Below are 57,422 nucleotides of genomic sequence, written 5' to 3' on the forward strand. Positions count from 1 at the left end.
TGCGCTTCGCTTCGCTCGCTGTGATCAACTTACGGTGGGACTTGCACCCACAAGAGTGCGCCCATGCTGGGCGCACAAGCAAAAAAGCCGCCGAACAACGTCGGCGGCCCTTGAAAACTAAAAACAGAAACTACCCTGGCCTCGCGCCAGATCTAGTCCTCGATCCGCTCCAGCCCCGCGGCTTCGGCACTGCTATCCGCAACACCCGCCCATGCGGCCGCCACCAGCGCGAGACTCGCGACATCCCCCGGCGTCAATGCCACGAGCTGCGCGCTCGCCGCGTCCAGATCGCTCCACGCGCCATGTTCGAGCGCATCGATCGCGGACAGCAACGCGCCCAGCGCCCCTTCGCGACGCAGAATCGCCGCGCGGATCGGACGCGTCAGCATCAGCATGTCGAGCGTGCTGTCCAGCGGCTCGCCGAACACCGCATCCACAAACGAAAACACGCCCGTGAGAAACGCCGCATCGGCTTCGTCGCGCCCCGCCTCAGGCAGACGCTCGATCGCGAGTTCCATGAAACGCGCGCGCGTGGCGGCGAGTTGCAGCAGCGGATCGTCTTCGAGCGACACCTTGCGGCCGTCCGCGTAAAGCAGCAGTTGCGTCCAGCGTGCAATGCGGTTCGTGCCCGTTGCGTTGATCGCTTCGCGCAGCGACGTGACCTTGTGACCGAGACCCAGGCCACTCGAATTCGCGAGCCGCATCAGATGCATTACTAGCACGGGGTTGAGCTTGAGTTCCGCCTCGAGCTGCGCGACGGTCGGATCGGATGCGAGCAGTTGCAGCAGGTTCAGCAGCGCATGACGCGGCGCGCCGGCACGGCGCATGCCCTGCGCCTGCGGACGCGCGAAGAAATAGCCCTGAAAACGGTCGAAGCCGAGATCGTGTGCCGTCTGAAACGCGGCCGGCGTATCGAGGCCCTTCGCGATCAGAATTTTGCCCGCTGCCTTCAGCACCTTCGCGAGCTTGGGCAGCAAAGCGGGTTGTGTGTTGCCAAAATCGATCTTGACGGCATCGGCGTACGGCAGCAGCTTCGCAAAGGTGTCGTCGGGCTGCGTGACGTCGTCGAGCACGAAACGATAACGTTTGCCATGCAGCGCGATCACGCGGCTGACAAGCATGTCGTCGGCAACGAGATCGGGTGGCAGTTCGAGCATGAAGCGGGAGGGTGGCAGCCGTCGCAGCGTCTCGTCGAACAGCATCTCGCGGCTCGCATCGACATACGCCATATGGCCCGCGAGCGCGCTGCCGGCATCGGGATGCGCCGCGGCCTGGATGACGCGCTTCGCCACCTGGACACGTGCCGCCTGCGCGTCCTTGACGGACTGCGCGAACGCTGCGACGTCGTTTTCGCTATCGGTGAAGTTCGCGGGATCGGGCTCCGGCACGGCCGGGCTGCGCACTTTCAGCTCGAAGCCGCACAGCATGCCTTCGCGGTCCAGCAAGGGCTGGCGGGCAACATAGACTTCGTCCTGCACTGCGGCTGCCTGCCCGGCGGCGCCCCCCGGCTGATGCGGATCTTCGACTGCGTTGATGGTCATTCCCGTCCCCTGCGAAGCGTATCGACGCTCCGTTCTACCTGGCCTGGCTGATTCTGGTGTGTTTGCCGTGGCAGGGCGCGGCGTTCATGCATTCGCGCCACGGCCCTGCGACACCCGCAGATTCTAGCGCACGTGGGCCTCGCCAGATACCCGCCCGGCGCGGTTTTCCGAAAAAAACGGCCATCGAAGTCATCGAAATGGCCGGTTCCAAATCACCGGATGCGGCATGAGCCCTGCCGGAGCGAACGCCCCGGGCGCGCCATGCTTACTTCAGCACGACCTTCACATCGAAATACTTCGCGGCGAAGCGATCGATGGTGCCGTCGGCTTTCAATTCCTTTAACGCCTGGTTAAGCGCGTCCTTCAAAGCCGCGTCGCCCTTGCGCACGCCGAAGCCGACGCCCGCGCCAAGCAGCTTTTCGTCGCTGACCGGCGGGCCCGCGAATTCAAAGCCCGCGCCTTGCGGGCGCTTCAGAAAGCCCTTCGAGGCCGCTTCGGCGTCCTGGAACGCAGCGTCGAGGCGACCGGAGGCGAGATCCTCATAGATCTGGTCCTGCGTCTGGTACGGCACGACGTCGACACCCGCCGGCGCCCAGCGGGCCTTTGCGTACGTCTCCTGAATCGTGCCCTGCAGCACGCCCACATGTTTGCCCTTCAACGATGCCGGCACCGGCAGCAGGCCACCGCCCTTCTTCGCGATCATCTGGTTCGGGATCGTGTAGATCGGATCGGTGAAATCGACCGCCTGCCGGCGCTGGTCGGTGATCGTCATATCCGAATTGATCGCACTGAACTTGCGCGCCTGCAACGCGGGAATCAGACCGTCGAACGAATTTTCGACCCACACGCATTTCGCTTTCAGCTTTGCGCAAACGGCATTGCCGATATCGATGTCGAAGCCTTGCAGCGCGCCCGCGGGCGTTTTCGATTCGAACGGTGCATACGACGCTTCGACACCGAAGCGGATTTCCTTGATGTCGGTTGCGGATGCGTTGCCCGCTGCCAGTGCGGCCGACGCGAAAAGCACGCTCGCGGCCATGTAACGCCAGGTTGTGTTCATCAGGGGGTCCTTGCTGGTAACGAGGTAAAACGGAGAACCGGATCGGGGCGTGCATGATCGCAGCGCCCGCAGCGTGGTTCAAATCGGGGCGACTGGCGTGGTGCGGCGCAACAGTCGCGAGGGCGGGATTGTACAGCGTCCGCGCGACGGATCTGGCCTGGCGCCCGGCGCTCGCGATGCATCCGGCACACAGCGCGCGTGCAAGCGAACATGCAATCGGGTGTCGCAATCAGACAAGAAATGTGAGAGCGTGCATGCCTGACTCGAACTTTTCTTCGGCGGCTATCGATGAAACTCTATTTTTCTCCGGGCGCGTGCTCGCTCGCGGTCCACATCGCGCTGCGCGAAGCGGGTGTCGATTTTCAGGGCATCAAGGTCAACCTGCAGCATCACACGCTGGGCGGAGGCGAAGACTACTATGCGATCTCGCCGCGCGGCTATGTGCCGCTGCTTGAACTCGACGACAGCTCACGCCATACCGAAGTCGCGGCCCTGCTTCAGTACATCGCCGATCTCGATCCGCAGCGCGCGCTGATTCCGCCTCCGGGTTCGCTGGAACGGCTTGCCGTGCTCGAATGGCTCACGTTTGTCGGTACCGAATTGCACAAGACGTTCAGCCCCTGGCTATGGCATCCGGATACGGCGGAATCGACGAAACAGGCATGCCGCACGAAGCTCGCAGCGCGTTTGGGGGAACTTGAACGCGCGTTGACGAGCCGCGAATATCTGACGGGCTCGTTCACCGTCGCCGATGCGTACGCGTTCACGATCGTCAACTGGAGCCGCATGCTGGCGATCGATCTGTCGGCGTTCCCGCAGTTGAAGGCGTACATGGCGCGCGTCGCTGCACGGCCTAAAGTGCGCGAGGCAATGGCAGCGGAGGGACTGAAGGTCTGACGTTGCGGCGGGCACGGCTGCGCGTCAGCGGGCCGTGCGTGCGGCGGATTCAGGCCAGCGCGGCGAGCGTGCTGTCTGTCGTCTCGATGACGAGCAGGCCCGCGCGCAGACCCGGCTTGACGGTCGGATTCGGAAACACGATGCGCTCTTCGTCGTGACGCACGGTATAGCGATAGTCGCCGTCATGCGCGAGCAGCGTGTCTTTCACGAAGGGCGTGAAATTGGGCACATCGGCAGCGACGAGCAGTTCGAACGCGTCGCTCTGCTTCGTGATCTGGTCGATCACGGTGAACACGCGCGGCAGCGGCGCTGCTTCATCGCCGGATACGCCCGCCACGAGCTGACGCAACGCGCAATCCGCACCCGCGAAACGCGCGAGATCGTTCTGCCCGAACGGGCGCACCTTGCCGAGTTCGAGCGTACAGGCAAGCGCGCCGCACGCGTCGGCGGTGAAATGCGAATACGTGTTGCCTTTCGTCGTGTGCAGCAGAACGGCGGCGATGCGCGCATCGCGCAGCCACCCGAACATCACGCGCGAAAGCGGCGCGCCGGTATGCGGCAGCAGCGCGAACTGCTCGAACACGGACGCACGAATCGCGGTATGCATGTCGACGTGCCAGCGCGCTTCGGGCACGTCCGGCGCAGCGGCGAAAAAGTGTTTTGCGGCTTCTTCGAGTGCAGCCGCGCGCGGCGCTTCATGACTCTGCGGCACCTGTGCATGACGCCCGCTAAAGAGACGGTTCAGGTCGTCGTCGCGATAGCGGCACGCGTCGCGCATCGCGTCGACGTTGCCCAGAATCACGAGCAGACGACATTCGAGCGATGCCTTGCCCGAAGCGATATCCCGCACGAGCGCACAGAGCAGTTCGATTGGCGCGGTTTCATCGCCATGAATGCCCGCGGAGGCCAGCACACTGCGCGTGGTTTGCTTGAGCGCGGCCGGTTCGAGCAGCAGCACGCCGTTATCGAGCCACGCGTAACGCACACCGTTCGCCGACGTGCCCTGCGCCTGCGCGGAAAAAGGACGCGTGCCCGCCAGCGTGTACGCGAGAAAATCGTCGAGCAGCGCGTTCATGCCGGGCTTAGCGCTGGAAGTCATAAAGCGAGCCGAGGCCGAGAATCTGCGTCAGTTCGTCGAGCGCCGTGCGCGATTCGGCGAGCAGCAAAGGATCGGTCAGATCGGACGGCGCAAGGCGGTCGCGATAGTGCTTTTCGATCCACGCATCGAGGCGGCCGAACAACGTATCGTTGATCCACACGCCCGGCGCAACAGCCGTACGCTCGGCGTCATTCAGAACGACGCGCAGACGCAGGCACGCCGGGCCGCCGCCGTTCTTCATGCTTTCGCGCAGATCGAAGACCAGCACTTCGTCGATCGGACCATGCCGTTCCGTCAGGCTGTCGAGATACGCGGCGACGCGTTCGTTTTCGCGGCATTCCTGCGGTACGACCAGCACCTGACGGCCATCGGGGCGCGTCAGCAGCTGGCTGTTGAACAGATACGACGAAACGGCATCGGGCACGCTCACCTGCGCATCCGGCACCTCGATCACGCTAAACGGCGCGCCGAGTTTTTCGAGCTTCTTCGACAGTTCGTCATACACGGAAGACTGATCGACGAACGCCAGTTCATGACAGAACAGCGTGTTGCGGTTACCGACGGCGATCACGTCGTTATGAAACACGCCCGCGTCGATCACGTCCGGATTCTGCTGCGCGTATACCGTGCCGCCTTCGACCAGCCCGTGACGATGCGCCACCGCGCGGCTCGCCTCGAACGTCTGACGTGCCGGAAAGCGCTTCGGCTCCGGTCCGCGCCGATATTCGCTGCGGCCATAGACGAAGAATTCGACGCCACGTACGCCGTATTCCGCGCAAAAGCGCGTGTGATTCGCGGCACCTTCGTCGCCGAGCGCGGGCGTGCCCGTCAACGCCTCGTGTACCGCGAAGCGCGCATCGTCGGCGAAGATCGCACGCAGCGTGCGGCGGGTCGATTCGTGCTCGATCGCGCGATGCAGCTTGCTGCACAGGTTGGCCGGCGTGAAATGCACGCGGCCGTCGTGCGTATCGGCCGAAGGGCTCACGGTTGCCGCGTTCGCCGTCCACATCGCCGATGCGGAACTGGCGGCCGCCAGCAACTCGGGCGCGTCCTTTGCGACGCGCGCGATCACGGTGGCGTCGTCGCCCGAGAAACCGAGTTCGCGCAAGAGGCGCATCGACGGCCGCTCCTGCGGCGGCAGCACGCCCTGGTTAAAACCGAGGTCGGCCAGCTGCTTCATCTTGCGCAGGCCCTGCTTTGCGGCGGCCTTCGGATTCGCAACCGATTTCTCGTTATTCTGCGACGCGACGTTGCCGAACGACAGCCCTGCGTAGTTGTGCGTCGGGCCGACGAGCCCGTCGAAATTGGCTTCAGAGGCGGACATCGTCGTTCCTTAAAATTGAAGACCCGGCGACACGCTCGCGGGCATCTGCAGTTGGGCGCTTTCGACGGAAGCCATCGGATACGCGCAGTAATCGGCTGCGTAGTACGCGCTCGGCCGGTTGTTGCCCGAGCGCCCCGTGCCGCCGAAAGGCGCGCCCGACGACGCACCGTTGGTCGGCCGGTTCCAGTTCACGATGCCGGCGCGAATGCGATGCTGGAAATGCGTCCATAGCGTCTCGTCATCCGCGAGCAGGCCGGCGGAGAGACCGAATTCGGTGTCGTTCGCACGCTCGATGGCATCGTCGAAATTGCCGTAGCGGACGATCTGCGCAAGCGGGCCGAAATGTTCTTCATCGGGCAGATTCCGCACGTGTGTCACATCGAGAATCGCGGGCGTGACGAAGCCCAGCTTCGGATCGCGCTGCTCCATCGCCAGCAGCGCTTTCGCACCGTCGGCGAGCAGCCTGTCCTGTGCCGCGACGAGACGCGAAGCCGCGCGCGCCGAGATCACCGCACCCATGAACGGTTGCGGATTTGCGTTGTACTCGCCGACCGCGATACGTGACGTTACATCGACAAGGCGCTCGATATAGCGGTCGCCGAACGCATCGTCCGGCACGAAGATGCGGCGCGCGCACGTACAGCGCTGACCGGCCGACAGGAACGCGGATTGAATCGTGTGATGCACGGCGGCATCCATATCGCTGACCGGCGCGATCACGAGCGGGTTGTTGCCGCCCATTTCGAGCGCGAGCACGATCTCCGGACGACCGCCGAACTGCTTGTGCAGCAGCGTGCCGGTATCCGAACTGCCGGTGAAGAAGAGACCGTCGATCTGCCGGTGATTCGCAAGCGCGATACCGGTTTCCTTCTCGCCCTGCACGAGATTCAGCACGCCGGCGGGCAGGCCCGCTTCGCGCCACACCTCGACGGTCGTCTGCGCGACGCCGGGTGCGAGTTCCGACGGCTTGAACACCACCGCGTTACCCGCGATCAGCGCCGGCACGATGTGACCGTTGGGCAGATGACCCGGGAAATTGTACGGCCCGAATACCGCCACGACGCCATGCGGACGATGCCGCAACACCGCGACGCCATCGGCCATCGGCACGCGTTTCTCGCCGGTGCGCTCGTTGTAGGCCTGAATCGAAATCCCGACCTTCGCGGCCATCGATGCGACTTCAGTGCGCGCCTCCCACAGCGGCTTGCCAGTCTCGCGACCGATCGCCTCGGCTATCGCTTCCTTGCGCTCCGTCAGCAGTTCAGCGAAGCGGCGCACGATCGCGATCCGTGCGTCGAAATCGAGCGAGGCCCACGATTGAAATGCCTTACGGGCACTGCGCACCGCGCGGTCGACGTCGTCGGCGGAGGCGCTGTGGCCTTCCCACACGACCTGAGCGGTGCCCGGATTGCGCGAAGCGAATACGTGACCGGTGCCGGCGGCCCATTCGCCGTCGATGAAAAGCTCGTTCATGATCATCCTTGTCTTGATTTCAGCGGCAGCACCCGCACGGCATCGCCGGCACGCACGTCGAGCGCGGCGGCGTCTTCGGCCGTGAGACGGAACACGCCCGCCTCCGGCACACCCGGTGCCACGCCCACGCGGAAATCGGTCAGCGAAGTATTCGAGACCAGCGCACGCCGCCCGTCGTGATGCGCGAGCGGCGCGCCGGTTTCAACCGGCACGACGACGCTTTCACGCACCGTATGCAGGTCGGCGATATGGCATTCGAGCACCGGACCCGCGTCGAAAATATCGACGTGATTCTCGTAGCGCAGCCCTTCCGTTTCGAGCATGCGGCGCGCGGGAATCGTGTCGCTATGTGTGAGTCCGACGCATTCCTGCGCTTCTTGCGGCAACAGATCGACATACACCGGATAACGCGGCATCAGTTCGGCGAGGAACGACTTGCGTCCGTGCGAGCTGAGGTAATCGGCTGCGTTGAAATCGATCTGGTAGAAATGCGAACCGACCGCGCGCCAGAACGGCGACGATCCGCTCGCATCGAAATGCCCACGCAGTTCGGCACAGATACGTTGCGGAAACCGTTCGGGAAACTGCGCGATAAACATGAAGCGCGAGCGCGACAGCAGACCGCCGACACCGCTCGTGCGATAGCGCGGGCTGAGAAAGAGCGAACAGACCTCCGCGTAGCCCGTCAGATCGTGCGAGATGTTGAGCGCGCGCATCTTCGTCCAGATGCCGAGATCCTGGCTCGCGTGCACCACCGTGCTCACACGATAGTTGTAGAACGGCTGTTCGAGTCCGACCGCGGTTTCGATGCCGCAGACACCGGCCACGTCGCCGGTCGCCGTATCCTCCATCACGAAGAAGTAACCTTCCTCGTGCGGCGCGGCGCGGCCTTCCATCGTGCGACGCGCGCGTTCGATGCGCGCGGCCAGCGCGTCACGGTCCGGCTTGAACGTGGTGAGACCTGGGCCTGTCTCGTGAGCGAGCGCGACGAGCGCATCCACATCGCCCGTCTGCACGACGCGAACGACGATCATTGTGCTTCTCCCGAGTGTTCGTTCCGTGCGGCCTGGTGAAGGCGCACGCAGCGTACCGTATCGCCATCCCGCACGCCGAGTGCCTCACGTACGGTCGCAGGCAACGCGGCGCCCGTTGCGCTGTCGATGGACAGATCCGCCAGCACGCAGCGGAAATCGCCTTCGCGGTTGCTCGCGACCAGATACGTCGGACCCTGTGCGGCCGAAGCCGCTTCGCGCACCACGCGGTTTTCGTTGCGCGCCACGCACGCCGCGCGATCGATCTGCGCGGTGAGTACCGGGCCCGCGTCGAAAATATCGATGTAGCGGTCGGTTTCGAAGCCTTCTTCCTGGTGGATGTCGTAAGCGAGCAAGGCCTTTTCGTCCGGCTCGCCCAGCACACGCTGGGCGGCTTCCGGCAGCAACGGCACGTACACCGGATAGCTCGGCATGACTTCGGCGATGAACGTGCGGCTTCTGCCGCCCGATTCGATTTCGATGTCGGCGAAATCACGGCCGAAGAACTTGCGGCCCACCGCTTCCCAGAACGGCGATACCCCTGCGTCATCGGTTACGCCGAGCAGCAGCGAAAACACTTCCGGTGTGAAGCGCTTGCGGTTCGCGGCGATATACATCATGCGCGAGCGCGACATCAGATGCGCTGCCGCATCGCCACGCAGCGACGGATCGATATAGAAACCCGCGAGACGGCTCTTGCCCGTCAGTTCGTGCGACATCGTGAGCGCGTGAATCTTGCGGCTGACGTGCAGCTCGCGCGACGCGTGGATCAGCGCGTCGTTACGAAACACGTAGAACGGTTCCGAATAACCCGCTGCCGCGACGATGCTCGCCGTGCCGAGCAGCTTGCCGGTGGCGGCATCCTCGAGCACGAACAGATAGAACTCTTCACTCGGAAAATCGATTTCCGCGCGAAACGAATCCTCTGACAACGCGATGCGCGCTTCCAGCAGCCGCCGGTCGTGCGGCAACGAATGCAGCACCGGTTGGGCCGTGAGCGCCATGTGTTCGAGCGCATCGAGATCGGCGAGACGGCTGGGGCGTACGAAGAGCATCATCGTTCCAGTGGTTGAATGCGATGCAGTGGATCAGCGGGCCGCTTCGGCGGTCGCGGTGTTCGTCGCGATAACCGCTTCGATCGCCTTTTCGACGCGCGCGAGGCCTTCGTTCAGGTCGTCGAGCGGCATCACGAGCGAAGGCGCGAAACGCAGCACGTCCGGACCGGCCATCAGCATCATCGCGCCATGGTTCGCGGCGGCGGTGACGAAGTCTTTCGCGCGGCCCCTGAACGGATCGTTGAGTTCGGCGCCGATCAGGAGGCCCTTGCCGCGCACATCCCTGAAGATGCCAAAACGTTCGTTGATCTTCGCGAGCTTCGCCTTCAGCAGATCGCTGCGCGTGCGCACGCCTTCGAGCACGGCAGGCGCGCTGATCAGCTCGACCACCTTGTCGGCGATCGCGGCGGCGAGCGGATTGCCGCCGTACGTCGTGCCATGCACGCCCACCTTGAAATGCGCGGCGATCGCGGTCGTCGTCAGCATCGCGCCGATCGGGAAGCCGTTGCCGAGTGCTTTCGCGGTGGTCAGGATGTCCGGCGTCACGCCCGTGTCCTGATACGCGTAAAAATAGCCGCTGCGGCCCACACCCGTTTGTACCTCGTCAAAAATCAGCAGTGCGCCGTGCTGGTCGCAGGCTTCGCGCAGCGCCTTCAGAAACGCCGGATCGGCCGGGATCACACCGCCTTCGCCCTGGATCGGCTCGACGATCACCGCGCACGTCTTCGCGCCGATGGCCTTCAGCGCGGCCTCCGTGTCGTTGTACGGCAAATGGATGATGCCTTCGGGAATCGGGCCGAAGCCTTCCGAATACTTCGACTGGCCGCCGACGCTCACGGTGAAGAACGTCCGGCCATGAAACGACTGCGTGAACGACACGATTTCGTATTTTTCCGCACCGAAACGCTCGAACGCGACGCGGCGCGCGAGTTTCAGCGCCGCTTCGTTCGCTTCGGCACCCGAGTTCGCGAAGAACGCTCGATCGGCGAACGTCAGGGCTTCGAGGCGCTTCGCGAGGCGCAGCACCGGCTCGTTCGTGTAACCGTTACCGACATGCCACAACTGGCTGCCCTGCTCCTCCAGAACCTTCAGCAGTGCCGGATGCGAATGGCCGAGCGCCGTGACGGCAATGCCGCCCGCGAAGTCGATATAGTCGCGGCCCTGCGTGTCCCAGACGCGCGAACCCTCGCCGCGCACCGGCACGAACGCGGCGGGCGAGAACAGCGGCACCATCACTTCGTCGAAGGTCTGGCGCGTCACAGTCAGGTCGTTCATGGCAACTCCTCGTTCAGTAATGTCTCTAGTGTAGGAAAACGCCCGCGAGCCGTCTTGCTCATACGCGACGCGTTTCCATCGAAGTTACTGCCCGGCCGGCCTCCGTTACACCGCCCGGACCTCGTCAATCCGTACCGGGCGGCTCGATCAGCGCGGCCGGACGCGGCTCGCCAGTGGGCGCCGTGCGGCCGTCCGCCGCCGCGCCGCCGTGCTGTTTCTCGATGTAATTGCGACGATCCTCGCGCGGTGTGACGCCGAAATGTTCGCGATACGCATTGGAAAAATGCGCCGCCGACGAGAATCCGCACGCGAGACTGATCTGCACCACCGATTTGCTGGTGCGCTGAAGCTGCGTGCGCGCCTTCGAAAGCCGCAGCGCGTGGTAGTAGCGCGACGGCATCGCAGCCAGGTACTGACGAAACAGGCGCTCGAGCTGGCGCCGCGACACACCGACGAGATCCGCGATTTCGTCGGTGGTGAGCGGGTCTTCGATGTTCGCTTCCATCAGCAGCAGCGCGTCGTTCAAACGCGGGTGACGCTCGCCGGGCGCGGTCACGAACGGAATGCGCTGCCGTTCCTCGCCTGCGCGCAGCACGCCGACGCCGAGCGTATCGGCGATGCGGTCGGCCAGCTCCGGCCCATGTTCGCGGCCGATCATCGCAAGCATGAAGTCGACCGTCGCCTGGCCGCCCGCGCAGGTCGCGCGATCGCGATCGATTTCGAAGATCTGCTGGGTGACGATCGAGCGTTCGAACTGCTCGGTGAACTGCTGGTAGGTTTCCCAGTTCACGCTCACACGATAGCCGGACAGCTGACCCGCCATCGCGAGCCACCACACGCCGTGATGAATGCCGGTGACGAGCGGCGTGCGCTGTCCGACGCGTGAAAGGCTCGCGAGAAAGAGCCGGTAATCGGCGAACTGCTGAAAGCGCTCGCTGACGACGATCAGCCAGTCGCACGAAACCGCGTCGCCGAAGGCGGCATCGGCGGGCCACTGCGCGCCGCCCGACAGCGGCACCGGCCGGCCGTCCCACGAACACACCTGCCAGCGATACAGCGCGCGTCCGTCGATTTCGTTGGCGAGCGTGAGCGCATCGACAATCGGTCCGACACCCGACATCGACACAGGCGGCAACGCAACAATCGCCACCTGGGTCGTACGTGCCGGACTGGACGGGCGAGGCATGCTGGGTTTAAACCGACTGAACGGCAGGCATTATTTGAGGCTGCCCGACAGGAACTGCTTCAGGCGTTCGCTGCGCGGTGTGGTCAGCACTTCGGTCGGCAGGCCCTCTTCTTCCGTGCGCCCCTGATGCAGGAACATTACATGGTTCGATACGTTGCGCGCGAAACCCATTTCGTGCGTGACGACGATCATCGTGCGGCCTTCATCGGCGAGCTTCTGCATCACCTTCAGCACTTCGCCGACGAGCTCGGGATCGAGCGCGGAAGTCGGTTCGTCGAACAGCATCACGTCCGGGTCCATCGCGAGCGCCCGCGCGATCGCGACGCGCTGCTGCTGGCCGCCGGAAAGATGCGACGGGTACTGTTTTTCGAGGCGCGGCGCGAGACCGACCTTCTCCAGATACACGCGTGCGCGCTCTTCCGCTTCGCGCCGCGACAGGCCGAGCACATGAATCGGCGCCTCGACGATGTTCTCCAGCACGTTCATGTGCGCCCACAGGTTGAAATGCTGGAACACCATCGCGAGTTTCGTGCGGATGCGTTGCAGCTGCTTGTGGTCGGCGACTTCGAGATTGCCGTGACTGTCGGCTTTGGTGCGCACGGCTTCGCCATCGACGACGATCTGCCCGGCGTTCGGCCGTTCGAGAAAATTGATGCAGCGCAGAAACGTGCTCTTGCCCGAACCGCTCGCGCCGATGATGCTGATCACGTCGCCCTTGTTTGCATTCAGCGACACGCCTTTCAGCACTTCGTTATCGCCGTAGCGCTTGTGGATGTCCTGCACGGCAAGCTTGCAGGCTTCGGTCTGGCTTGTATGGAGCAAAATGCTCTCCCGGTAAATACGCAGGCTGTTCTGCGAGAGGGTGCAACACAGTGACCAGCGGCATCATGCGCGCCGCCGGACCGGATCCGGCAGATGGCGCCTAGTGCGTGCGCACGGCCAGATAGGCAAGCCAGCGGCGCTCGGCCCGCCGGAACCCGGCGACCAGTGCAAACGATACCGCACAGTAGATCAGCGCCGCGATGCCGAACGCGTCGAACGAGCGGTAGGTTGCCGAATTCACGTCCCGCGCGACCTTGAGGATATCCGGCACCGTCGCGGTAAAGGCAACGGTGGTGGCATGCAGCATCAGGATCACTTCGTTACTGTACAACGGCAGCGCACGGCGCAGCGCGGACGGTATCACAATGCGGCGATACATCGTAAAGCCGCTCATGCCGTAAGCGCGAGCCGCTTCGACTTCACCGTGCGGGGTCGAGCGGATCGCGCCCGCGAAAATCTCGGTCGTATAGGCGCAGGTATTCAGCGCGAACGCGAGAATCGCGCAGTAAAAACCGCTGCGAAAGAACGCATCGAGCAACGAATGCGCGCGCACGAATTCGAGGCTGTAGATGCCGGTGTAGATCAGCAGCAACTGCACGTAAAGCGGCGTGCCGCGAAAGACGTACGTATAGAAGCGCACCGGCATCGACAGCCAGCGCTTTTTCGACACGCGCGCCACCGCCAGCGGAATCGCCATCACGAAGCCGAAGCCGATCGAGACGACCAGCAGCCACAGCGTGACCGCGAGCCCCGACATGCGATGGCCGTCCCAGAACAGGAACGCGCGCCAGTATTCGGTGAGAATTTCGGTCATGATGGCCTCAGAGGTCGGCGTGCCGCACGCCGGTCGAATAGCGCCGCGTGAGCCACACGAGCGCGAAGTTCGACACCGTCGTGATCGCCAGATAGATCAGCGCCGCAACGGCGATGAAGAAGAACATGTTGAACGTGCTTTTGCCCGCGTCCTGTGCGGCTTTCACGATATCGGCGAGCCCGATGATCGAAACCAGCGCGGTCGCCTTGACGAGCACCTGCCAGTTGTTGCCGATGCCCGGCAGCGCGAAGCGCATCATCTGCGGAAACAGGATGCGCGTGAACACACGCATGCCGCTCATGCCGTACGCACTGCCCGCTTCGAGCTGGCCGCGCGGCACCGCGAGAAACGCGCCGCGAAACGTCTCGGTGAAGTACGCGCCGTAAATGAAACCGAGCGTCAGCACGCCCGCGACGAACGGATCGATGTCGAACTGCGGCAGGTTCAGCGCGTCGGTGAAATTATTGACCGCGATCTGGATGCTGTAGAAGAGCAGCAGCATCAGCACGAGGTCCGGCACCGAACGGATCAGCGTCGTGTAGCCGGTTGCGGCCATGCGCAGCGGCCGGTTAAACGAGAGTTTCGCCGCCGCGCCCGCAAGGCCGAGCAGCACGGATGCCGCGAGCGACAACACCGAGAGCTCGATCGTCTGCATGGTGCCGGCAAGGAGCAACGGACCAAAGCCGTATAGGACCACGGGTGTCTCCATCGAAGTATTGTCTTGAGGCCGCGGCCCGAACGCGTGCGGCGTCAGTGCGGCCTTCGTGTATGGCGCGGATACTCGCAGGCAAAAAAAATTTGCTCAAAGGCCCGCGCACTGGTTGCTGCGTCGCAGCAATCGCCGGCCGCTCGCGACGAAAACGTGCAAGCCCCCTTCTGGCGGGCCGGATCGTGCCGTAAGGGGATTGCATGCAGGACTCGTCAGACGTGTTTTTGGCAAGTTTCGAGTCGCTTTTTCGATAGACGGAATGCATGCCTGCCGGGCCTTTCGCTAGACTGATGTTCCCGGCACGCCCGCCCTTGCCTGACGTTAAGCGTATCCACTTAAGCGAGTCCACGCATGACAGACCGGTTCGATCCCGCGACACTCGACGTCTATTCGCAAGGCGCCGCCCGCTACAGCCAGGACTGGCTCGACCAGCCGCCGCCCGCGGACATGTATGCGCTGTTCGCCACGCATCTGCTGCCGGGCGGGCTGACCGCCGATATCGGCTGCGGCAACGGGCGCGATGTCGCCTGGATGGCGGCGAACGGTTACCGGGTCACCGGCTTCGAAGCGTCGCCGGGTTTGCTTGCCGAGGCTCGCCGGCTCAATCCGGACCTGACGTTTCGCGCGGCCACGTTGCCCACGCTGCCGGAAATCGACGAGACGTTCGATAACGTCGTCTGCGAAACGGTGATCATGCATTTGCCAGCCACGTCGATCACGCTCGCCGTCGATAACCTGCTGCGGATCCTGAGGCCGAGCGGCGTGCTGTATCTCTCATGGCGCGTGACCGAAGGCGAAGACCTGCGACAAAAGGACGGCAGGCTCTATAGCGCGTTCGAAGCCGCGCTGGTTACCGACACACTGAGCGACTGCGCGATCCTGCTGTTCGAGGACGTGACGAGCGAAAGCTCCGGCAGGCGCATCTGCCGCGTGATCGCATCAAAGCGCGAAGGCGAGATTTGACGCGTGCCTCGCAGGTAGGTGCCCTGCGTCCGCGCTCAGTCCATGCCGAGCCGCGACCTGATTGCCGGCATCATGGCTTCGACGGCCGCGCGGCCCTCTTCGATCGCGGGCGCCGCGCGATGAAAATCGAACGTGCCCATACCGCCAAGACGCGGCTGGATCAGGATATCCGCAGGTTCCCCGGCAAGCCGGCTACGCGTGATGCGCACCTGCATGATGTCGATGCTCTGCGCGATCGAATTCAACATTGAAGGCACCCTGGCACTGGGCGGCGGCGGCACGCGCACGTCGCCCGTACCGGTCGTCCGGTCGTTTTCGGGCGCAAGCCAGCGCGGCCACGGCTTGCCGTTCTTGCGCAACGCGACGGGCGGTGGCGCGGCGTGCGCATTCGCATCCGCTTCGGTGTCGCCGGATACAGGCAGCGGCAAGGGCAGCGGTGTATCGGTCACTATTCCGCCCAGATCGCGTCCGTTGAGGATGTCGTTATTCAGATCGATGGCGATCACACAATCGGCCCGCATCCCGCGCGCGACCGAAACGGGCACTGGATTCGTCAGAGCGCCATCGACAAGCCACGCGTCGTCGTGCCGCACCGGCGTGAAGATGCCGGGAATCGCGATCGACGCGCGCACGGCGTCCACCACACGTCCCTCCTGCATCCAGATCTCGCGGCCCGAATCGAGTTCGGTCGCGACAGCGGCGAACGGTATTTTGAGGTCGCGGATTTCGCAGCCGTTAAACCGTTCCGCGAAGAGCTGGATAACCTTGCGTCCGCCCAGCAATCCGCCGGAAAACCGCAGATCGAGCAGCCGCACGACGGTTTGCCACGTCAGCCGCGCGACCCATTCCTCGAGCCAGTCGAGATCGCCGTTCGCGTAGACCGCCCCGACGAGCGCGCCGATCGATGTGCCGCACACCACGTCCGGCCGGATACCCGCGTCCTCCAGCGCGCGAATTGCGCCGATATGGGCCCAGCCGCGGGCAGCGCCACCGCCGAGTACGAGGCCGATGCGATGAGGCGGGCGTCGACGGATCATTTTTTTCTCTCCGGTCCCATGCAGGATGGTGGCTGCTAGCGTCCGCGGATGATGTCCGAGCGCGACGTCGTATAGACCTTGCCTTGCGCATCGAAATGCACGTTGAAGAACGCTTCGGGCGTCACGCCGCCTTCGAGCCACTTCCAGCTCCACACCGTTTCGGGCTTGAGCGGATAGCGGGCGATTTCACCGGGCTTGCCGAGCAGGCGGCGCACTTCGTCCCCGGTCATGCCGGCGTGAATCTTCGCGAAGTTCGCGGCGGTCAGCACCTGGGTGACGGCGGCAAGACGACCGTCGCGGTCGATGTCGACCATATACGTGTTGAGCCCTTGCGGGCCGCGCGGATACTCGAAGCGCTTCGAGCCGTCGGTGAAGGTGCGCTCCGTTTCCGGCTTGCCCATCTGGCTTCGAATCTGGTCTTCGGTCGTGATGCCGGGCGTGAGGCCCTTGAGCAGCAGCGCATCCGGCTTGACGGCGTTAAAGAAATCCTTGAGCTTTTGCACGGCCTGGTCGGTTTGTTGGTCGTTGCACGCGGCAAGCGAAAGCGCGGTGGCAAACGCGAGCGTGGCAACGAAGGGCAGTCTGGAACGAAACGCCATCCTGATAGCGGCTCTCATGATGTATGAATGATGCGCTACAGGATAGCCGCCCGTCATCAAAAGGGCGAGTCTTCAACGACCGGAGCATGCGCGTGCGCATGGAGGCACGCGGATCGAAAGCGTCGCGACATTGCCGTGAAGGCAATTCGCAATATGGCGTGACGTGACGCATTGCCTCGCGCACGAGGCATAAAAAAAGACGCCCGGCAGCGGCGCAGCATGCGGTGCAACAGGTCAGGCGTGCGCCTCTGTGTGCATGTGTCCGCGATGCTGACCGCTGCTCGCGGTCGTCTGGTCCCTCGACTTGAATCGATTCGGGTGTCGACAATCTAGACGCAATCCACCGCTTAGGCGAGAGCGCGTTTACACCGACTCGGCAGATGAATCGGCGCATCGCGCGAAAGCGTTGCGGGAAGCGTGACATGCAAAAACCCGCGCACCGCTCGCCACTTTATCCAGCGATTCAAATCGTGTGAATGAACATGGCGTCATGTGGAAGCGCATCCACAGGAATGACACCGCGCGCGGATTACGACGCTGGCGGTCACGTCGATTGACCTGACCGGTCCGGATCGCCCGGGTTTGTTCCGCGTAGCCAACCTACGCGTGACAATGCCGGGCCGGTCAGCGTCAAATGCCCAGCACGGTTGTCGCTTCCTGCAAGGCCGTCAGCATGTCCACGCAGGAAGCGGCAGCTTCACGCTATCGCGTACCGGATGCGATTTCTGTGCGACGTCACACGCATGCGCCTTTTTCGTGCAATGCATGCGTCGGTTCGAACGTGCGTGCGCCTTCGGCACGCTGCAACACCCTTTCCGGGGCAGGGGCTTGTCTGGGTCGTCAGCGAGAATGCGGGCGCTTTGGCACAATCGCGCTTTGCCTGTTCCGCGGGCGGCCGACGCGTATCCGGATACTCCGTCCGGCGCAGCCGCCACGCGTGAGGCGCCGGACACCTTGCCATGATTCCCTTTTCCGTTCTCGATCTTTCTCCCATCAACGTCGGCTCGACCGCGACGCAGGCGTTCAAAAACACGCTGGATCTCGCGCAGCACGTTGAAACGTGGGGCTATCACCGTTACTGGCTCGCCGAGCATCACAACATGACCGGCATCGCGAGCGCGGCCACCTCCGTGGTGATCGGTCATGTGGCGGGCGGCACGCGGCGCATTCGCGTCGGTTCCGGTGGCGTGATGCTGCCGAACCACGCGCCGCTCGTGATCGCCGAACAGTTTGGCACGCTCGAATCGCTGTACCCCGGGCGGATCGATCTCGGTCTCGGCCGCGCGCCGGGCACCGACCAGACGACTGCCCGCGCATTGCGGCGCGACCTGCAAGGCAGCGCCGATTCGTTCCCGGACGACGTCGTCGAGCTGCAGCGCTATTTCGCCGAGCCCGTATCCGGCCAGCGCGTGCGGGCCGTGCCCGGCGCCGGCCTGCAGGTGCCGCTCTGGCTGCTCGGTTCGAGCCTTTTCAGCGCGCAGCTGGCCGCCGCGCTCGGCCTGCCGTTTGCATTCGCATCGCACTTCGCGCCCGACCACATGCTGACGGCGTTACGTCTGTACCGCTCGCAGTTCCGCCCTTCCGCGACACTCGAGCGGCCTTACGCGATGGTCGGCGTCAACCTGTTCGCCGCGGACACGAACGACGAAGCGCAGCTTCTGATGACCTCGCTGCAGCAGCAGTTCGTGAACCTGCGACGCGGCACGCCGGGTCAACTGCAACCGCCCGTCGAGCGCATTCAGGCGACGGAGCAGGAATTGAGCGGCGTCGCGCATTCGCTCGCGTGTTCGGTGGTGGGCGATCGCGATACCGTGCGCGAGGGCCTGCTTTCGGTAATCGAACAGACCGGCGCCGACGAGTTGATGCTGACCGCGCAGATCTTCGATCACGCGGCACGCCTGCGGTCGTTCGAAATCGCCGCCCAGGTGCGCGACGAACTCATCGCGGGCACACAGTAAGCCGCGGGCCGCGCGGCTTCCACGCTGACGGTACCGACTGGTTCAGTGGTTTGTCGGCACCGCCGCCAGACCGTCGAGGAGTGCCTTGTGGAACATCCGCGGATCCTGCATCTGCGGCGCATGGCCGAGTTCGGCGAATTCGACCAGCGTCGCGTGCGGAATTGCCTTCGCCGCTGCCTTCCCAAGCTCCGGATAGTGGCCGATCTTCGCGCGCACCGCCGGCGGCGCAACGTCCTTGCCGATCGCGGTGGTGTCCTTCTGGCCGATCAGCAACAGTGTCGGCATCTGCAACTGGCCGAGTTCGTAGACGACCGGCTGCGTGTAGATCATGTCGTAGAGCAGCGCCGAATCCCACGCCACTTCCTTCCTGCCCGGCCCGCGATACAGGCCGGCCAGCATCTGTACCCACGGCTCGTATTCGGGGCGCCACGTCCCCGCGTAATACGTCGCCTGCTCGTAACGGCGAATACCGTCCGCGCTCGTCTTCAGCTCCCGTTCATACCACTGGTCGACCGATAGCGAAGGGACGCCCTTCGCTTTCCAGTCTTCGAGACCGATCGGGTTCACGAGCACCAGTTGCTGCGTCTCTTTCGGATACATCAGTGCATAGCGGATCGCGAGCATGCCGCCCGTCGAATGCCCGATCATGGTGACGTTTTCCGCGCCGATCGACGCGAGCAACGCATGCGTGTTGCGCGCGAGCTGCTGGAAGCTGAACTGGTAGTGAGCCGGCTTGCTCGATTTGCAGAACCCGATCTGGTCGGGCGCGACGACGCGATACCCGGCGTCGCTCAACCACTGGATCGTGGTTTCCCACGTTGCGCTGCAAAAGTTCTTGCCATGCAGCAGGACCGCTGTGCGACCGTTCGGATGGGCAGGCCTGATGTCCATGTACGCCATATGCAGCGTTTCGCCCTGCGACGTGAACTCGAACTGCTGGACCGGCGCGGGATAGTTGAAGCCCTGCAGTTCGGGACCGTAGGCGGGGCCGTCAGTGCTGTCGTCGGCCGCGAACGCGGTGATGGAGCCAGACGATACGGAAAACGCCACGGCAAGCGAAACGGCAACAGCAGGCAGGAATCGGCGACGAAATTTCATGGGCATGAAAGAGGCAGATGGACGGGACCGGCAGTTTCAGCGAAGCGCAGCAGAACCGGGCATGAACCACGAAGCCGCCAGGAAGACGCTCCTCGCGAAACCTCGCGTCAAACCCGCACCGCCGGCAAGCCGCTGATTCTACGTCGTGCGCGCCCGATGCGCTGGCCACGTCGTCGCACGCTTGCAGCGCCCTGACCGGTGGCACGCTAATTGCCCCCTTGAAAAATCGCGCTTTGCGGCACACCGCACGCCCGGGCAGGACGGATCGGGGCGATACTGGCAGCGCCGGCGGCATCCGGGCATGGCGCGCCCCCACATAATCCAGACTATGCGTGGGCGCCGATTCAATGCTAAAACTGTCAGGCGAAGTGGCGAATAAAACAATGGCATTGCACCCGGGGGAAACAATCATGGAGACGAAAACATGGAAACTCCGGCAAGCCTCAACGATCTGCAACGCTCCACGCTCGCCATTGTGCTGGCCGGCGGCCGCGGCACCCGTCTCGGGCCGCTCACGAACAAGCGCGTCAAACCGGCCGTTCATTTCGGCGGCAAATACCGGATCATCGATTTCGCCCTGTCGAACTGCCTGAATTCGGGCATTCGCCGCATCGCGGTCGTCACGCAGTACAAGGCGCATTCGCTGATACGCCACGTGCAGCGCGGCTGGGGTTTCCTGCGCGGCGAATTCAACGAGTTCATCGACCTGTGGCCCGCGCAACAGCGCGTCGAAGGCGCGCACTGGTATCGCGGCACGGCCGACGCGGTGTTCCAGAACCTCGACATCATCCGCTCGATCAAGCCGAAGTACGTCGTCGTACTGGCGGGCGATCACATCTACAAGATGGATTACACGCGCATGATCATGGACCACGCGGAGAGCGGCGCGGACTGCACGGTCGGCTGTATCGAGGTGCCACGCATGGAAGCGGTGGCGTTCGGTGTGATGCACGTGGATGAAAACCGGCGCGTGACGGGCTTTGTCGAAAAACCCGCCGATCCGCCCGCGATGCCGGGCCGTCCTGACATCGCGCTCGCCAGCATGGGCATCTACGTGTTCAACACGGAATACCTCTACACGCTGCTCGAGGAAAACATCACGAGCGCCGCGACGGATCACGATTTCGGCAAGGACATCCTGCCGCGCGTCGTCACGCAGGGACACGCGATCGCGCATCCTTTCAGCATGTCGTGCGTGTCGTCGGGCAACGAGACGGAACCGTACTGGCGCGACGTCGGCACGATCGACGCGTACTGGGCCGCGAATCTCGACCTCGCCTCGACCATTCCGACGCTCGACCTGTACGACCCGGACTGGCCGATCTGGACGCATATGCAGCAGTTGCCGCCCGCCAAGTTCGTGCGCGACATGAACGGTCTGCAGGGTTCGGCCACGAACCTGATCGTGTGCGGCGGCTGCGTGATTTCCGGCTCGCAGATTTCGCGCTCGGTGCTGTCGTCGAATTGCGTCGTGAATTCGTTCTGTAACATCAATGAGGCAGTCTTGCTGCCACAGGTGACGATCGGACCGAGCTGCCGGCTGCGCAAGGTCGTGATCGACCGGGGCTGCACGATTCCGGAAGGCACTGTGATCGGCGAAGACCCGGTACAGGACGGCGAACGGTTCTATCGCACCGAGAGCGGTGTCGTGCTCGTCACCCCGGACGCGCTGCGACGACAGGCGGCACGATAGAAACCATGTGCGGCGCGTCGCGTGCCTGACGTCAACCATCGCATCGACGAGGAGTCTCACTTATGACGACGCGCGTCCTGCACGTCGCGAGCGAGTTGTATCCGCTCCTGAAAACCGGCGGACTCGCCGACGTGGTCGGCGCCCTGCCGCCCGCGCTGATCGAACGCGGCGCCGATGTGCGCGCCCTGCTGCCGGGTTTTCCGCCGGTCGTGAGCGGTCTCGCCGACCTGCGGCCGGTGGCGAACCTCGGCAGCCGCTTCGGCGCGGCCCGCGTGACGCTCGAACTCGGCACGCTGGCATCGACAGGCCTGCAGATCTATGTCATCCGCGCCGACGAGCTGTACACGCGCCACGGCAACCCGTATCTCGACGACGACCACGTGCCGTACGGCGACAACGCGCAGCGCTTCGCGCTGCTCGGCTGGACCGCCGCGCAACTCGCGCAGTACGCCGATCCGTCGTGGGCGCCGCAGATCGTTCACGCGCACGACTGGCACGCGGGTCTCGCACCGGCTTATCTGAAAGCGGCCGAACGGGAACAGGGCAAGCCTGTCGCGCGCAGCATCTTCACCGTGCACAACCTCGCGTATCAGGGCATTTTTCCGGCGCATCAGTTCGGGCAGCTCGGCCTGCCGGCGGATTTCTTCAACATGCATGGCATCGAGTTTTACGGCCAGTTGTCGTTCCTGAAAGCAGGCCTCTATTACGCCGACCGCATCACCACGGTCAGCCCGACTTACGCACGCGAAATCCAGACGCTCGCGCAAGGTGGCGGCCTCGATGCGCTGCTGCGTGAACGCGCGCACGATCTGAGCGGCATTCTGAACGGCGTCGATTATTCGATCTGGAGCCCGGCGAACGACGCCGCCCTGCCCGCGCGCTACACGGGTTCGCGTCTCGCGGGCAAACGGGCCTGCAAGGAGGCGTTGCAAAAGCGCTTCGGCATCGCGCAGAAAAGCGATGCGCTGCTGTTCGGCGTGGTGAGCCGCCTGACGGAACAGAAAGGGCTCGACCTGCTGCTTGCCGCCCTGCCGGAAATCATCAGGCGCGGAGGCCAGCTCGTCGTGCTCGGCACCGGCGACCCGGCGCTTGAAAACGGGCTCCTGCGCGTCGCGCAGACGCATCCGGATGCGGTCGCCGTCGAGCGCGGTTTCGACGAGGCGCTCGCGCATGAAATCGTCGCGGGCAGCGACGTGGTCGCGGTGCCGTCGCGTTTCGAGCCGTGCGGGCTCACGCAGCTTTATGCGCTCGCTTACGGTTCGCTGCCGCTCGTGCATTGCGTCGGAGGGCTTGCCGATACCGTGGTCGATGCGTCGCTCGAAAACCTGGCCGACGATCTCGCGACCGGCTTCGTGTTCATCCACTTCACGCCCGACGCGCTGCAGGGTGCGATCCGGCGCGCGTTCGCGCTCCACGCGCGGCGCACCGAATGGAAAGCCACGCAGCAACGCGCGATGCGTCAGGACTTCGGCTGGGGCGCTTCGGCGGAACAGTATCTGGCGCTGTATCGCGGACTGGTTTGACGCCGCCGCGCCCCGCGGGATCCGCGAAAACACGCTGACGTGATGGTTCGGCGCAACATCGCGGGGCCGGATCGGGTCCACAAGCGCCAAAACTCGGGTATTGTTCCTGAATGCGCTGCAGCACGCGCGAATGGCTGGGATCGTCGTGCCGCGTTCGACGCAATTGCCCGAAACGAACGCTTCAGGCGGTTGGCTCGCGAATCCCTGGTCCACCTCATCGCAAACGGCGCGCATTGTCCGCGTCGACGAAGCACACCATGAAAAACGTCTTGAGCATTCAGTCGCACGTCGTATTCGGTCATGCGGGCAACAGCGCCGCGGAGTTTCCGATGCGCCGCCTCGGCGTCAACGTGTGGCCGCTCAATACGGTGCAGTTCTCCAATCACACGCAATACGGTCACTGGACAGGCAGCGCAATCGACGCCGCGCAGATGGAAGATCTTGTCGACGGCATCGGTGCGATCGGCATGCTGCCACGCTGCGATGCGGTGCTCTCGGGTTACCTGGGCACGCCCGATCAAGGTCAGGCCGTGGTCGAAATCGTGCGCGCCGTGAAGGCCGCGAACCCGAACGCCTGGTACTTCTGCGATCCGGTGATGAGCTCGGCACGGGGCGGCTGCAAGGTCGAGCCCGGTATCCAGGAGTTTCTGGTGCGCACGATGCCTGAATTCGCCGACGGCATGGCGCCCAACCATATCGAACTGCAACGGCTGGTCGGGTGCGAAATCGAAACCGTCGAGGAAGCCGTTGCCGCGTGCCGCGAAGTGATCCGGCGCGGGCCGAAAATCATGCTCGTGAAACATCTGTACGATCGCAATACGCCCGCCGACCGCTTCAACATGCTTGTCGTCACCGAACGCGAAGCGTGGATGGGCCAGCGCCCGCTGTATCCGTTCGCACGCCAGCCGGTCGGCGTCGGCGACCTGACGAGCGCGGTATTCGTCGCGCGAACGCTGCTTGGCGACCCGGTGCGCTCGGCGTTCGAACATACGATCGCGGCCGTCAATGCGGTCGTCAAGGCGACATGGGAAGCGCATCGCTACGAACTCGAACTGGTCGCGGCACAAGACGGAATCGCGTATCCGCGCGACTGGTTCGATGCGTGGGTCGTGAACGAAGCGGGCTGAGCACGGCGGCCGGCAAACGGGCAAACGGCCCGTGCCGGTAAGTGGTCGCGCAACGTCCTGTAATTCGGACCCGGGCCGGACGCCTTTCGCAGGCATAAAGGTCATATCAGCCATATCAGGCGAATCACACGCGTCACCGCAACAAGGCAAAGAGGCACAGATGGACGGACACATCCGCAGCGAGCGGGAAGAAATTTTCGAGGAATTGTGCATCAGCGTCGACGCCGACGAAGCGCACGAACAGGAAGCCATCGAGTACTTCGAGAAGCAGTTCGGCGAGGCGGATTTCGACCCGGCGCAATGGCTCGATATCGCGCTCTACTACTCGCCGGCGGTGGCGGGCGGCATCGTCGATCTCGTCACGGCCGACGACAGGGCGCGTAGCAACATCGCCGAAATCATCGCGGACAATCTCGACATCTCGTACGGCGAGGACGAATGCCAGCAGTTCGCCGAGACGATCCAGTTCGCGATGGCAAACGGCATCCCGGTCGATCTCGACGTGGTGCTCGACGGCTGCATGCGCGCAATCGACGATCTCGACACCTGGGCGGAAGAAGACGTCAAGGAACCGCTCGTTCGCCTGCGCGAAGAACTGCTGCGCCTGCAAGGCGAACACTGATATGCCGGCCGGCGCACCCGCGCCGGCTTCCGGCTGATACCGCCCTCCCCCTCGCCCGCCCCGGCTACGTCTTTCGCCTCTGAGGTCATACCCTGGTCTCGCGCCCACGCTGCCTGTGCTGAAATGCTCATTCAAAGCGCCGCGAACTGCCAAGACGGCCTCATATTGGCTTTCTATATTCGCGCCAGATTGATCATCATGATCGGGCTGGTTGCGGATCGCTTCGGTTGTTTCAATCGCCGCGCTCGCTCTGCCCGTACCGTCAGTTTCCGTTTGTGAACCTTGTCGATGGAAGGAGAGACCATGAGTATTCGCAAGACGATGCAACCCTTCGCCGTGCTGGTCGGCGCTGCCCTGACGCTCGCGCCGCTGTCCGGCTTCGCGGAAGATATGACGGTCAAGGTCGGCTTTGCCGCACCCTTGACGGGCGTGAATGCGGGCTATGGGAAAGACCTGCAAAACGGCGTGCGGCTCGCGATCGACGAGGCGAATGCACAGAAGATCAAGATCGGCGACAAGGTCGCGCATTTCGACCTCGTTTCCGAAGACGATCAGGCCGACCCGCGTATCGGCGTGCAGGCCGCGCAGAAGCTGGTCGACGAAGGTGTCTCGGTGGTCGTCGGCCACTTCAACTCGGGCACGACGATTCCGGCTTCGCAGGTCTATGAGCAGGCCGGCATTCCGGTCATCGATCCGGCCGCGACGAATCCGACGATCACGGGCCGCGGTTTCGCCAACACGTTCATGGTGATCTCCACCGATGCGCAAAACGCCGGCAATGCGGGCGTCTACGCCGTCGAGGTGACGAAGGCCAAACGTATCGCGATCATCGACGACCGCACCGCGTTCGGCCAGGGTGAAGCCGACGAGTTCGAAAAGGCCGTGAAGGCTCACGGCGGCACGATCGTCACGCGTGAGTACACCGACAACAAGTCCGTCGATTTCAGCACGCAGCTCACGAAGATCAAGTCGACCAACGCCGACCTGATTTTCTTTGGCGGTCTCGACACGCAGGCAGCCGGTATTGCCAAAAGGATGAAGCAGCTCGGCATCACGGCGCAGCTCGTGGGCGGCGGCGGCGTCGAGGACCCCGAGTTCATCAAGCTGGCGGGCGATGCAGCCGAAGGCGTGATGGCCTGGGAATACGGCCGGCCGCTGTCGCAACTGCCGGGCGGCAAGGACTTCTCGCAGAAGTTCAAGCAGCGCTTTGGTGTCGACATCCTGTCGTATGCGCCGTTCGGTTATGACGCGGCGTGGGCGGCGATCAAGGCGATGGAGGCCGCGAAATCGTCGACGCCGAACGCGTACCGGCCGGCGCTCAAGAGCATCAGCTTCGAGGGCATCACCGGAACGATCGCTTTCGACAGCACGGGCGCGCTCAAGAACGCGTCCTCGACGCTCTATCAGGTCAAGGGCGGCGCATGGGTGCCGGTCGTCACCAAGAACGGCGTATAAGCCTGCCCTGGCGTTCCTGACGTGACGTTCGCGCTGCGCGGTGCCTGTTCTTTAGCCGCGTAGCCCGAACGTGCCTGACTTTCCGCGCCCTTCACCACGACCTGCGAAAACGCGTCGCGCTCGATCCTGACGAGCGCGACGCGCGACGCGGCGAACTCTTCCGGCGAACACATCTGATGTCCGAACGCGGCGTGCAGTTGCCGCGTGACCTGCAGCGTCCGCGACACCGGATCGAACACATAGTGCGACACGTAATCGAACGATGCGTCGTGTACCTCGGTATCGTGCGGAACGTCGGTCACGCGCAGGTTGCCCGGCAGCGTGATCTGCGCGGTTTCGTCGAAGTCGCCGCCGATGCACACAAAAGGTTGTGTGCGCACCGGCTCGGCGAGCCATGCAAGCACCTGGGTCGCGATGCCGCCGGACAGGCTCGACAGCGCCGGTAGCGCCGTCGTGCCGTCGGGCCACGCGAAGTGTTCGACGGTGCCGTCAATCGTGCTCGTGAACGGTCCCTGCGTCGCCGCGAGGTCGCTGGTGCGCACCTCCGCCGTGCCCTGCAGGCCGGTTTGACGCAGACGGTCGACGGCGATCTGTTGTGCCCGCATGCGTGTCGAACGGCGGAACATGTTGCGTTCGGGTTCCGCCGTCGAACCGGAATCCTCGACGTGATACGTATAAGCCGCATTGCCGTCGGCACCGACGTCGAACTGCAGCCGCGCGCTGCGCCCGCGCGGCTGAACCGCCGGCGTACGCGACAGCACGCCTTCTCCCACCAGCAGCGCGGGCCGGTCCATCACGCCCGGCGGCAGATAGCCGAAGGCCGTGCCGCCCGCGGAGGCGTCGGCGTAGAGTCCGAGATCCGGCATCCAGAGGATGGCGTGGTTGATCGCGCCCGGGCCGTATCCCGGCACCGACGGCAGCGTATAGACCGGTCCCAGATTCAGCAGCACCGCTTCGCTACGGATGCCGACCGCCGCGAGCAGCGCGCCATATAGCGCGACGTAATCCTTGCAGTCGCCGTAGCGGTTGCGCAGGATGTCGGTCGCGCGATGCGGCACCGCGGCTGTCTCGCCCAGAAAGAGCGCGACGTAACGCACGTTAAAGCGCATCCAGTCGTAGAGCAGCTGCGCCTTTGTGCGCGGATCATCCGTTTGTGCCGTTAGCGAGCGGGCGAGTTGCACGATCGCGGGATCGTTGACACTCGTGTCCATGGCAGGCGAACGGTAGCGCTCCGCAAACGCGGCGTAATCCGGCGTGGTGGACACCATCAGACGGTCGCCCCACGTCACATAGCCCACGGCCCCACGCTCTGTCGGCGCATAGGGGCCGTGACGATATTCGAACGTGTAGCGGGTACGGCCGTTTTCCGTCACCGGATCGAGCGCGACGTAACCGCGCGCATCGACATGCAGCGGCAGCCCCGCCGGCAGATCGAAGATCAGTTGCTGGAACTCGACGGGTTCGCGCGTGGGTTCGACAAAATACGAAAACGTGCCTGCCTGAAGGGGTTTTGTGCGTTTCTTGCTGAAGACCAGATGCACGCGCGCGCCAGGTTCGACACCAGGAAAGATGACCGTGCGCAGCACGCCGTCCTGGAACGTCGGGGCCCCTGCGGAACGCGGTTCCTGCACATCGCGAATGCCTTCCGGACCTACGGGGTGCACCACACCGTCGCGGCCGATCGTCTCGGCGGTGAGCAGCTGGATCTGCTCGATGTCCTTGTTGAACCACACGTAACGCTGCGCGATGTCGTCGACGCCGCTTGTCGTGTTCGCGCGCAGGGTCGAGTCGTCGCGCTCCTCGACCGAGCCGTCGCTCTGCACGATGAAGAGATGGACGTCGCGTTCAAGCGTCGATGGAGGAACGTCCCCGACGCTCGCCGTGTCCGCCGCGTGCGCGGAAGGCATCGCGCAGCACACGGCCAGGCACGACGTCACGGCCAGAAGGCGCAGCACGCCATGTGGGCTCATACGTTGCGCGCGCCCGCCCGGTACGCGCGCGGACTGACGCCGAACTCGGTGCGAAATGCGTGGTTGAAATTCGATACGTCGTTAAAGCCGCAATCGAGCGCGACGTCAACGATCTTCGCGGTGTCGTCGACAAGCCGCAGCGCGGCAGCACGAATCCGCGCGCGCAGCACGTACTGATGCGGTGTCACGCCTGTCACGCGCTGAAACGTGCGAAGAAAATGGAATGCGCTCATGCTGGCCGCGCGCGCGAGCGTGTCGAGCGTGTGCACTTCGTGTGGCGCGTCATCGATCATCCGCGCAATCCGCGCGACGCGCGACGAAGCTGCCGCGGCAGGCGGCGGCACGCTCCCGCGATGCTCCGACGCGACGCTTAACGTCCTCGCCGCCAGTTCGACGACGAGCTCGTCCCACGGTGGTTGAATTGAACCGCTTGCCCCCGCGCACGCCCGGACCACGAGCGGCGCAAGCGCGCGCAGCGGCGGCACGCGTACCTTCCTGAACACGCGTTCGTCGCGGCGCATGCCGAGGTCCGCAGCGAGTTGTCCGAAATACGCGTCGGTATAGCTGACCGACACGCAGCGGTCGCCCGCGCCGTGACGATGGCCGCATTCGAAGCACTCGCCGGCATTGCCGAGCAGCAGCGAACCGGGCGTCAACAACTCGCGGCCGGCCGCCGCGCGATAACAGAACGATCCGGCGACGATCATCGCGATGCACACACCCGCGTGCTGCTCCTCGAACGGGCGGTCGCGCGGGCCGAACGTGCACAGCACGTCGCGGACCATCCAGCCTTCGCCCGACGCAAGCGGGCGCGCGCTCGTCTGGCCGCGCGCGCCTTCCAGCGTGCGCCGTGCCAGCGCCTCTTCCAGTTCTGCGGCAATTTTCCCCAAGATTTCACCTCGTCCCGGCCGGTACGCTTGTTTTATCACATTGACGGCGAACGCGGTTTCGCTGCGTGTGACCCTGACGACATCATCCCGGGAACACTGGAGAACGAACGATGAACGTGACTGAAGTAATCACTGAAGCACACGCGGCAGCCCGTTCCGAACAAGGCTTCGGCTCCGCGCTCGTGGCCGGCGGCCGCGCGGCCGGAATCGGCGAAGCAGACGATGCGTACGGCTGGCTCGCCGGAAGCTGGGAACTCGACGTGCTCCACTATCGCACCGACATGCGCGCACAGCGGTTGAAGGCCGAGGCGCATTTCACATGGGTGCTGGAAGGTCGCGCGGTGCAGGATGTCTGGATCATGCCGCCACGCAATGAACGCACACCGGCAAGCGGCCCGGACACGAACATGTATGGCATCACGGTACGCATCTGGGACGCAGCGTTGCGCGCGTGGCGCGTCACGTTTCTGAATCCCGTCACCGGCCAGCGCGATGAACTCATCGGCCGGCGCATCGGCGGCGATATCGTGCAGATCGGCACGCACGCGGACGGCACGCCGATCCGCTGGAATTTCACCGATATCACCCGCGATTCGTTTCACTGGACAGGTGTCGCACTTGAACCGGACGGCGTGACGTGGCGGCTCGAAGCCGAGTTCCTCGCACGCCGCATGCCCGGGTAATCGCGCTTCGCGGCGCGGTCGGTGCGCCGCGCCTTACAACCCTTTCGCGCGACGTTACCGTTCCTCGATCGCACGCAGCAGCGAGAGCGCGATGCCCCGCGCGGCCAGCCGTACATCATCGAGCGATGGAAACGACGGCGCGATCCGCAGATGCCGGTCGTCCGGATCGACGCCGTAAGGGTACGCAGCGCCTGCCGGCGTGAGCACGAGACCGGCCGCGGCCGCCAGCTCGACGGTTCGCTTCGCCCGCCCACGCGGCGCGTACAGGCTGATGAAGTAGCCGCCTTCCGGCTCGTTCCACGACACGTCCGGCACCCCGCCGAACCATTCGCCGAACACGCTTGCGACGGCATCGAACTTCGGCTTGAGCAGCGCCCGGTGACGGTCCATCAGTCGCTCGAGCCCCGCGCGATCGCGCAGAAAATGCACGTGGCGCAACTGGTTCAGCTTGTCCGGTCCGATCGTGCGCACCGCGGCATGTTTCTGCCACCACGCGATATTGCGCGGCGACGCAGCGAGGAACGCCACCGAAGCGCCCGCAAGCGTCACCTTCGAAAGCGATGCGAAGACGAGTGCACGATCCGGGTGCCCGGCGTTCGCACAGGCTTCGATCATGTCGGGTGTTGCGTGACGCGTTTCAGTCAGATGATGGAAGCGGTAAGCGTCATCCCACATCACACGGAAATCCGCCGCGGCGGTCTGCATCGACGCGAGGCGCTGCGTGACGTCACGCGACCAGCGTGCGCCCGTCGGGTTGCTGTAAAGCGGCACGCACCAGATGCCCTTGATCGTCGCGTCGTCACGTACCCGGGCTTCGACGAAATCCATATCGGGGCCGTCGTCATTGAACGGCACGGCAATCATGCGGATACCCAGCGCCTCGCAGATCGCGAAGTGCCGGTCGTAACCGGGCGCGGGACACAGAAACGAAACGCTGTCCTGTTTGCACCACGCGTCGCCGTCAGGCATGCCGTGCAGCATCGCGAAGGCCAGCGCGTCGTGCATCAGTTCAAGACTGGAATTACCGCCCGCGACGACCTGCGCGACCGGCACGTCCAGCAATGCCGCACCAAACTCGCGCGCCTCGGGCAGGCCGGATCCGTGCCCGTAATTGCGGCAATCGATTCCATCACGCGACAGGTAGCCCACCGAGCCTGCTTCATCGAGCAACGCGCGTGACAGGTCCAGCTGCTCGGGAGATGGCTTGCCGCGCGACATGTCGAGGCGCATTCCCAGTTTGCTGAAGTCGTCGTAGGTCGTCGGCATGGCGTTGGTCTACGGCCGCCCGGGCCGCGTCGAGTTGAAGTGCCGCCAGTATGCCGGTCACCCGGCGTTCAGACAAACGCGTTATATTGAATCTTTCGATCAGTTTTCCTGATATCGATGAAAGCACTTGATCTCGATGTTCTCTCGATGGTGGTCGCGATCGCGGACGCCGGCAGCTTCGTGCGCGGCGCGGCACTCGTGCATCGCTCGCAGTCGGCGTTGAGCATGCAGATCCGCGCGCTCGAGGAAACACTCGGCAAGCCGCTCTTCGTGCGCGGACCGCGCAACGTCACGCCGACGCAGGACGGCCTCGTGCTGATTGCGTACGCCCGTCAGATGCTCGCGTTGCGTGACGAAGCATGGGCCTCGATCGTTCACCCCGAAGTGAAGGGCCGCGTATCGATCGGCGTGCCGGACGACTACGCTTCATCGCTGCTGCCCGCGGTGTTGAGAAAATTTTCCGCGACGTATCCGAAAGTCGAGATTCAGGTCATGGGTTTGCCGAGCAGCGCACTCGCACCGCTCGTGCGCGACAACAAGATCGACCTTGCGTGCATCACGCGCGTGAAAGGCCTCACCGGCGACTTTATCCGCTTCGAACCGATGGTGTGGGCAGGTGCCGCGACGGGGCGCGAAATCTGGAAGGAACGGCCGCTGCCCATCGCGGTATTCGGCGTGGGCAGCGTGGCGCGTGCGAACGCGATTCATGCGCTGCAGCGCGCGAAAATCGCCTATCGCACGTCGTATGAAAGTCCGAGTCTGATGGGGCTATTCAGCATGGTCGAGGCGGGTCTCGCGGTGGCGCCCCTCGCCCGCTGCGCGGTGCCGCCGCACCTCGTGCAACTGGGGCGCACGCACGGTCTGCCGAAGCTGCCCGAGCTCGAAATCGTGCTGGCGCGCAGCACGCGTTCGAACCGTCCACCGTGCGACTTTCTCGCCGAACAGATCCTGACCGACCTGCACGTCTAGCAGACAGGCCCGGACACGCTCATTCACCCTCGCCGAGTTGCGCGAGCAGTTCCTGCAGCTTTTCGACATGCCGCAACAGCAGATGCCGGTGCTTCTCGATCTGTTCGAGCCGCCCGGTGAGATCGGCGTGCACGTGGCCGTCGATATCGGTTGCGGCGAGCACGTCTTCCACTTTCGCGCGCACGGCCGCCAGTTCGATGGGCGGATGGTTCAGGTAACGCTCGAAACGTCGCACGTCCTGCACCGCGAGATCACGCAGCTTGCGGAAATGCGCCAGACGACGATGCGCCTCCGCACCGAACGCCTCTTCTTCGACGCGTTTTGACGGCGCCGGTTGTCCAAAGATCGGCTCGGGCGGGCGCAACACCGACTTCTTGCGCACCGGATGCGCGGTGCCGCGAAAACGCGCACGCGGCGATTCGTTGTCGATCGCCGAACGTGCGCTATCGGGAATATCGCCCGCTGCACGCGGTGTATCCATCCACCCGGACGGCAGGCCCGTCACCGCTTCGACGCCGCGCACGAATTCCTCGCTGAATTCACGCTGGCCCGCCAGCATCAGTTTCAGATAGCTCGCGGAGAACGTCATCATCCGCGCAAGACGTGCCGCTGCACCCACCTCGTGGGTCAGCAGAACCAGGTTGGCCCGCCAGACCGCGAGCTGGGCGTCGTCAGAATCTTCCATCGCCGGGTCATCCATCTTTTCTCCCCCGATGTCGTCGTCGCGCCACCGCACGGCCCGCGCCGCGCGTGTCATCTGCATGAAGGGTAGTCGCATCGCCATGCTGCACGCAACCCGCGCGTGGGCGGACGTTGCGCTTCTGCATTGCAGCGGCTCGCAGTGCGCATGGCGTGCTGGATTGACCTGGGTGAACGGCTTGCGTTCCTTGCGCGTCGAAATGAGGCCCCGATGAAGCGCGCGTTCGCGCCGGGGCCCCCAGGACTGGACTTTGAATTGCTGGCGCGCTCCATGCTTGTTTTGCGCCGCAGCAATGAACTTCAGACGGCTGCCAGAACGCGTGCCATCGCAGTTTTTACCAGCGTTTCAAGCAGCGGTTCGACCTGGGCTGCCCGTTTTTCGTCATATGAATAGGGCATTTCTTCCTGCATGTACGTAATTTGCGTCAGTTCGAGCTGAACCGCGTGCACGCCCTTCTCCGGCTGGCCGTAGTGACGCGTGATGTAACCGCCCTTGAAACGGCCATTCGCCACGCCCGTGTAACCGCCGTGCGCCGTGACCATGCCGGCCAGTTCATCGGCGAGCCCCGGTGCGGCGCTCGCGCCGTTCGACGTGCCGAAGTTGAAATCCGGCAGACGTCCTTCGAAAAAACGCGGCACGTGCGAGCGGATCGAGTGTGCTTCCCACAGCAGCACCTTGCCGTGTTTTGCCTTGAGCGCCGCGAGCTCACGCTCGATGGCTTCGTGATACGGCTTCCAGTACGCGTCGCGGCGACGTGCGGTTTCGGCGTCGTCCGGCAGATGGCCTTCGCGATAGAGCGGCTCCTTGTCGAACGTATCGACAGGCAGCAGTCCGGTCGTGTCCTGGCCCGGATAGAGGTTCGCGCCGTCGGGCGGACGGTTCAGGTCGATCACATAGCGCGCGTACACCGGCATCAGGATCGATGCGCCGAGGCGCGCGGCGAACGCATACAGACGGTCGAGATGCCAGTCGCAATCGTCGGTGCGGGCGGCTGCTGGCGTCATGGTGGCGGCAATGTCGTCGGGAATGCGCGTGCCTACGTGCGGAATCGAAATCAGGAGCGGCAGGCTTCCCTGATGCAGCGAGAAAACCGGCGTGGAATTCGATGCAGTCATGTCAGTCCAGGATCAGTTCAAGGTCAATTCGTGCGGTTCACGGGCAGTTCCGGCATCCTGTTCCACCCTTCGTGAATGCATTCAGTGGATCATTTCAGCAGTTCGGCGAGTGCGCTGCGGTACTGCGACCACGCGCGTTCCTCGTCGCGATGCCTGCGGTTATCGACCACCTTGTCGCCGCCCGTATAGACATCGCGCACCGGCGTCTCGCCGTGTTCACAGAATACGACACCTGAGAGCCATGCGTCGGGCGCATGCTCCGCGATGCTGGCATGGTTCGCATCGAGCACGAGCCAGTCCGCGCGATGGCCGGCCTGCAACGCACCCACCGCGCGCCCGGTGGCACGCGCGCCGCCTTCGAGCGCCGCGCCGAAAAGCCGGTCGGCCACGTGCGTCGCATCGGCCGAAGCCAGCACGTTGCGCTGACGCCGCGACAGACGTTGCCCGTATTCGAGCAGCCGCAATTCCGAACGCCAGTCGACGCCGATATGGCTGTCCGATCCGATACCGAAGCGCCCGCCTGCTTCGAGGTATTCCTGGGCGGGAAAAATACCGTCGCCTAGATTCGCTTCCGTCGTGAGACAGAGGCCTGTCACGGCGCCGCTCTGTGCCAGCGCGACGGTCTCCGCCGCATCGACGTGCGTCGCGTGCACGAGGCACCAGCGCGAATCGACGTCGAAGCGGTCAAGCAGCCACTGCACCGGCCGCGCACCCTCGCTTTCGAGGCAGGCGTCGACTTCGGCGGTCTGCTCCGCGATATGGATGTGCACCGGTGCGCGCGGCAGCATCGCATCGAGTCCGGCCAGCAGCGCGCGCAGCGAATCGCCGGAGACCGCGCGCAGCGAATGCGGCGCGACGCCGTAGCGTAGCGACGCGTCTTCGGGACGCGCCGTGCGCAGGCGATCCAGCAGATCGAGCAGGCTCCCGGGCGTGTTGATGAAGCGCCGCTGGTCGTCGCGCGGCGCGAGCGCGCCAAAGCCGCTGTACTGGTAAAGCACGGGCAGCATCGTCATGCCGATGCCGCTTGCCTTCGCCGCATCGACGACGCGTTCAGCCAGTTCCGCCATGCTCGCGTAACGGCTGCCGTCGGGCGCGTGATGCACGTAGTGGAATTCGCACACGGACGTGTAGCCCGCCTTCAGCATTTCGATGTAGAGCCACTGCGCGATGGCGGCGAGCCCTTCGGGAGAAATGCGCGCGGCGAAACGATACATCAGGTCGCGCCAGCTCCAGAACGTATCGGTGGCGTTGGCGCGGTATTCGGTGAGACCGGCCATCGCGCGCTGGAACGCGTGCGAATGCAGATTCGGCATGCCGGGTATCACGGGGCCCGCGGCACGGGCAACACCAGTCGATGCTGTTGTGCTGTCCGGCGTCACGGCTGTCAGCATGCCGGCCGCGTCCCATTCGAGCAGCACGTTGCGACGCCAGCCGCCTGGCAGATACGCGTGGTCGGCGAACAGCGATTGAACGGATTGAGTCATCGTCGAACCTTGTGAAGAGTGCCTGCGCGGTCCGGCGTCAGGCGCTGCGCCGTGTATAAACCGTCTCGCCCGCGCGCACGACGCGCGCGCACAACGGACGGCCGATCCAGTATGCGAGTTCCGCGAGCGTGTCGACAGACCACACCGCGAAATCCGCCTGGCGCCCCGCTGCCAGCGTGCCGTGTCGCGCGGCCTGGCCGAGCGCGCGCGCCGCGTGCGTCGTCACGCCTTGCAGCACTTCGGGTACGGTCATGCGAAAGAGCGTCGTCGCCATGTTCATCATCAGCAACAGCGAGGTCGTGGGCGATGTGCCGGGATTGCTGTCGGTGGAAATCGCGATCGGCACGCCGTGACGGCGCAGCAGGTCGATGGGCGGCAACTGCGTCTCGCGAATGAAGTAATACGCGCCCGGCAACAGCACGGCGACCGTGCCCGACGCCTTCATCGCGGCTACGCCTGTTTCGTCGAGAAATTCGAGGTGATCCGCGGAGAGCGCACGATGTCGTGCGGCCAGCGCGGTGCCCCCGCTGTTCGACAACTGCTCGGCGTGCATCTTCACAGGTAGCCTGTGGCGCTCCGCCGCTTCGAACACGCGCTCGCTTTGCGCGAGCGAAAAACCGATGCGTTCGCAGAACACGTCGACGGCGTCGACGAGACCTGCATCGGCAAGCACGGGCAACATGCGCTCGCAGACTTCGGTGATGTAGTCGTCGGCGCGGCCGGCGAATTCCGGCGGCAACGCGTGCGCGCCAAGAAACGTCGTGTAGACGGAAACGGGATAACGTTCGCCGAGGCGACGCGCGACGCGCAGCATCTTGCGCTCGCTCGCCAGATCGAGACCGTAGCCGGACTTGATTTCAACCGCTGTGACGCCTTCGGCGAGCAGCGGTTCGAGGCGCGCAGCCGACTGGCGGAACAGCGTGTCTTCGTCGGCGGCACGCGTCGCGCGCACCGTCGAGACGATGCCGCCGCCCTGCTTCGCGATTGCTTCGTAGCTCACGCCGGCAAGGCGTTGTGCGAATTCATCGGCGCGCTGGCCGCCATACACGAGATGCGTATGGCAATCGACGAGGCCCGGCGTCACCCACGCGCCGCCCAGGTCTTCGCGTGGCCACGTTTCGTATTCTTCGGGAAGTGCATGCGACGCGCCGAGCCAGGCGATCTGGCCATCGCGCACGGCGATCGCCGCATCGGGAATGGTCTGATCCGGATCGCCTTGCGGGCAGAGATTCAGGTGATGCCAGACGGTGTGCTTCATCGCGTGCTCATTGCCATGTGGATGCGAAAAAAACACGGCTTCGAGAAATCGAAGCCGTGTCCGTCATGCGTAGCGAACGCCGATCGCGAGCACCGCGCCCGCTTTTGCGTCTGCCTCCGCGCACTTGACCGCGCACGCCAGCGCGTGCGGGGCGTCGATACGCAGCGTGTCGTTGTCCGTGAGATGAAACGGCGCGTGCCCGTCGAGTGTGATTTCAACCGGACCCGCGGCGCAGAACAGCAACACGACGTCCGCTGCCAGCGTATGTTGCGATTCGCCGCGCCAGACTTCGACGTCGCCCGTTGCCGCGCCACGCCGCACCATCAGGTTGAAGTCGCGCGTCGCGCCATCGACAAGCCGCGCATCGATCGATGCCTCGCCTGTAAAGCGCGCGATATCGAGCGGCTGCGTCAACGCATGCGTGTGACCTTCGGCGTCATCGAGCAGCATGCCCGCGCCCGAGAGCAGCACGAGCGTGCGGTCGATGCCAGCGAAACGCGAGAACGGCCCCGGCTGCGCCACATCGGCGACGCTCACGCGCCACACGAACGTATCGAGCGCCGCACCTTCCGGCTGGACCACGACTTCCCGCGTGACGCCGCCGCTGTTCTTCCACGGCGACGCCACGAGATCGACGCCGCGCAGCAACGACACCTGCGTCGTATTCAACGCGTGCGCCATCGATCAGCGGCCGAGCATCGGCAGATTGAGACCCGCCTCGCGCGCCGTTTCCCGCGCAAGTTCATAGCCGGCATCCGCGTGACGCATCACGCCCGTCGCTGGATCGTTGAACAGCACGCGGCCAAGACGCTCCTTCGCGGCATCCGTGCCGTCGGCGACGATCACGACGCCCGCGTGCTGGCTGAAGCCCATGCCGACGCCGCCGCCGTGATGCAGCGACACCCACGACGCGCCGCCCGCCGTGTTCAGCAGTGCGTTGAGAAGCGGCCAGTCGCTGACTGCATCCGAGCCGTCCTTCATCGATTCCGTTTCGCGGTTCGGGCTTGCAACCGAACCCGTATCGAGGTGGTCGCGGCCGATCACGACCGGCGCCTTCAGTTCGCCGTTCCTCACCATTTCGTTGAACGCCTGGCCGAGACGATAGCGATCCTTCACGCCGACCCAGCAAATCCGCGCCGGCAGCCCCTGGAACGCAATGCGTTCGCGCGCCATGTCGAGCCAGTTGTGCAGATGCGGATCGTCCGGAATCAGTTCCTTCACCTTCGCATCGGTCTTGTAGATGTCTTCCGGATCGCCCGACAGCGCGACCCAGCGGAACGGCCCCTTGCCTTCGCAGAAGAGCGGACGGATATACGCCGGCACGAAGCCCGGGAAATCGAACGCGTTTTCGACGCCCATTTCCAGCGCCATCTGGCGGATGTTGTTGCCGTAATCGAGCGTCGCCGCGCCGCGTTCCTGCAGCGTGAGCATCGCCTGCACCTGCTTCGCCATCGACTGCTTCGCGGGCAGCACGATGCTGTCCGGCACCGTCTTCTGACGCTCGCGCCAGTCCTCGACGTTCCAGCCCTGCGGCAGATAGCCGTGAATCGGATCGTGCGCGCTCGTCTGGTCGGTCACGCAGTCAGGCGTGATGCCGCGCGTCACGCATTCGGCGAACACGTCGGCGGCGTTGCCGAGCAGACCGATCGAAACCGGCTTGCCGGCCTTTTTCGCTTCGTCGAGCATCGCGAGCGCTTCGTCGAGCGTCGCGGCCTTTTTGTCGACGTAGCGTGTCTTCAGACGGAAGTCGATACGCGTCTCGTCGCATTCCACGGCGATCATCGAGAAGCCTGCCATCGTCGCGGCGAGCGGCTGCGCGCCGCCCATGCCGCCGAGGCCGCCCGTCAGGATCCAGCGGCCCGACGGATCGCCGTTGAAGTGCTGGTTCGCGACCGAGAAGAACGTTTCGTACGTGCCCTGCACGATGCCCTGGCTGCCGATGTAGATCCAGCTGCCGGCCGTCATCTGGCCGTACATCATCAGGCCCTTGCGGTCGAGTTCGTGGAAGTGTTCCCACGTCGCCCAGTGCGGCACGAGATTCGAATTCGCGAGCAGCACGCGCGGCGCGTCGGCATGCGTCCTGAACACGCCCACCGGCTTGCCCGACTGGATCAGCAGCGTTTCGTCTTCGTTCAGGTCCTTGAGCGACTTGAGGATCTGGTCGTAGCAGTCCCAGTTGCGCGCGGCGCGGCCGATGCCACCGTACACCACGAGCGCATGCGGATGCTCGGCGACTTCCGGGTCCAGATTATTCTGGATCATGCGGTACGCGGCTTCCGCGATCCACGTCTTGCAGGTCTTTTCGCTGCCGCGCGGCGCGCGGATCGTGCGGGTCGGGTCGAGACGCGGATCGATATGTTTCGGGTTGTTCATGGTGATGGCCCTCAAATGCCCAGAGAGAAAGTTCAGAAGTGTCCGGTGAAGCGATAGCGGCTGCCGGGATGCCACAGGTTGGCCACCGAGGCGACCAGACCCTGCGACCACGTGCGTCGATGCAGTACGAGGCAGGCCTCCGTTTGACTCATGGTCAGGAGCGCGCGGGTCTCGTCGTCCGCGGCGAGCGCCTCGATGCGGTACTCGACGCGCTGCAGCGGCGCGACGCGCACGAGATACTGGTTCGGCGTCGTGCGCGTGAAATCCTGCAACGCGTATTCGGGTGCAACCGACGGATTGACCCAGCGTTCTTCGAGCTGCACCGGCTCGTCGTTTTCGAAATGCAGCAGGCGCGAATGAAAGAGCGGATTGCCTGCGTTGACCTGCATTTCGCCCGCGAGCACCTCGTCGGCGATCGTCGCGCCGACGTGCAGCACGCTCGCGTGATAGCGATGGCCGCGCGCGACGATTTCGTCGGAGATGCTGCGGATCGCGACCAGCGTCGACTCGTACTTCGGCCGCGCGACGAACGTGCCGGAACCCTGCACGCGCGTGAGCACCTGCTCCGACGTGAGTTCGCGCAGCGCGCGGTTCACCGTCATGCGCGCGACGTTGAATTCACGTGCCAGTTCGTTTTCCGACGGGACCTGGTCGCCCTCCGACCACTCGCCCGCGTGAATGCGCCCGAGGATGAAGTCCTTGATCCCCTGATAAGCCGGTGCGTTCATGTCTCTTCGTGCTTGACGTGCTTACTGTTCGGACGCGAACGAGAACGGCGCGTGCGCCGCGATCGTGCCGTTCTGCACCAGACGCGTAATCGCGACGATGTCCGGCGAGAAGTAATGATCGAGCTCGTAATGCGCGACTTCGCTGCGCACGGTCTGCATCACACGCTGCAGGCTCGGGCTCGTCTGGTGCGGCGCGCGCAGGTCGATACCCTGCGCCGCGGCCAGCAGTTCGATCGACAGGATGTTCGCGGTGTTCTCCGCCATGTCGGCGAGCTTGCGCGCGGCGAACGTCGCCATCGAAACGTGATCTTCCTGGTTCGCCGAAGTAGGCAGCGAATCCACCGAAGCCGGATGCGCGAGCGTCTTGTTTTCCGAAGCGAGCGCCGCGGCCGTGACGTGCGCGATCATGAAGCCGGAGTTCACGCCGCCATCGCGGACGAGGAACGGCGGCAGGCCCGACAGCGTCGCATCGATCAGGAGCGCGATGCGGCGCTCCGCGAGCGCGCCGATTTCGGCGACGGCGAGCGCGAGGTTGTCCGCCGCGAACGCGACCGGCTCGGCGTGGAAGTTACCGCCCGACAGCACTTCGCCCGTATCCGGGAAAATCAGCGGGTTATCGGACACCGCGTTCGATTCGATCAGCAGCACGTCGGCGGCGTGACGCATCTGGTCGAGGCACGCGCCCATCACCTGCGGCTGGCAGCGCAGGCTGTACGGATCCTGCACCTTGTCGCAATCGGCGTGCGAGACGTTGATCGCCGAGCCGTCGAGCAGCGAGCGGTACGCCGCCGCCGCATCGATCTGACCTTGATGGCCGCGCAGCGCGTGGATACGGTGATCGAACGGCTTGACCGAACCCATGGCCGCGTCGACCGACAGCGCGCCGGAGACGAGCGCGGTGCGGAACAGATCTTCGATCGCGAACATGTTGTAGAGCGCGAGCGCGGTGGACGCCTGCGTGCCGTTGAGGAGCGCGAGGCCTTCCTTCGCCTGCAGTGTAAGCGGCTTGAGACCGGCGACGCGCAGGCCTTCGATGGCCGCCGCGCGCTCGCCGCGAATGAACACTTCGCCGATGCCGAGCAGCACGCCCGACATGTGCGCGAGCGGCGCGAGGTCGCCCGATGCGCCGACCGAACCCTTCACCGGAATCACCGGCAGCACGTCGGCGTTGAACAGCGTGAGCAGCGCGTTCATCACTTCGCGACGGATGCCCGAATGACCGCGGCCGAGGCTCGACAGCTTCAGCGCCAGCAAGAGACGCACCACCGGACGCGACATCGGCTCGCCCACGCCGACCGCGTGCGACAGCACGAGATTGCGTTGCAGCAGTTCGAGCTGGTCGTGCGGGATGTGCGTGCTGGCCAGACGACCGAAGCCGGTATTGATGCCATACGCCGGCTCGCCCTTCGCGGCGATGTCCGCGACGGCCTGCGCGCCGGCGTCGATGGCCGCGAAGCTGGCCGGGTCGAGTTCAAGCGTGAGCTGCTCGCGGGCAATCACGCGGAGTTGCTTGAGGGTCAGGCTGCCGGGCGTAAGAATCATGATGAGAAATCCTGTCTATACAATTGAGTTTGAAGTGTAGCGTTGCGCTCTTGTCTATACAACTTGTTTTTGTGAGATTGGGACCAGGGGTTTCCAGTAGAAGTAGAGGAGTTCTGCTCCACCGGCCCTTCCCGCTTGCGGCGGACGCGCCTTGCGCTGGCTGCTCGTGTCATCGGCCAGCGCCATAACTTGTATATACACCTGCTCCATCAGGGCTCGCAACCGGACAAAAAACGGGCGCCCGGACGGCATCGGCATCGTATTTATTGACTAAAAATCAATATTCATTTGAGACGCAGCCACTTTTTGACAAAGTCCGCTGGACGGATACTGGATGCCTCTCATCGCGAATCAACCAGCAGGAGTCAGGTCATGAAAGTTTTCGTCACGGGCGCAGCGGGCTTTATCGGCGGTTCCATCGCGGCGGGCCTCGTGCGCGCCGGGCATCAGGTCACGGGGCTCGTGCGCCGTCCCGAACAGGCCGAGGCGCTCAGGCGTCTGGGCATCGAACCCGTCATGGGCGACCTCGACGACCGCGCGTTGCTCATCGCGCAGGCACAGGCCGCCGACGGCGTCATCAACGCCGCCAGCAGCGATCATCGTGGCGCCGTCGAGGCGCTGATCGAAGGCCTTGCCGGCTCAGGCAAGCCGTTTCTGCATACGAGTGGTTCGAGCATCGTCGGCGATGCGTCGGGCGGCGAAGGCACCGATGCGATCCATTACGAAGACCGTCTGCCCGCGCCGACCGCCGACAAGGCGCCGCGCGTCGCGATCGACAACCTCGTGCTCGACGCCGCCCATCGTGGCATCCGCTCGAGCGTGCTGTGCAACACGCTCATCTACGGTCACGGCGCGGTGCCGGGTACGCAAAGCGTGCAGCTGCCGCGTCTGCTGCGTCAGGCGCAAAAAAGCGGCGTGGTGCGGCACGTGGGCAGCGGCGGCAACATCTGGTCGAACGTGCATATCGACGACGTCGTCGAACTCTATCGTCTCGCGCTCGAAAAATCGCCGGCCGGCACGTTCTATTTCGTCGAAAGCGGCGAAGCGATGTTCCGCGACATGACCGCGGCGATGGCCGACGCGCTCAAGCTCGGCAAGCCACAGGACTGGCCGCTCGAAGAAGCGAAGCAGGAATGGGGTTATGAAATGGCGTCGTACGGGCTCGGCTCGAACAGCCGCGTGCGCGGTACGCGTGCCCGCACATTGCCTGGCTGGAAACCGCGGCATACGTCGGTGATCGACTGGATTCGTAACGAGATGGTGAGCACGCCGTAAGCTGCCCGAGGGGCAAATGAAGGAAGCCGTGACATGCGTGCAACATCGCACGTTCGCGTAGCGGATCCGTAAGCTCAACTCGATAGAATTGCGCTCATTATCTGGCGCGTTGTGTCGCCGGGCGCGGATTCCCGATGTTCATTGCACTCAATTTCGACTGGCTGACCAACCTTCTCGCGATCCTGTTCATCGTGGCGTGCCTCTATGATGTACGCCACGATGAATACGGCACGTTGACGCTATCCGCCGCCGCGATGGGGCTCGCCGTGATGGCGATCGAGTTTTTCCTCAAGCCCGCATTCGAAATGGCGCTGTAAGTCGCGGCGATTTATAACGCGCAGCGAGCGCGCCACGCTCAGGCTTTCTTCTGCTGCTGCCGCCCGTCGCCTTCGTAGCGATCGTGATGGCGCATCCAGTCCATCATGCCATTCGTTTCGTTACGCCCTTCAGGCGCGGCGTCGAGGAACGCGTACGTGCCGGCCATCGGCTCGTCGCCGCGCGCATACCGCGAGAACGTGTGATACACGACGCCGTCTTCATCCTTGTAGAACGCACTCAGCCCGTGCATTTCGTCGCATTCGAAATCCTGCACGCCGAAGTTGTAGAAGACCTTGCCCGCCTTCTTCTGATCGTCGGTGAACGACACGTTGTAGTCGTAGTTGAAATCGCTTTGCGCCGACGACACCCAGCGGAATTTCCAGCCCATTCTCTTTTTGAACGCTTCGAGTTTCGCGAGCGGCGCACGCGAAACCGCCACGAACGACACATCGTGATGTTCGAGATGCAAAAGCGCGCCATCGGTGTGATCCATGCCGAACGAGCAGCCCGGGCAGCCCTCTTCCCAGTCGGGTCCGAACATGAAGTGGTAGACGAGCAGCTGGCTGCGTCCATCGAACAGTTCAGCGAGCGTCTGGCGGCCCTGCGGCGTATCGAATGTGTAGTTCTTCCCGACCTTCACCCACGGCAGTGCAAGGCGCTTGCGGTTCAGTTCGTCGCGTGCGCGTGTATAAGCCTTTTCGTGTGCAAGATGCGCGCGCTGCGCGGCGATCCATTCTTCCCTTGAAACGATTGTGTGCGGTTCCATATGCGCGTCCTCCGTATCGGGTCAGGCAAACAGGTGTTCGAGCGCGTCGAGCACATCCGTCCAGCCGGACCGGTGACTGTCACGCGCGGCTTCGTCGACGAACTGCTCGTGCGTGAGCGTAAGAAGAGTTGTGTCGCCATCGCGCCTCAGCACGATCGTGACGAGTGATTCGCGTTCGGGCGTCGTGATCCACGCCCACGTGAACACCAGTTTCGTGCCGGGCACGATCTCGCGATATTCGCCGCTGACGTCGTTCGTTCCGCCATCCGGTGCGTGCATGATCACGTGAAACCGGCCGCCCACGCGCACGTCCATTTCGGCGTGCGTGACCTTGTTGCCCATCGGGGTCCACCACATCGCTATTTGCGCCGGGTCCGTCCAGGCGCGCCAGACTTTTTCGGGCGAGGCGTTGATGCGGCGCTGGATCGTAAGACTGGGTCGGGTGAGCATGCGTCTTTCTCCACAAAGGCAGCAAGTCGATCGAGCTGATCAGTCCAGAAGCGCTGGTAGCGGGTGAGCCATTCCATCGCTTCCTCCATGGGCGCGGGCGCGAGCCGGCACGCAACGGTGCGTCCGGTTTTCGTGCGCGTGACCAGCCCCGCTTCGGACAGCACGTCGAGATGCTTCATCACCGCCGGCAGCGACATCTCGAACGGCGCGGCGAGCTCGCTCACCGACAGGTCGTGCTGGCCGGAAAGGCGCGCGAGCATCGCACGCCGCGTAGGATCCGCCAGCGCGGAAAACGTGCGGTCCAGAGCCGTGTCCATATACTTAACCATGAAGTTAAGTATAGACGATGAAGCCGGCATGTCAAGAGAACCTGCGACGCCTCAAAAGCAAAAGGCGCTTCATGGCGAATTGCCATGAAGCGCCTGACGTATCGCCTCAAAACGCGACGTGACGCGAATTCTGATTCAGAGCCACGCCCTGCGCATCATGCGTGCATCAGATCGCCCAGCCGCCGAGGTAGAACACGGCGAGCACCAGTGCGATCGCCACCGTGCCGACGTTGAGCTTGCGGAACTCGCCGCTTACCACGCGACCGATCACGAGCGTGCAGAAGCCGAGCATGATGCCGGTGACGATGTTCGCCGTGAGCACGATGAACACGGCGCACACGAGGCCGGACATCGAGTCGATCGTGTCCTTCATGTCGAGCTTGCTGACGCTGCTCAGCATCAGGAGACCGACATACATCAGCGCCGGTGCGGTTGCATAGGAAGGCACGAGGCTTGCAAGCGGCGAGAAGAACATCACGACGAGAAACGCGAGTCCGACCACGGCGGCGGCAAGGCCCGTCTTCGCACCCGCGGCGACACCCACGGTCGATTCGATATACGCCGCGGCCGGCGCGCCGCCCAGGAAACCGGAGAAGATCGAGCTGATCGAATCGGCCGTCAGCGCGCGGCCGCCGTTGATGATGCGGCCATTCGCATCCAGCTGGCCGGCCTGCCCCGCGACGGCGCGAATCGTGCCGGTGGCGTCGAACACAGCCGTCATCACGAGAGCGAGCACGCTGGGGATCACGGTCAGTGACAGTGCGCCCTTGATGTCCATCGAGCCGATGAGCGATGCGTGTCCCGGCGCCGACAGCGAAGGCACCGCAAAGAAACCATGGAATGCAACCGCCGGATCGATGATCAGCGCGATCGCGGAAATCGCGACGATCACGAGCAGGATCGAACCCGGCACGCGACGGCGCACCAGACCGAAGATCGCCGCGAGCCCGGCCACCGACATGATCACCGGCAACGACGTGATGTGTCCGAGTTGCACCGGCAGTCCCGGCCCCGGATTCTTCACGACGAGACCGACGTCGTTTGCCGCGATCAGCAGCAGGAAGAGGCCAATGCCGATGCCCGTGCCGTGCGCGATGCCCGACGGCAGATTGCGCAGGATCCACGAGCGCACGCCCGTCACCGAGATGCCGGTGAACACGAGGCCCATCAGGAAGACCGCGCCGAGCGCGACCGTCGGATGCAGGCCTTTACCGAGCACGAGGCCGAATGCGGTGTATGCGGTGAGCGAGATCGCGCAGCCGATGGCGATCGGCAGCTTCGCCCAGACGCCCATCAGGAGCGAGCCGAACGCCGTGGTCAGACATACGGCGACGAACACCGCGCTGGTGTCGAAGCCCGCCTTGCCGAACATGCCCGGCACGACGAACACGGAATAGACCATCGCGAGAAACGTTGTGATGCCCGCGACGATTTCCTGCCGCTGCGTGCTGCCGCGCGAGGTGATTTCAAAGTACCGGTCGAGCATGCCCTTCGAATCGAAGGACTGGACGCCGACTTCGCTAATCGGCTGGGCCTGGGGTTCCATCATGGTAAGCGACTCCTTTATCAGCATGCTGAAACGGTCAATGAGCCGGCCGTCATCAGGTTTGTCTCGTTACGTGTTATGTGTGCCCGCCGGCGTACCAGGGGCCGCTTTGTGCAGGGGTTGAACGCGTATCCGTTGTGCGGGCCCGTCGCGCGGCCAGACTCTTGCTGACGATCTGCCTGCAACCCGCCATTGCGCGCGACGCTCTGTTCTTCTTGTGCTGTCACGAAATGTAGGGGAACACAAACATATCTCCCATCGCATGTGCGGCATGAAGAATATGTCGCGGTCCTTATGTCGTTGCAGGACGGTCGGGTGGCACGGCGGGCCGCGTGTTTACACCTACGGTTTCCAGCGCCTCAAACACGTGCCCGGCCGCTTCCCGCCAGGGTCGGGCGCGCGGATGCGGCGGATGCGGCAGGCGCGTTTCGGGACTGCAATCCGGCCCCAACGCGGGCGGGACACACCGCGCGGGTTAAACTCTCGGCCTGACACGCGACCAACTGTATCGATGGCGGTCACGATTACGTGCCCGTCTGTGCCCATGGAGTCCTTCTAGATGAGTGGCGGTTTCCCACGTCCAGCTTTCCGTCTCGCGATCCTGATCGTCCTTGCGGCGTGGTTCCTCTCGGGCTGCAGCCTGCTGGAGCTGCAATCGCCCGCGCCGATCCGCGACGCCGAAGCGATTCCGGCCGAACCCGAAGCGCCGCCGCTCGTCATCGAGGACAACGAGCCCGAGCAGACCGACACCTCCGGCCACCCGGTGCCGAAAAAGCCGAAGCATCCGGTCGTGAAGCCGCACAAGGTCGAGGAACCGCCGCCGCCCGTGCCCGCGTCGGCGCCGCCCGCGCCGCCCCCGCCGATCATCACGACCCGCACCATCGAGCGCAACACCGCGCACGGCCTGCTCGACAGCGAAGTGCAGCGGCCCGACGGCAAGGTCGTCGGCCGCGCAGTCGATCTCATCACGGATGCCAGCGGCACACCGCGCGAAATGGTCGTGAATCTGCTGGGCTTTCTCGGCATCGGCGACCGCAAGGCGAATTTCCCGTGGAACGCGTTTCGCTTCGCGCCCGCCGCGAAGGGCGCGCCGATCACGATCAACATGCCGCAGGGCAAGCTGCCGTTCTCGATCCGGCCGAAACTCGCCGGGCCGCTCGCCGGCACTTCGCCACCGCCCGTCAGCCCCGGACAGCTGCCGCTGCTCGACACGAACGTCGAACGCGCGAACGGCGACAAGGTGGGACGCATCATCGATGTGCTGATCGACGGCGCCGCGCAGCCGCAGGCGGTCGTGCTCGACGTGAGCGGCATCATCAACCCCGACCGGCGCACGATCGCGGCCAACTGGTCGGCGCTGCACTTCGTCACGAAGAACAAGGAACTGACGCCGCTCATCGATCTGAGCGAGGCGCAGATCAAGGCCTCGCCTTCGTACACGACGGACGGACCGATCCGCGCGGTTTCGCCGGCACCTCCAGCCCCCGCGGCGCCACCTGCCCCATCTCCTGCCCCCGCGCCCGCGCCTGCCAGGGCGACTGCGAGCGCATCGTCGTCCACGGCTGCGGCCTCTTCTGTGAAGCCTGCCCGATGACCGACCGACACAAGGCGGACGCGCGCAGTCTGCATGCCCTCAACTGGCTGAATTTTTTCGTCGCCAATGTGCAGACGGGATTTGGTCCGTTCATCGCTTCGTACCTCGCGTCGCACAAGTGGACACAGGGCGAAATCGGTCTCGCACTCTCGGTCGGCACGATCAGCGCGATGGTGAGCCAGGTGCCGGGCGGCGCCGTCGTCGACGCCCTGCGCAACAAGAAGGGTGCGGCCGCGTGGGCGATCATCGCGATCATCGCGAGCGCGCTGCTGCTCGCCAGCAGCCCGACCGTGCTGCCAGTGATGATCGCGGAGGTCTTCCACGGCTTCGCGAGCTGCATGCTCGTGCCGGCGATGGCGGCTATCTCGATCACGCTGGTGGGCCGACACGATCTCGGCGACCGGCTCGGCCAGAACGCGCGCTGGGCGTCGATTGGCAGCGCGGTCGCGGCGGGCCTGATGGGACTCTTCGGCGAATACTATTCACCGCGAGCGGTCTTCTGGCTCACCGGCGCGCTCGCGGTGCCCGCGCTCTTCGCGCTCGCCATGATTCACACGAATCCGCACCCGACGCCGGTCGCGGTGAAGCACAAGCCCAAACCCAAGCCGGAAAAGGAAGAACGCGAGACGTTGCGTGAACTGCTGCGCGACAAACGGATGCTGATTTTCGCGGCATGCGTGGTGCTGTTCCATCTGTCGAATGCGGCGATGCTCAACCTCGCCGCAGGCGAAGTGACCGCGGGCATGGGCGACTACGTGCAGCTCGTGATCGCGGCCTGCATCATCGTGCCGCAGGCGATCGTCGCGATGCTCTCGCCGTGGGTCGGCCGCTCGGCCGAACGCTGGGGACGCCGGCCAGTCCTGCTGCTCGGTTTCTCGGCGCTGCCGTTACGCGCGCTGCTGTTCGCCGGCGTGAGCAGCCCGTATCTGCTCGTGCCCGTGCAGATGCTCGACGGCCTGAGCGCCGCGGTGTTCGGCGTGATGCTGCCGCTGATCGCCGCCGACGTCGCGGGTGGCAAGGGGCGCTACAACCTGTGTATCGGGCTCTTCGGGCTCTCGGCCGGGATTGGCGCGACGTTGAGCACGACGGTGGCGGGATTCGTCGCCGATCACTTCGGCAATGCGTTCAGTTTCTTCGGGCTGGCCGCGGCGGGTGCGCTCGCCGTGCTGCTCGTGTGGGTCGCCATGCCGGAAACCCGCGACAGCGCCGCGAACGGTGAAACAGCCGGGGTGCCGGAGGTGCATTAGGGCCGGCGCGGCGGCGAAACCGTCGTTTCGCAGCGCCCGGTCTGATCGAGAAACCCGGTGGCGCGCTTTCTCAGCACGGCGCTGAAATCGTCGAGCCAGCCGATCGAAAGGCGCCAGCTCTGCCAGTAGAGATCGATGTCGAGATGCCTGCCCGGTGTCATCTCGACAAGTTCGCCGCTCGCCAGATGCGGCGCGACCATCCGCTCCGGGCACATGCCCCACCCCATCCCCGTCACGCACGCGCGCAGAAATCCCGCGACGTGCGGAATCCAGTGCAGCGGCGGATCGAGCTCCGCGCGCGTCACGCGGCGCATGAAGCGTTTCTGCAACTGGTCCTTCGGATTGAAGTCGACACACGGCGCGTTGCGCAAGGCGTCGCGCGTGACACCTTCGGCGAAATGCCGCTCGAAATAGCGCGGCGCGCAGACCGCCAGATAGCGCATGCGGCCGAGGCGCGTCGAGCGGCAGCCCTGCACGGGGTCCGCCTGCGTCGTCACGGCGCCCTGCACGCTGCCGTCGCGAATGCGCTGCGCGGTGTGATCCTGGTCGTCGATCACGAGATCGAGCAGCATTTCGCGCTCGACGCAAAAATCCGCGACGGCGTCGATGAACCAGGTGCCGACGCTGTCGTCGTTCACCGCGACACGCAACGTGGGCCACGATTCGACGAGCGCGCCCGGCAGCGTCGGCAGGCGCCCGCCCAGTTCGGCTTCGAGCAGCTGCACGCGTTCGGTGTGGCGGCACAGCAGCGCGCCGGAGGTTGTCGCGACGCACGGCTGCCCGCGCTTCACCAGCACGCTGCCGACGCGCTCTTCCAGCAGCTTCACGCGCTGCGACACCGCGGACGGCGTTACGTTGAGTTCATTCGCGGCGCGATCGAACGAACCGTGGCGCACGACGGCCGCGAGTGCGTCCAGCAAGGCATAGTCGAGCATTAGCGCTCCTTAATCCGCATTAAGTGAATTAGCTTCTCTTATGGACTTCGAAATCGCAGACTAGCGTCATTCGTTTCAACCGTCTACTGGATCAGGCTATGGACTGGCTCGCTTTTTCGCATGGCGCGGCGTTGTGCGCTTCGCTGATCGTCACCATCGGGGCGCAGAACGCGTTCGTTCTACGTCAGGGCATCATGCGCTCGCACGTCGGGAAGATCGTCGTGCTGTGCACGCTGTCGGACTTCATCCTGATCGCGCTTGGCGTGGGCGGCGCATCGGCGCTCGTCGAGCGCTATCCGGCGTTCGTGCACGCGATGCTGTATGTGGGTCTCGCGTATCTCGTGTGGTTCGGTATCGGCGCGCTGCGGCGCGCGGTCAAACCCGGGCACGCGGTGCTGGATGCCGCCGGCGGGGACGCCGCGCCCGTGCGGCAGCGCGCGCTGCCAGTTCTGCTGATGACGCTCGCATTGACCTGGCTGAATCCACACGTCTATCTGGACACGTTCCTGCTGATCGGCACCGCCGGGGCGCGCGAAGCACAGAGCGGGCGCATGGCGTTCGCGCTCGGGGCGATGGCGGTGAGCGCGGTGTGGTTCGTGCTGCTGGGTTATGGTGCCCGCGCGCTCGCGCCGGTCTTCCGGCGAGCCGCCGCGTGGCGCGTACTCGACGGCGCGATTGGGGGCATGGTCTTGCTGATCGCGGTGACGCAGTTGCGGTAAGTTGTTCCCCTAAACAGCAACGGCCTTCGCGGCAGGAATTCGTATCAGGAGACGTATCAGATGCGGGCGCAGCGGATGCCGTGCGGCCAGCACCAGAATCCGTAACGCCCGGACAGCCTTCTTCACCGGTCGGCGCTCGCCGGCCCCGTCCCGACAGTCTGCAACCCGCCATCGGTCACATACGGCATGATGCCCACCGCGCTGATCAGCGCGGCGGTATCGCGCGCGCATGCGTGATCGTCAGGCGCGCAGTAATCGATCGACAGGACCGGCAAACGGTATTGCTCGCGAATCGTCTTCGCCTGCGCAAGCAGCCAGTCGCGATCGTCCCGCGACACCTCGACATAGCGCTGTTTTGCCTGATCCCAGCCGCGATACAGCGACTCGAACGCGACGACGTACGCAAGCGCATGCACCTGCGGCAGGATTTCGAAGCCACGGTTGAGGATCAGCTTCGCGCCGGGATAGCGCGCCTTGATCGCGCGGATCACGCTCACCAGCCCGGCTTCCTGGCGCGCGCGCGCTTCAGCGGTTTTCGCGACCAGCTGGTACGAATCGAGTGTGTCGAGAAAGAAGCCGCGATAACCGAGCTTCCACAGCGGCGCGATCACGTGCTCGACATAGAACGCGGGCCAGCCCGCCGCATCCTGATCCACCACTGTCGATGCCCAGGTGTCGTTGCTGCCCACGAGCCACGCCTTCGGTATCGCCGCGTAGTACGGCCGCTCACGCGACACTTCACCCACGCTGACGTAGGCAAACCACGCGGTATGCGCGTTCCTGTGCGCAAGCGGATCGAAACCGCTGTCCGGCTCGATGACCGCGATGTCGAACGCTTCCAGCTGCGCGACCGGCGGGTGCTCGCCATAGAAAAGCGCAATCGACGGCTTCGCTGGCGCACCCGACGATGCCTGCGCATGCACGGCAGAAGACAGCGCGCCAACGATCACAACACGCGCGATGCGCGACGCGAAGCGGAGCATCGCGCGCAATGAATAGCGGTCAGGATGTTCAAACTTCACGGCACCTGTTCCTGTCGATGCGATGGAGGGCGCAGCATGTCCGATACGTCAATTCCGCAGCATATATGTTTCGTACTCGAGCGAAGCGAATTTCCGGTCGAGCACCGTGACGGCCGCGATCACCACGGCGAGCAGCGCCAGCGCAAAACCATAGCCATATGAATCGGGGCCGAGCCACAGCGTGAAACCGGTAAAGAGCCCGTTGAGCACGACGAACGCCGCCGTCAGCTTCAGCACGATGCGACGGCCGTCGAGATAAAAGAACACGTTCAGCAGACCGAGCAGCAACACCTGCAGGCTCGCCGAAATCACATCGATGACCAGCAGCGGCATATAGAGCGCCGAAATATGCAGCGATTCGAGAATCCGCGCGCCGAATGTGACGATCAGCAACAGCACGACCGCCTGCACCTTGATGATTTCGTACAGGCCGGTGCGCACGCTGCCAACCATCATGTCGCGCATGTCGTTGATATGGCGCAGCGTCGCGCCGCTGCGCACCGCGTCGTAGAACGCGTCGTAGTATTCGACGAAATCCGCTTCGATACGCACCAGAAACGTCGCCATGCCCGGCATCACGCACAGGTACGCGATGAAAACCGGAATGTCGTAGATCACCGATGCATGCAGCGGTCCGATCACCTGCGTGCCCGTACCCGGCGCATACCAGAACATGAACTTGTCGAGCCACACGCCCAGATTGAACAGCAGGCCCACGATCGCGAGGCTGGGATAGGCAAAGCGCCGCTGGAACACCTCGAACGAGATGAAACGCGTGCTTCGGTAGTCACGATAAATAAGACCCGACAAGCCGGCCAGCAAGACCAGATGCCCCGCGACAAACCCGCCGAGCAGGCCCACGAGACCGTTGCGGTTGAGCAGCAGCGCGAACCCCACCGTGCATGTATAGCCGACGAGGAACACCAGCAGGATCTGCCGGTACTGCTTGACGCTCGACAGAAAGATCACCGCGATCCAGATGTTGCTCACCACGACGAAGCCCGCGACCATCAGCAACCGGTACAGCAGCGGTTCGGCACGGAACAGGAACGCCATCGCGACGAATCCGCATACGCCCGACGCGATCGTCGAGACGAGCACCACGCCGTTGTAGTTCGACAGCACCAGGTCGTCGCGCTTTTCGAACAGGCGGTCGGAGATGAAACGCGTGAACGATAGCTGCAACGGCCCTGTCAGTATCAGGCTGAGCGCGATGATGTAGGTCACCGACACCTGGAACTGCACGATTGCGTACTTCGGAATCACGAACGCAAGACTCAGCACGCCGATGATCAGAATGCCGAAGATCGACAGGATGAGCGGGCCCGAACTGATCAGGCCGGCGTACGCGTATGCGCGCGCCACGCCGGTCAGCGTTTCGCGCCGCAGGATTTTACGTAGTTCGAAGCCGATACCCGCCATCAGCGTGTCTCCTGCGTTTGCGTGCCGGTTTGCATACCGGTTTGCGTGGCGCGCGCGGCGTGCGGCACCGGGCAGCGCGCCCCGGCCTGATCCGCGCCCTGGGAATCGGGCGCGGCCGCGAGTTTTTCGTAGAGGATGCGGTAGCGGTCGATCATCTGCGCGCGCGTGTAATAGCGGCGCACGCGCGCAAGACCCGCCTGTTGCGCGGCCTGCCAGCGCACGTCGTCACCGAGCAGCGACAGCACCGCCGCAGCGAACGCCGCCGGATTCGCGAGCTGCACGACGAGACCCGCCGAACCGAGTGCACGATCCTCCGCGGTTTCGCCTTCGATCAGCTCGCGGCACGATCCGACGTCGGTGGTGATCGCGGGCACGCCGGCCGCGAAGCCCTCCAGCACGACGAGCGGCAGCGCCTCGCTGATCGACGTCAGCGCGATCACGTCGATTTTCGGCAGCACGTCATCGATGCGCTGGAAGCCGAGGAACTTCACGTTCTTCGCGAGACCCAGGCTTTCGACCAGCGCCCGGCATTCGAGCGCATAGGCCGGATCTTCCTCTTCCGGTCCGATAATCCAGCCTTCGATATCGGGCATCGTGCGCGACGCGATAAAGAGCGCGCGGATAAACGTCTTGATGTCCTTGATCGGCACCACCCGCCCGATCAACCCCACCACCCGATGTGGACCCGCCCCGCGCTTCGCGACGAGCGGCGCGAGGCCGTCCACGTCGATGCCGTTCGGAATGTTCTGCGTGCGGCTCGCGTCGGCGCCGTCGGCGATCTGCCGCTGGCGGTTCGCTTCGTACAGCGCGACGATATCGTCGGCCGCATCGTAGGCCATCTTGCCGATCGCCTCGAAGAAGCGCACCCACAGTTCACGGAAATAGCTGACCTTCGAGATGTCGCGCTCGAACACGCCACGGTTATCGCGGATCCAGCGGCTTTGCAGCAGATCGATCTTGCGTTCCTTCGTGTAGATGCCATGCTCGGACACCAGCAGCGGACGACGCGTGCGGTGATGCAGGATCGCGCCGAGAAAGCCCGCGTACCCCGTCGACACCGTGTGATACACGCGCGCCGGCGGCAGTTCTTCGGCTATGCGCACCAGTTGCCACAACGGCTTGTGCATGATGCGCACGGTCCAGAAGTAGTCGGTGAACGACGGGTCCGTACAGTACTGCTGGTATTGATCGACGATGGTTTCCCATGCCGCGCGGCTGGTGAGGAACTGCGCTTCGCTCAACGCGCCATGTTCGCCGAGCATCGGTATCATGCCGGCCATCAGGCCGCCTGCGTCCAGCGCGCCCTGCGGATCGCGCAGCGCCGCGTGCAGTTCGGCCGAGCGCGCGAACGCGGCGCGGTCCCCTTCCATCGCATGCGGCTGACGCACGTCCGCGTCGGTATGCTCGTACAGGTAATGCGCCTCGAAATGCACGACGTTGTCGGGCAGTGCGTAGGCCGCACCCGCGTAGTCTTCCTGGCGGCTGCCGATAAAGACGATCGAAAAACGCGTGGACGGGTACGCCCCTACCATCTCATTGACCCAGCTCGACACACCGCCGCGCACATACGGAAACGTGCCTTCGAGCAACAGGCAGACATCGGCATCGGCGGCGCGACGCATCAGGGACGATTTCGTCATGACCAGTAGCTCACAACCGGTTTGAGTGTAGGGAACACCGCGGCGTTGCCGAGCGATGCGAGCAGCGTGGACACCTGACGGTAATCGCCGCGCAGATACGCGACCTCGGCGAGCCACGGCACCAGCCGTTCGCGCGGGAAGCCGAGCGCCTGCGCGCGCGACATGCACGCTTCGGCGTCTTCCGGTTTGCCGTCGGCGAGCGCGAGACGGCCGCGGATCAGCCACAGCGCGGCGTCGCTGTCGTCGGTTTCGAGCGCGGCGCGCGCGTGGCGGTCCGCCTGTTTGAGCGTGTGCCGGTACACGACACCCTGCACGAGGTTCTGGTACACGAGTTCGAAATGCAGTTCCGCCAGCCGCCGGTTGAGCGCATGACGTTCGCGGTCGTCGTTCGCGGCTTCCAGCGCTTTGCCGGTCTGGAAGATCTTCTGCATGATCTCGTTCTCAGCGTGATCGAGCGTACCGTATGCGATCAGGCGCACGTCTTCCAGCGAATCGGCGAGCAGTTCGCGCAGCAGCGTGCCGGTCGTGCGCGTGGGCATGCCCTGGATCGCAACGAGCGCCGACAGCCGGTCGGTGGCGGGAACCTGCGTATTCGCGAGGCGCGCCTGCAGCCGCGCGCCGCCGCCATGCGAGACGCGCGACACGAGCCACGTGACGAACTGCGGGCGCGGCACATCGGCCAGCAACCCGCTTTCCCGCGAACCAGGGAAACATGCGGCCCAGATGCAGCTCGTCAGCACGACGAGCCCGCCGCACAGCGGCACGAAGGTACACAGCAGCCACAGCAGAAGGAGCGACGCGACGCGCGGCTCGCGGTAGCGCACGGGCAGAAAACCGCTCAGCGCCACGGCTTCGGCGAACCCGGCGACGGCCTGGAGCACCAGAAACAGCAGGAGCGGATCGACGCTCGCCGCCGGATGCAGCAGCTGCCGGAGCGCGACGACCTGCGCGATCACGGCGACCACGACGGCAAGCGCCGTTATGAGACGAGTGCGGACGTTGGCGTTAGACATTGACGCCGCTTCGCTGGAGAAGACGCAGCAGTGCCGTGCCCGGCTCGGTGCCGTCGAGATGCAGCGTATGCACGCCCACCCGCGCCGCTTCGAGATCGGTATTGAACTGCGCCGCCAGGCTGCCTTCGGTCCGCGCGAGATAGCCGTCGATACCGGTCGTATCGGTAGCGGGCATCAGGTTCACCAGTACCGACTGTTCCGCGGTACGCACCGGCCACATCACGTCGAGCGAACGGCGACGGCGCATCACGTGCTCGAACAGCGAATCGCCGGCTTCGTCGCGCGGGAACGCGAGCGCCACGAGCGAGGACGCGACGCCCGCCTCGCGCTGCAGGCGTGTCAGGCGCCCGAGGTCGAGCGCGAAATCGTACGGGCAGTCCGGCACCGTATCGAGAATCCGCTGCACGAACGCCGAGTGTTCGACGCCGTCCGCGTAATAGCCGAGCAGCACGAGCAGCAGTTGCAGGTTGTCGAAGTTCAGCGACAGGAACGGCATGCGCTTCACGACCAGCAGCGCGATCAGCTCGCCATCGGCGGACACGAGCGGCGCGCAGACGACGTAATGCGTATTCGTCACCGGCGTCTCCTCGCTCTTCAGATGCGCGATGGCGAGCGTATTGATCGCATGCGTGACGAGTTCGTCCTTTGGATCGAAGTCGAAGGCGTCGCCGATGCGCGCGGCCGCTTCAGTCGACAGACGTCCGCCATGCACCGGATAGAGCGCCGCGACTTCGACCTGGCAGGCCTGCGCGACGAATTCGAGCAGACCGTGCACGCCCGGCAGCGCCTCATCGCGCGCACCGGCGGATGCCGGAGCCTGTGCATCACGCGTCACCGAAAGACGGCGCAACTCGGTAATCGAATCGCGCAGCGTGGTGGGCTTCGACAGCAGATCCTTTTCGAGCCGTTCGTGCGACAGGCGCAGCAGATAGTGGCTGTTCGTCAGCGCGACGAGCCGGTCGTTCAGATAATCGTTGAGCGCGGACGCGCGCGCGGTGCGGCTGCCCCACGTATCGCCGAAGTGGCCGGTGACGATCGTTTCGATGAGGCCGCCCGAGAAGAACATGACGGGAAACGCGCCGCCGTGCGAATAGAACAGCGCCCAGTCGGCAAGCAGCAGTGCGCCCGCGAGCAGCCCGAGCAGCGTGCCATAGCGCAGCGCGACGACGAGCGCAGCGAGCCACAGCCACGGAAAGCCCGCGCCCAGCAGCAGCGGATCATGCGGATCGACCAGCCACGCGACACCGCACACGACGGCCATGAAGACGATCGACTCGACGATCGCGAACGGCCGCGCCACAGCAGGGGCCAGAAAACGGCGCACGCGTCCGAGGTTGCCAAACGGATTGGCGTTACGCGGTTTCGATGCGCCAGAGGCGGATTGCACGGCGGCGGTATTCACGGCCTGTTCCTTATGACGTGTCGCGTTGCTCATGGGCGGCTTGCTGCTGGCCATGGCTGAAAATGTCGAACCTAGCGGCTCGCGCCCAGCGGCGAGAGCACCTTGCCGATCAGAACGGTCGCGACATCCGACAGGCCGGAACGGCTCCAGCCCGTACGCGTGCCGGTTGCGCTCCACACCACGCGGCCGGTCGATACGTCGAGCAGTTCGAAGGTGACGCCGACCGCCGGCTCGCCATCCACGCCGGCCTTGTAGCGCCATTCCTCGACCGCGCCCGTCAGCACATATTTCACGTGCTGCGCGCGCGCCCAGTCGAGTTTCTTGCCGATGCTGTCGGCCTGCGCCGCGTCGAACATCGCGTTCGGGCTCGCGTCGGCCGGCGCCACGCGCACGTCCGTCAGGCCG

General features: G+C 64.5%; 52 protein-coding genes (1 of these 52 running past the window's edge). 15 read left to right on the top strand and 37 right to left on the bottom strand.

Features of this window, described 5'->3' with window-relative positions:
- Positions 1-152 precede the first annotated feature (152 nt).
- Complete coding sequence (locus LPA34_RS13840; RefSeq protein ID WP_411178989.1) at positions 153-1,541, bottom strand: EAL and HDOD domain-containing protein; 1,389 nt, start codon at positions 1,539-1,541, stop codon at positions 153-155.
- Between the two features lie 265 nt (positions 1,542-1,806).
- Positions 1,807-2,601 (bottom strand): ABC transporter substrate-binding protein, encoded by a 795-nt coding sequence (locus tag LPA34_RS13845; RefSeq protein WP_228979006.1) that lies wholly within the window; start codon positions 2,599-2,601, stop codon positions 1,807-1,809.
- A 288-nt stretch (positions 2,602-2,889) separates the two neighbouring features.
- On the opposite strand from LPA34_RS13845, the gene gstA reads away from it, so the two are divergent.
- Entirely contained in the window at positions 2,890-3,498 is a 609-nt protein-coding gene (gene gstA / locus LPA34_RS13850) for a glutathione transferase GstA (protein ID WP_228979009.1), read from the top strand.
- 49 nt (positions 3,499-3,547) lie between these two features.
- Here the strand turns inward: gstA and astE are convergent, their stop codons facing one another.
- The 10 genes from astE to LPA34_RS13900 form a co-directional block, all read right to left on the bottom strand.
- Positions 3,548-4,597, bottom strand: coding sequence for a succinylglutamate desuccinylase (gene astE / locus LPA34_RS13855; protein WP_228979010.1), 1,050 nt, complete (start codon positions 4,595-4,597; stop codon positions 3,548-3,550).
- Positions 4,581-5,921, bottom strand: a complete 1,341-nt coding sequence (gene astB / locus LPA34_RS13860) for an N-succinylarginine dihydrolase (RefSeq protein WP_228979012.1) — start codon at positions 5,919-5,921, stop codon at positions 4,581-4,583. Before astB ends, astE begins: the two co-directional genes overlap by 17 nt.
- A 9-nt stretch (positions 5,922-5,930) precedes the next feature.
- Positions 5,931-7,394: a succinylglutamate-semialdehyde dehydrogenase gene (gene astD / locus LPA34_RS13865; RefSeq protein WP_228979015.1), complete on the bottom strand. Its 1,464-nt coding sequence runs from the start codon at positions 7,392-7,394 to the stop codon at positions 5,931-5,933.
- A gap of 2 nt (positions 7,395-7,396) precedes the next feature.
- On the bottom strand, positions 7,397-8,428 hold the full coding sequence (gene astA, locus LPA34_RS13870; RefSeq protein ID WP_228979017.1) for an arginine N-succinyltransferase: 1,032 nt from the start codon (positions 8,426-8,428) through the stop codon (positions 7,397-7,399).
- The gene (gene aruF, locus LPA34_RS13875) at positions 8,425-9,480 is read right to left on the bottom strand and encodes an arginine/ornithine succinyltransferase subunit alpha (RefSeq protein WP_228979251.1); all 1,056 of its coding nucleotides are present in this window, start codon (positions 9,478-9,480) and stop codon (positions 8,425-8,427) included. The genes astA and aruF overlap by 4 nt, the downstream gene beginning before the upstream one ends.
- 33 nt (positions 9,481-9,513) lie before the next feature.
- A complete protein-coding gene (locus LPA34_RS13880) occupies positions 9,514-10,755 on the bottom strand; it encodes an aspartate aminotransferase family protein (protein ID WP_228979019.1) in 1,242 nt (413 codons plus the stop codon).
- A gap of 124 nt (positions 10,756-10,879) precedes the next feature.
- The gene (locus LPA34_RS13885) at positions 10,880-11,941 is read right to left on the bottom strand and encodes a GlxA family transcriptional regulator (RefSeq protein WP_228979022.1); all 1,062 of its coding nucleotides are present in this window, start codon (positions 11,939-11,941) and stop codon (positions 10,880-10,882) included.
- A gap of 30 nt (positions 11,942-11,971) precedes the next feature.
- Positions 11,972-12,763, bottom strand: a complete 792-nt coding sequence (locus LPA34_RS13890) for an ABC transporter ATP-binding protein (RefSeq protein WP_228979023.1) — start codon at positions 12,761-12,763, stop codon at positions 11,972-11,974.
- Positions 12,764-12,863: 100 nt separating this feature from the next.
- Entirely contained in the window at positions 12,864-13,577 is a 714-nt protein-coding gene (locus tag LPA34_RS13895) for an ABC transporter permease (RefSeq protein WP_228979024.1), read from the bottom strand.
- Between the two features lie 7 nt (positions 13,578-13,584).
- A complete protein-coding gene (locus LPA34_RS13900; protein ID WP_228979253.1) occupies positions 13,585-14,274 on the bottom strand; it encodes an ABC transporter permease in 690 nt (229 codons plus the stop codon).
- Positions 14,275-14,637: 363 nt separating this feature from the next.
- On the opposite strand from LPA34_RS13900, the gene LPA34_RS13905 reads away from it, so the two are divergent.
- A complete protein-coding gene (locus tag LPA34_RS13905) occupies positions 14,638-15,249 on the top strand; it encodes a class I SAM-dependent methyltransferase (protein ID WP_228979025.1) in 612 nt (203 codons plus the stop codon).
- A gap of 35 nt (positions 15,250-15,284) precedes the next feature.
- On the opposite strand, the gene LPA34_RS13910 is transcribed toward LPA34_RS13905, so the two are convergent.
- Together LPA34_RS13910 and LPA34_RS13915 are read right to left on the bottom strand one after the other, a co-directional pair.
- A complete protein-coding gene (locus tag LPA34_RS13910) occupies positions 15,285-16,286 on the bottom strand; it encodes a patatin-like phospholipase family protein (protein ID WP_228979026.1) in 1,002 nt (333 codons plus the stop codon).
- Positions 16,287-16,321: 35 nt separating this feature from the next.
- The gene (locus LPA34_RS13915) at positions 16,322-16,885 is read right to left on the bottom strand and encodes a hypothetical protein (RefSeq protein ID WP_228979027.1); all 564 of its coding nucleotides are present in this window, start codon (positions 16,883-16,885) and stop codon (positions 16,322-16,324) included.
- A gap of 959 nt (positions 16,886-17,844) precedes the next feature.
- On the opposite strand from LPA34_RS13915, the gene LPA34_RS13920 reads away from it, so the two are divergent.
- Positions 17,845-18,843, top strand: coding sequence for an LLM class flavin-dependent oxidoreductase (locus LPA34_RS13920; protein ID WP_228979029.1), 999 nt, complete (start codon positions 17,845-17,847; stop codon positions 18,841-18,843).
- A gap of 42 nt (positions 18,844-18,885) precedes the next feature.
- Here LPA34_RS13920 and LPA34_RS13925 read toward each other — a convergent pair whose 3' ends face one another.
- The gene (locus LPA34_RS13925) at positions 18,886-19,947 is read right to left on the bottom strand and encodes an alpha/beta fold hydrolase (protein WP_228979031.1); all 1,062 of its coding nucleotides are present in this window, start codon (positions 19,945-19,947) and stop codon (positions 18,886-18,888) included.
- A gap of 418 nt (positions 19,948-20,365) precedes the next feature.
- Between LPA34_RS13925 and glgC the strand changes: the two genes are divergently transcribed.
- From glgC to LPA34_RS13950, 5 genes are all read left to right on the top strand, one after another.
- Positions 20,366-21,634 (top strand): glucose-1-phosphate adenylyltransferase, encoded by a 1,269-nt coding sequence (glgC, locus tag LPA34_RS13930; RefSeq protein WP_228979033.1) that lies wholly within the window; start codon positions 20,366-20,368, stop codon positions 21,632-21,634.
- Between the two features lie 62 nt (positions 21,635-21,696).
- Positions 21,697-23,157 carry a glycogen synthase GlgA gene (glgA, locus tag LPA34_RS13935; protein WP_228979035.1) on the top strand — a complete coding sequence of 487 codons (1,461 nt, stop codon included), beginning with the start codon at positions 21,697-21,699 and terminating at the stop codon, positions 23,155-23,157.
- 257 nt (positions 23,158-23,414) lie between these two features.
- The gene (gene pdxY / locus LPA34_RS13940; RefSeq protein ID WP_228979038.1) at positions 23,415-24,284 is read left to right on the top strand and encodes a pyridoxal kinase PdxY; all 870 of its coding nucleotides are present in this window, start codon (positions 23,415-23,417) and stop codon (positions 24,282-24,284) included.
- Positions 24,285-24,444: 160 nt separating this feature from the next.
- Positions 24,445-24,906: a hypothetical protein gene (locus tag LPA34_RS13945; protein ID WP_228979039.1), complete on the top strand. Its 462-nt coding sequence runs from the start codon at positions 24,445-24,447 to the stop codon at positions 24,904-24,906.
- Between the two features lie 303 nt (positions 24,907-25,209).
- Positions 25,210-26,361 carry a branched-chain amino acid ABC transporter substrate-binding protein gene (locus tag LPA34_RS13950; protein WP_228979041.1) on the top strand — a complete coding sequence of 384 codons (1,152 nt, stop codon included), beginning with the start codon at positions 25,210-25,212 and terminating at the stop codon, positions 26,359-26,361.
- Here LPA34_RS13950 and LPA34_RS13955 read toward each other — a convergent pair.
- Complete coding sequence (locus tag LPA34_RS13955; RefSeq protein ID WP_407672599.1) at positions 26,310-28,331, bottom strand: DUF3857 domain-containing transglutaminase family protein; 2,022 nt, start codon at positions 28,329-28,331, stop codon at positions 26,310-26,312. The genes LPA34_RS13950 and LPA34_RS13955 overlap by 52 nt on opposite strands.
- Positions 28,328-29,221: a helix-turn-helix transcriptional regulator gene (locus tag LPA34_RS13960; RefSeq protein ID WP_228979042.1), complete on the bottom strand. Its 894-nt coding sequence runs from the start codon at positions 29,219-29,221 to the stop codon at positions 28,328-28,330. The genes LPA34_RS13955 and LPA34_RS13960 overlap by 4 nt, the downstream gene beginning before the upstream one ends.
- 110 nt (positions 29,222-29,331) lie before the next feature.
- On the opposite strand from LPA34_RS13960, the gene LPA34_RS13965 reads away from it, so the two are divergent.
- Entirely contained in the window at positions 29,332-29,904 is a 573-nt protein-coding gene (locus tag LPA34_RS13965; protein WP_228979044.1) for a hypothetical protein, read from the top strand.
- A gap of 54 nt (positions 29,905-29,958) precedes the next feature.
- Here LPA34_RS13965 and LPA34_RS13970 read toward each other — a convergent pair whose 3' ends face one another.
- Positions 29,959-31,170, bottom strand: coding sequence for an aminotransferase class I/II-fold pyridoxal phosphate-dependent enzyme (locus LPA34_RS13970; RefSeq protein ID WP_228979050.1), 1,212 nt, complete (start codon positions 31,168-31,170; stop codon positions 29,959-29,961).
- 117 nt (positions 31,171-31,287) lie between these two features.
- Here LPA34_RS13970 and LPA34_RS13975 point away from each other — a divergent pair, with 117 nt between their 5' ends.
- A complete protein-coding gene (locus LPA34_RS13975; protein ID WP_228979052.1) occupies positions 31,288-32,139 on the top strand; it encodes a LysR substrate-binding domain-containing protein in 852 nt (283 codons plus the stop codon).
- 19 nt (positions 32,140-32,158) lie between these two features.
- On the opposite strand, the gene LPA34_RS13980 is transcribed toward LPA34_RS13975, so the two are convergent.
- From LPA34_RS13980 to hutH, 8 genes are all read right to left on the bottom strand, one after another.
- A complete protein-coding gene (locus LPA34_RS13980; RefSeq protein ID WP_228979257.1) occupies positions 32,159-32,824 on the bottom strand; it encodes a hypothetical protein in 666 nt (221 codons plus the stop codon).
- A 314-nt stretch (positions 32,825-33,138) separates the two neighbouring features.
- Positions 33,139-33,954, bottom strand: a complete 816-nt coding sequence (gene hutG, locus LPA34_RS13985) for an N-formylglutamate deformylase (protein WP_228979055.1) — start codon at positions 33,952-33,954, stop codon at positions 33,139-33,141.
- Positions 33,955-34,043: 89 nt separating this feature from the next.
- A complete protein-coding gene (locus tag LPA34_RS13990; protein ID WP_228979057.1) occupies positions 34,044-35,438 on the bottom strand; it encodes a formimidoylglutamate deiminase in 1,395 nt (464 codons plus the stop codon).
- A 37-nt stretch (positions 35,439-35,475) separates the two neighbouring features.
- Positions 35,476-36,696 (bottom strand): imidazolonepropionase, encoded by a 1,221-nt coding sequence (hutI, locus tag LPA34_RS13995; protein ID WP_228979059.1) that lies wholly within the window; start codon positions 36,694-36,696, stop codon positions 35,476-35,478.
- A gap of 63 nt (positions 36,697-36,759) precedes the next feature.
- Positions 36,760-37,377: a HutD/Ves family protein gene (locus LPA34_RS14000; RefSeq protein WP_228979061.1), complete on the bottom strand. Its 618-nt coding sequence runs from the start codon at positions 37,375-37,377 to the stop codon at positions 36,760-36,762.
- Between the two features lie 3 nt (positions 37,378-37,380).
- On the bottom strand, positions 37,381-39,069 hold the full coding sequence (hutU, locus tag LPA34_RS14005; protein WP_228979063.1) for a urocanate hydratase: 1,689 nt from the start codon (positions 39,067-39,069) through the stop codon (positions 37,381-37,383).
- A gap of 32 nt (positions 39,070-39,101) precedes the next feature.
- Positions 39,102-39,797 carry a histidine utilization repressor gene (hutC, locus tag LPA34_RS14010; protein WP_228979065.1) on the bottom strand — a complete coding sequence of 232 codons (696 nt, stop codon included), beginning with the start codon at positions 39,795-39,797 and terminating at the stop codon, positions 39,102-39,104.
- A gap of 21 nt (positions 39,798-39,818) precedes the next feature.
- A complete protein-coding gene (gene hutH / locus LPA34_RS14015) occupies positions 39,819-41,342 on the bottom strand; it encodes a histidine ammonia-lyase (protein WP_228979258.1) in 1,524 nt (507 codons plus the stop codon).
- 369 nt (positions 41,343-41,711) lie between these two features.
- Here hutH and LPA34_RS14020 point away from each other — a divergent pair, with 369 nt between their 5' ends.
- Together LPA34_RS14020 and LPA34_RS14025 are read left to right on the top strand one after the other, a co-directional pair.
- On the top strand, positions 41,712-42,614 hold the full coding sequence (locus tag LPA34_RS14020) for an NAD-dependent epimerase/dehydratase family protein (protein WP_228979067.1): 903 nt from the start codon (positions 41,712-41,714) through the stop codon (positions 42,612-42,614).
- A gap of 134 nt (positions 42,615-42,748) precedes the next feature.
- On the top strand, positions 42,749-42,931 hold the full coding sequence (locus tag LPA34_RS14025) for a hypothetical protein (RefSeq protein ID WP_228979069.1): 183 nt from the start codon (positions 42,749-42,751) through the stop codon (positions 42,929-42,931).
- 38 nt (positions 42,932-42,969) lie between these two features.
- Here the strand turns inward: LPA34_RS14025 and LPA34_RS14030 are convergent, their stop codons facing one another.
- From LPA34_RS14030 to LPA34_RS14045, 4 genes are all read right to left on the bottom strand, one after another.
- Positions 42,970-43,698, bottom strand: coding sequence for a DUF899 domain-containing protein (locus LPA34_RS14030; RefSeq protein ID WP_228979070.1), 729 nt, complete (start codon positions 43,696-43,698; stop codon positions 42,970-42,972).
- A 21-nt stretch (positions 43,699-43,719) separates the two neighbouring features.
- Complete coding sequence (locus LPA34_RS14035; protein ID WP_228979071.1) at positions 43,720-44,148, bottom strand: SRPBCC family protein; 429 nt, start codon at positions 44,146-44,148, stop codon at positions 43,720-43,722.
- On the bottom strand, positions 44,058-44,507 hold the full coding sequence (locus LPA34_RS14040; protein WP_228979073.1) for an ArsR/SmtB family transcription factor: 450 nt from the start codon (positions 44,505-44,507) through the stop codon (positions 44,058-44,060). The genes LPA34_RS14035 and LPA34_RS14040 overlap by 91 nt, the downstream gene beginning before the upstream one ends.
- Positions 44,508-44,643: 136 nt before the next feature.
- Complete coding sequence (locus LPA34_RS14045) at positions 44,644-46,026, bottom strand: NCS2 family permease (RefSeq protein ID WP_228979075.1); 1,383 nt, start codon at positions 46,024-46,026, stop codon at positions 44,644-44,646.
- Between the two features lie 556 nt (positions 46,027-46,582).
- On the opposite strand from LPA34_RS14045, the gene LPA34_RS14050 reads away from it, so the two are divergent.
- Positions 46,583-47,617, top strand: a complete 1,035-nt coding sequence (locus tag LPA34_RS14050) for a PRC-barrel domain containing protein (protein ID WP_228979077.1) — start codon at positions 46,583-46,585, stop codon at positions 47,615-47,617.
- The gene (locus LPA34_RS14055; RefSeq protein ID WP_228979079.1) at positions 47,614-48,864 is read left to right on the top strand and encodes an MFS transporter; all 1,251 of its coding nucleotides are present in this window, start codon (positions 47,614-47,616) and stop codon (positions 48,862-48,864) included. Before LPA34_RS14050 ends, LPA34_RS14055 begins: the two co-directional genes overlap by 4 nt.
- On the opposite strand, the gene LPA34_RS14060 is transcribed toward LPA34_RS14055, so the two are convergent.
- Positions 48,861-49,799: a LysR family transcriptional regulator ArgP gene (locus tag LPA34_RS14060; RefSeq protein ID WP_228979082.1), complete on the bottom strand. Its 939-nt coding sequence runs from the start codon at positions 49,797-49,799 to the stop codon at positions 48,861-48,863. The genes LPA34_RS14055 and LPA34_RS14060 overlap by 4 nt on opposite strands.
- A gap of 98 nt (positions 49,800-49,897) precedes the next feature.
- Here LPA34_RS14060 and LPA34_RS14065 point away from each other — a divergent pair, with 98 nt between their 5' ends.
- A complete protein-coding gene (locus tag LPA34_RS14065; RefSeq protein WP_228979083.1) occupies positions 49,898-50,518 on the top strand; it encodes a LysE/ArgO family amino acid transporter in 621 nt (206 codons plus the stop codon).
- Positions 50,519-50,640: 122 nt separating this feature from the next.
- Here LPA34_RS14065 and LPA34_RS14070 read toward each other — a convergent pair whose 3' ends face one another.
- The 6 genes from LPA34_RS14070 to LPA34_RS14095 form a co-directional block, all read right to left on the bottom strand.
- Entirely contained in the window at positions 50,641-51,540 is a 900-nt protein-coding gene (locus LPA34_RS14070; protein WP_228979084.1) for an endo alpha-1,4 polygalactosaminidase, read from the bottom strand.
- 48 nt (positions 51,541-51,588) lie between these two features.
- Complete coding sequence (gene pelG, locus LPA34_RS14075; protein WP_228979085.1) at positions 51,589-52,962, bottom strand: exopolysaccharide Pel transporter PelG; 1,374 nt, start codon at positions 52,960-52,962, stop codon at positions 51,589-51,591.
- On the bottom strand, positions 52,962-54,602 hold the full coding sequence (pelF, locus tag LPA34_RS14080; RefSeq protein WP_228979086.1) for a GT4 family glycosyltransferase PelF: 1,641 nt from the start codon (positions 54,600-54,602) through the stop codon (positions 52,962-52,964). The genes pelG and pelF overlap by 1 nt, the downstream gene beginning before the upstream one ends.
- The gene (locus LPA34_RS14085) at positions 54,599-55,615 is read right to left on the bottom strand and encodes a tetratricopeptide repeat protein (RefSeq protein ID WP_228979087.1); all 1,017 of its coding nucleotides are present in this window, start codon (positions 55,613-55,615) and stop codon (positions 54,599-54,601) included. The genes pelF and LPA34_RS14085 overlap by 4 nt, the downstream gene beginning before the upstream one ends.
- Positions 55,608-57,017, bottom strand: a complete 1,410-nt coding sequence (locus LPA34_RS14090; protein ID WP_228979260.1) for a PelD GGDEF domain-containing protein — start codon at positions 57,015-57,017, stop codon at positions 55,608-55,610. Before LPA34_RS14090 ends, LPA34_RS14085 begins: the two co-directional genes overlap by 8 nt.
- A 71-nt stretch (positions 57,018-57,088) precedes the next feature.
- A protein-coding gene (locus LPA34_RS14095) for a penicillin-binding protein activator LpoB (RefSeq protein ID WP_228979089.1) crosses the window boundary here: on the bottom strand, positions 57,089-57,422 show its 3' portion. 218 nt of this gene lie beyond the right edge of the window; only the last 334 of its 552 coding nucleotides appear in the window; the start codon falls outside the window, past its right edge — the gene reads right to left on this strand; its stop codon occupies positions 57,089-57,091.

Origin of the sequence: Paraburkholderia gardini (genome assembly GCF_907164575.1) — a bacterium.
Taxonomy (GTDB): Bacteria; Pseudomonadota; Gammaproteobacteria; order Burkholderiales; family Burkholderiaceae; genus Paraburkholderia; species Paraburkholderia gardini.

Bases quoted from the DNA above. Each gene is read 5' to 3' on its own strand.
- LPA34_RS13840 (WP_411178989.1), bottom strand. From the start codon at position 1,541: ATGACCATCAACGCAGTCGAAGATCCGCATCAGCCGGGGGGCGCCGCC.
- LPA34_RS13845 (WP_228979006.1), bottom strand. From the start codon at position 2,601: ATGAACACAACCTGGCGTTACATGGCCGCGAGCGTGCTTTTCGCGTCG.
- gstA (WP_228979009.1), top strand. From the start codon at position 2,890: ATGAAACTCTATTTTTCTCCGGGCGCGTGCTCGCTCGCGGTCCACATC.
- astE (WP_228979010.1), bottom strand. From the start codon at position 4,597: ATGACTTCCAGCGCTAAGCCCGGCATGAACGCGCTGCTCGACGATTTT.
- astB (WP_228979012.1), bottom strand. From the start codon at position 5,921: ATGTCCGCCTCTGAAGCCAATTTCGACGGGCTCGTCGGCCCGACGCAC.
- astD (WP_228979015.1), bottom strand. From the start codon at position 7,394: ATGAACGAGCTTTTCATCGACGGCGAATGGGCCGCCGGCACCGGTCAC.
- astA (WP_228979017.1), bottom strand. From the start codon at position 8,428: ATGATCGTCGTTCGCGTCGTGCAGACGGGCGATGTGGATGCGCTCGTC.
- aruF (WP_228979251.1), bottom strand. From the start codon at position 9,480: ATGCTCTTCGTACGCCCCAGCCGTCTCGCCGATCTCGATGCGCTCGAA.
- LPA34_RS13880 (WP_228979019.1), bottom strand. From the start codon at position 10,755: ATGAACGACCTGACTGTGACGCGCCAGACCTTCGACGAAGTGATGGTG.
- LPA34_RS13885 (WP_228979022.1), bottom strand. From the start codon at position 11,941: ATGCCTCGCCCGTCCAGTCCGGCACGTACGACCCAGGTGGCGATTGTT.
- LPA34_RS13895 (WP_228979024.1), bottom strand. From the start codon at position 13,577: ATGACCGAAATTCTCACCGAATACTGGCGCGCGTTCCTGTTCTGGGAC.
- LPA34_RS13905 (WP_228979025.1), top strand. From the start codon at position 14,638: ATGACAGACCGGTTCGATCCCGCGACACTCGACGTCTATTCGCAAGGC.
- LPA34_RS13910 (WP_228979026.1), bottom strand. From the start codon at position 16,286: ATGATCCGTCGACGCCCGCCTCATCGCATCGGCCTCGTACTCGGCGGT.
- LPA34_RS13915 (WP_228979027.1), bottom strand. From the start codon at position 16,885: ATGGCGTTTCGTTCCAGACTGCCCTTCGTTGCCACGCTCGCGTTTGCC.
- LPA34_RS13920 (WP_228979029.1), top strand. From the start codon at position 17,845: ATGATTCCCTTTTCCGTTCTCGATCTTTCTCCCATCAACGTCGGCTCG.
- LPA34_RS13925 (WP_228979031.1), bottom strand. From the start codon at position 19,947: ATGCCCATGAAATTTCGTCGCCGATTCCTGCCTGCTGTTGCCGTTTCG.
- glgC (WP_228979033.1), top strand. From the start codon at position 20,366: ATGGAAACTCCGGCAAGCCTCAACGATCTGCAACGCTCCACGCTCGCC.
- glgA (WP_228979035.1), top strand. From the start codon at position 21,697: ATGACGACGCGCGTCCTGCACGTCGCGAGCGAGTTGTATCCGCTCCTG.
- pdxY (WP_228979038.1), top strand. From the start codon at position 23,415: ATGAAAAACGTCTTGAGCATTCAGTCGCACGTCGTATTCGGTCATGCG.
- LPA34_RS13945 (WP_228979039.1), top strand. From the start codon at position 24,445: ATGGACGGACACATCCGCAGCGAGCGGGAAGAAATTTTCGAGGAATTG.
- LPA34_RS13950 (WP_228979041.1), top strand. From the start codon at position 25,210: ATGAGTATTCGCAAGACGATGCAACCCTTCGCCGTGCTGGTCGGCGCT.
- LPA34_RS13955 (WP_407672599.1), bottom strand. From the start codon at position 28,331: ATGAGCCCACATGGCGTGCTGCGCCTTCTGGCCGTGACGTCGTGCCTG.
- LPA34_RS13965 (WP_228979044.1), top strand. From the start codon at position 29,332: ATGAACGTGACTGAAGTAATCACTGAAGCACACGCGGCAGCCCGTTCC.
- LPA34_RS13970 (WP_228979050.1), bottom strand. From the start codon at position 31,170: ATGCCGACGACCTACGACGACTTCAGCAAACTGGGAATGCGCCTCGAC.
- LPA34_RS13975 (WP_228979052.1), top strand. From the start codon at position 31,288: ATGAAAGCACTTGATCTCGATGTTCTCTCGATGGTGGTCGCGATCGCG.
- LPA34_RS13980 (WP_228979257.1), bottom strand. From the start codon at position 32,824: ATGGAAGATTCTGACGACGCCCAGCTCGCGGTCTGGCGGGCCAACCTG.
- hutG (WP_228979055.1), bottom strand. From the start codon at position 33,954: ATGACTGCATCGAATTCCACGCCGGTTTTCTCGCTGCATCAGGGAAGC.
- LPA34_RS13990 (WP_228979057.1), bottom strand. From the start codon at position 35,438: ATGACTCAATCCGTTCAATCGCTGTTCGCCGACCACGCGTATCTGCCA.
- hutI (WP_228979059.1), bottom strand. From the start codon at position 36,696: ATGAAGCACACCGTCTGGCATCACCTGAATCTCTGCCCGCAAGGCGAT.
- LPA34_RS14000 (WP_228979061.1), bottom strand. From the start codon at position 37,377: ATGGCGCACGCGTTGAATACGACGCAGGTGTCGTTGCTGCGCGGCGTC.
- hutU (WP_228979063.1), bottom strand. From the start codon at position 39,069: ATGAACAACCCGAAACATATCGATCCGCGTCTCGACCCGACCCGCACG.
- hutC (WP_228979065.1), bottom strand. From the start codon at position 39,797: ATGAACGCACCGGCTTATCAGGGGATCAAGGACTTCATCCTCGGGCGC.
- LPA34_RS14020 (WP_228979067.1), top strand. From the start codon at position 41,712: ATGAAAGTTTTCGTCACGGGCGCAGCGGGCTTTATCGGCGGTTCCATC.
- LPA34_RS14025 (WP_228979069.1), top strand. From the start codon at position 42,749: ATGTTCATTGCACTCAATTTCGACTGGCTGACCAACCTTCTCGCGATC.
- LPA34_RS14030 (WP_228979070.1), bottom strand. From the start codon at position 43,698: ATGGAACCGCACACAATCGTTTCAAGGGAAGAATGGATCGCCGCGCAG.
- LPA34_RS14035 (WP_228979071.1), bottom strand. From the start codon at position 44,148: ATGCTCACCCGACCCAGTCTTACGATCCAGCGCCGCATCAACGCCTCG.
- LPA34_RS14040 (WP_228979073.1), bottom strand. From the start codon at position 44,507: ATGCCGGCTTCATCGTCTATACTTAACTTCATGGTTAAGTATATGGAC.
- LPA34_RS14045 (WP_228979075.1), bottom strand. From the start codon at position 46,026: ATGATGGAACCCCAGGCCCAGCCGATTAGCGAAGTCGGCGTCCAGTCC.
- LPA34_RS14050 (WP_228979077.1), top strand. From the start codon at position 46,583: ATGAGTGGCGGTTTCCCACGTCCAGCTTTCCGTCTCGCGATCCTGATC.
- LPA34_RS14055 (WP_228979079.1), top strand. From the start codon at position 47,614: ATGACCGACCGACACAAGGCGGACGCGCGCAGTCTGCATGCCCTCAAC.
- LPA34_RS14060 (WP_228979082.1), bottom strand. From the start codon at position 49,799: ATGCTCGACTATGCCTTGCTGGACGCACTCGCGGCCGTCGTGCGCCAC.
- LPA34_RS14065 (WP_228979083.1), top strand. From the start codon at position 49,898: ATGGACTGGCTCGCTTTTTCGCATGGCGCGGCGTTGTGCGCTTCGCTG.
- pelG (WP_228979085.1), bottom strand. From the start codon at position 52,962: ATGGCGGGTATCGGCTTCGAACTACGTAAAATCCTGCGGCGCGAAACG.
- pelF (WP_228979086.1), bottom strand. From the start codon at position 54,602: ATGACGAAATCGTCCCTGATGCGTCGCGCCGCCGATGCCGATGTCTGC.
- LPA34_RS14085 (WP_228979087.1), bottom strand. From the start codon at position 55,615: ATGTCTAACGCCAACGTCCGCACTCGTCTCATAACGGCGCTTGCCGTC.